We start from the raw sequence: 46,723 nt of genomic DNA, 5'->3' as shown, positions 1-46,723 counted from the left end.
ACCTGGGAGGAGAGCGCCTGTTACACGCTGACGCTGGCCACCGCCTATCGGATGCTGTTCGGCCACCACCCGCACGATCTCAAGCCCGGCCAGAACGTTCTGGTCTGGGGCGCCTCGGGCGGTCTGGGCTCCTATGCGATCCAGCTGATCAACACCGCGGGCGCCAATGCCATCGGCGTGATCAGCGACGAGGACAAGCGCCAGTTCGTCATGGACCTGGGCGCCAAGGGCGTGATCAACCGCAAGGATTTCAATTGCTGGGGCCGTCTGCCCACCGTCAACACGCCGGAATACAACGACTGGCTGAAAGAGGCACGCAAGTTCGGCAAGGCGATCTGGGACATCACCGGCAAGGGCGTGAGCGTCGACATGGTGTTCGAGCACCCGGGCGAGGCGACCTTCCCGGTGTCATCGCTGGTCTGCAAGAAGGGTGGGATGGTGGTGATCTGTGCCGGCACCTCGGGCTTCAACTGCACCTTCGACGTCCGCTACATGTGGATGCACCAGAAACGGCTGCAGGGCTCGCACTTTGCGCATCTGAAACAGGCGGCCTCGGCCAACCGGCTGATGCTGGAGCGTCGGCTCGATCCCTGCATGTCCGAGGTGTTCACCTGGGACGACCTGCCCAAGGCGCATATGAAGATGCTGCGTAACGAGCACAAGCCGGGCAACATGTCGGTGCTGGTGCAATCGCCGCGGACCGGGCTGCGCACCTTCGAAGAGGTGTTGGAAGCCGGCCGCAAGTAGGTCACGAAAGATCCTGTCTTAGCCCCGCGGCGCAGGCGCGTCGCGGGGTTCGTCATTTGTACAATTCGTTGCAGAAATTTTATAATCGGATTACCAAGGGTTGTTATACGGAAATACAATTCTTGCTAAGAAAGATTAACGATGTCGCGGTTGCATTGGATTCTGGCCGTTCTGGAGGACCTGAAAACCTATGCATCTCAAAACAAACTGTGCCGGCTGGAAGACCACCTGAGCCAGGCCTTCGAGGTCGCCCGCGCCGACCTGGAGGACATCGGCCGCGAGGGAGACGAAACCACCGCGCGCCGGGCCGAGCCGGGGCCGGATTAGGCGGCGCGTCCTGGCGGCTTGTATCTGGTGCCTTCGGGGGTGGCGCGATAGGGTCGCGCAATGACAGATACAGCGATCACCTTTTCCGAGGACCAGGCCAGCGCCTATGACAGCGTGGCCGAAATGCTGCGCGGGGCCGGGGTTGATCTTGACGACGGGTCGCTGACCCCGCCGACGGACAAGGGTGCCGGGGTGATGGCGCTGATAGGCAAGGCGGGATCGGGCAAGACGCTGCTTCTGGCCGAGCTCTACAAGGCGCTGGACGAGGCCGGGGTCGACGTGGTGTCGGGCGATTACGAGGGGCGCAAACGGCGCGACCGGCGCACGCTTGCGATCCTCGCGCCGACCAACAAGGCCGCGAGCGTGCTGCGGTTCCGCGGCGTGCCGGCGACCACCATTCACCGCATCCTCTATACCCCGGTCTACGATCCGGAGTACGAGCGCATCGCCGAATGGCTGGCCGGAAACGGCGAGCGGCCCGAGATCGAGGGGCTGAGCGACGCGGCGCTGGACCGGGCGCATGCGTTCTATCAGAACAACAAGTCGATCCCCGGCGCGCTGGCCGCCGCCGGCCTGCGCGGATCGGATTTCATCACCGGCTGGAAGCGGCGCGAGGACCCTCTGGACATCGGGTTCGTCGATGAGGCCTCGATGCTGGACGACCGGCAGTTCAACGATCTGAAAGAGATCTTTCCCAACCTGCTGCTGTTCGGCGATCCGGCGCAGCTGGCGCCGGTGAACCAGTCCGGCGCCATGGTTTTCGACGCGCTGCCCGAGGGGCGCAAGCTGGAGCTGCACCGCATCCACCGGCAAGAGGCCGACAACCCGATCCTGGACCTGGCCCATGCGCTGGCCGATCCGCAACTGGAGTTCGAGGATTTCGAGCGCATGGTCGAGGACAAGGCCCGGAGCGACGACCGGGTTGTCTGGGGCCAGAGGGTCGAGGTGGACCTGATGGCGCGCAGCCCGGTTCTGGTCTGGCGCAATGCCACGCGGATCCGGCTGATCACCGCCTTCCGGTCGGTGCATGGCGCGCCGGAGGACGATCTGCTGGCCGGAGAGCCGCTGATCTGCGACGGCATCGAACTGCCGCTGAAGCACCGCAAGAAGCGGCTGGATCTGGAGGCGCGCGGGCTGATCAAGGGGGCGCAGGTGATCTATCTCGGGCCCGGACGCAAGCCGGGGTTTTCGCGCCTGCATGTGATCGGGGCGGAGGATCCGCAGGTCAGCGCCGCCTCGATCATCAAGATCGAGAAGCCCGACGAGGAAGAGCCGTTCATCCCCTTCGCGGCGCGCATGGGGGCCACCTTTCTGCACGGATCGGCGGTGACCATCCACAAGGCGCAGGGCAGCCAGTGGGACACGGTGCAGGTCTTTGCACCCGATCTTTACGCCGCCGCGCGCATGGGCCGGGTCGAGGCCGGCCAGCCATTGTGGAAACGGCTGGCTTATGTGGCGATCACCCGGGCGCAGGAGCGGCTGATCTGGGTGGTGCGCAACCGGCTGTCGAAACCCACCTATCCGCTGCGGGTGGACGATCTGCGTGCGGCCGCGCCGGCGCCGCTCGAACTGCAGGTGGAGGAAATATGAAGAGCATCCTGATCACCGGCGCCAGTTCCGGCATCGGCCGGGCCACCGCCGAATTGTTCCTGCGCGAGGGCTGGCGGGTGGGTCTGCTGGCGCGCCGTGCCGGGGCGCTGGAGGAGGTGGCGGCGGGGCAGGCGGGCGCGGTGGTGCTGCCCGCCGACGTCACCGATCCGGCGGCGGTCGAGGCGGCATTCGCCACCTTCACCCGAACGGCGGGCAGGCTCGACGTGCTGTTCAACAACGCCGGCATCTTCACCCCGCCCGGCACCATCGACGAGATCGCGCTGGACGACTGGTTCCGGGCGGTGAACGTGAACCTCAACGGCATGTTCCTGGCCGCGCGGTCGGCTTTCGCGGCGATGCGCGCGCAGGACCCGCAGGGCGGGCGGATCATCAACAACGGCTCGATCGCCGCGCATGTGCCGCGACCGCATTCGGTGCCCTACGCGGCGACCAAACACGCGATCACCGGGCTGACGCGGAGCCTGTCGCTCGACGGGCGGCCGTTCGACATCGCCTGCGGCCAGATCGACATCGGCAATGCGCGCACGCCGATGGTGGCCGGGCTGGCCGAGAGCCAGCAGGCCGAGGCCCCGGACGCGCCGCCGATGGACACGATGGCGGTGGAGGATGCGGCGAAATCGGTGCTGCACATGGCTGGCCTGCCGCTGGAGGCGAACGTGCAGTTCATGACGGTGATGGCGACCAAGATGCCCTACATCGGGCGCGGCTGACGCCCGTGCTCAGCGGTTCCTGAGCATGGTGAAGATCGCCGAGGCGCCCCAGCCGGCGATGATGGCTATGGCCAGAGACATTAGCCCGTAAAGCACCGGCTGCTGCCGCGACATGACGAACAGCAAGCGTTCCAGTCCGACCTTGCGCACGTCGATGGTGGTTTCGTACTGGTTGATGATCTTGCCGTGTCGGGTGAGAAAGATGCGCGTCGCATATGCGCCCTCGGTCAGGTCGGCGGGCATCTCGATGGCGGTGCGGAACAGGGTCTGTTCGTCCAGCGCCACCTTGCCCTCGAGCATCTGGTAGAGATCGGCATTGCGGCGGATGCGGATCAGCGCCTCGGTGAAGTGGGGGGCATCGCGGATCTCCATCGGGGCGCCGACCGACCGGATCGCCCGGCCGATGCTGATCTTGTGGCGCAGGTCCTCGGTATCGGTCAGAACGTCCTTCCAGGCGCTGGTGGTGGCCACCGCGTAGAACGACGGGGCGGCATCGACTTCGACCGCCTCGGCATTGACCCAGATGCCGAACCGGTTGGCCTTGCGTCGGACCGTCACCGGGTGCGAGGGGCCGGCGACGGTGATGATGATCTCCAGCGGATCCTCGGGGATCGGGGTTTCGCGCTTGACCGCGCCGAAGATCAGGATCTCCGAGCCGTCGAAGCTGGTGGTGATCGAGACCCGGTCGCTGGACAGGCCGAGCACGACCTCCTCGCCGGTGGCAAGGGCGGCCAGTGGCGTCAGCAGGGCGAAGAGGAGGGCGAGGATGCGCATCGCTCAATGCCCCACTGCGGGGCCGAGCGAATAGAGCTCGGAGGGTTGCAGCAGCAGGTCTGCGGCCAGCTTGCCGCAGACAACCAGCACCATCAGCGCCAGCAGGATGCGCAGCTGCTCGGCCTTGAGCCGCAGCCCGATCTGGGTGCCGATCTGGGCGCCGATGACGCCGCCCACCAACAGCAGCACCGCCAGCACGATATCGACGGTGTAGTTGGTGGTGGCATGCAGCATGGTGGTGAAGGCGGTGACCAGGATGATCTGGAACAGCGAGGTTCCGACCACCACCTTGGTCGGCATGCCGAGGATGTAGATCATCGCCGGCACCATGATGAAGCCGCCGCCGACGCCCATGATCGCGGCCAGGATGCCCACCAGGATGCCGACGCAGATCGGCGGAATCACCGAGATATAGAGGCCCGAGGTGCGAAACCGCATCTTGAACGGCAGCGAATGGATCCAGGTGCGCTGGCGCCGCTTCGGCGCCGGGCCGCCGCCCGCCCTGCGGGCCTTGCGCAGGGCCTGCAGGCTTTCCATGAACATCAGCCCGCCGACGACGCCGAGGAACACCACGTAGCACAGCCGTACCAGCAGATCGACCTGGCCCAGGCTCTTGAGGTAGTTGAACACCAATACCCCGAGCGCCGCGCCGATCAGCCCGCCGACCTGGAGCACCAGGCCCATCTTTATGTCGACCGTTCGCCGTCGGAAATGCGCCAGAACGCCGGAAAAGGACGAGGCGACGATCTGGTTGGCCTCGGTCGCCACCGCCACGGCGGGGGGGATGCCGATGAAAAAGAGCAGCGGCGTCATCAGAAACCCGCCGCCGACCCCGAACATGCCCGAGAGTATGCCCACCAATCCGCCAAGTCCGAGAAGAACGAAGGCGCTGACCGAAGCTTCGGCGACTGGAAGGTAAATCTGCATGAGATTATCTAACTCCGGTTTCTGACGCGATCAAAGCCGAAAACCGCCGGGACATGGCGGGTGGGTCAGGAGAGTGGCGCGGGGGGCTCAATGCCGCCCCGGTTCGGACAGGGCGAAGAGTTCGGTCGGCTGGATCAGCAGGTCCAGTGCGATCTTGCTGCAGACCGCCAGCACCAGCCCGGCCAGCAGCACACGCAGCTGCTCGGCCTTCATCCGCAGCCCGATCTGGGTGCCGATCTGCGCCCCCAACACCCCGCCCAGGATCAGGTAGACGGCCAGCACGATATCCACCGTCTGGTTGGTGGTGGCGTGCAGCATGGTGGTGAAGGCGGTGACGAAGATGATCTGGAACAGCGAGGTTCCGACCACCACCTTGGTCGGCATGCCAAGCAGGTAGATCATCGCCGGCACCATGATGAAGCCGCCGCCGACACCCATCACCGCCGACAGCACCCCGACCGCCAGCCCGACCAGCAGCGGCGGGATCACCGACATGTAGAGGCCCGAGGTGCGAAAGCGCATCTTGAACGGCAGCGCGTCAAACGCGGTGCGCGGGCGGCGCGTGCGTTTGGGGGCGGGGCCGGGATTGCGGGCCTTGCGCAGGGCGTTCAGGCTTTCGGCGAACATCAACGCGCCGACGAGGCCGAGGAAGATCACGTAGCACAGCTGCACCAGCAGATCGACCTGGCCGAGGCTCTTGAGGTAGTTGAACACGAAAACGCCCAGCCCCGAGCCGACCAGCCCGCCGGCCAGCAGGACCGACCCCATCGACAAATCAACGGTCCGGCGCCTGAAATGTGCCAGAACGGCCGAGAAGGACGAGGCGACGATCTGGTTGGCGCCGGTTGCCACGGCCACCGCAGGGGGCACGCCGACGAAGAACAGCAACGGCGTGATCAGAAACCCGCCGCCGACCCCGAACATGCCGGAAAGAATGCCCACCAGCGCACCCAATCCCAGTAGCATGAATGCGTTCACGGAGACTTCGGCGATCGGCAGGTAGGTGTGCATGACCTCAGTTAGGCCCCGGGCGACGCGAGGTCAATCCGCCAAGCCGCCGCACGCGGCAGGAATCATCGTTCCTTCACATAAGGTTCCCCGCCCGCGCGTGGCGGGATTGCCTTGCCGACGAAACCGGCGAGAATGACGACGGTGAGGATATAGGGCAGGGCGTCCATAACCTGCACCGGGATCACCACGCCGCCGATGTCGATGTTCTGATAGCGCAGCGCCACCGCCTGCAGGAAGCCGAACAGCAGGCAGGCCCACATCGCGTGCCAGGGCCGCCACTTGGCAAAGATCAGCGCCGCCAGCGCGATGAAGCCGCGCCCGGCGGTCATGTCCTTGACGAACCCGGCCTGCAGCGCGGTGGCCAGATAGGCCCCGGCGATGCCGCAGAGCAATCCGCAGATCGCCACCGCCGCATAGCGCAGCCCGACCACCGAGACGCCCGAGGTATCCACCGCCGCCGGGTTCTCGCCCACCGCGCGCAGGCGCAGGCCGAAGCGGGTGCGGAACAGCACCCACCAGGTGGCGGGCACCGCGAGAAAGGCCAGGTAGACCAGGATCGAATGCCCCGAGATCAGGTCGGAATAGACCTGGAGCACGACATTGGTCTCGGCGATCAGGTCCGAGACCGGACGGCCGGTGGCCTCGGCATCTGCGGGGCCGATGGCGCCGGGAAACTCCAGCCCCGGAAACCGGCCCTGCCCGAACAGCGACGGCGTGCGCCCGCCCTGTTTGAACCAGTCCTGGGCGATCAGCACCGTCATCCCGGCGGCGAGGAAGTTGATGGCGACGCCGGAAATCAGCTGGTTGCCGCGAAAGGTGATCGAGGCCAACCCGTGCAGCCCGGCCAGCACCATGGACGCGGCGATGCCCGCAAGCAGCCCGAGCCAGACCGACCCGGTGAGGGAGGCCACGGCGGCCGAGAAGAAGGCCGCCATCAGCATCTTGCCCTCGAGCCCGATGTCGAAGATCCCGGCGCGCTCCGAGAACAGCCCGGCCAGGCAGGCCAGCAGCAGCGGCGTCGAGAGGCGAATGGTGCTGTCGAACACCTGGATGAGGGTCAGGAATTCCATCATCTACCTCTCGAACGTGGCCAGCTTGAACGCCGCGAAAGTGAAAAACAGGCCCAGGCCCGCGTCGATCCAGCGCCGGGCGCGGCGGTAGAAGACGATGACAGGCTGGGTCGAAAAGGTGACCGCATAGGCAAGGTGGCCCGCCAACGACAGCGAGGTGGCAATCGCGATCAGCGCCAGCCCGGTCCAGAGCGGCGCCTCCGGCCCCAGCCCGATGCCAACGATGGCGATCCACTGCAGCGCCGCCTTGGGGTTTGTCATCTGCACGGTCAGTCCGCGCAGAAATAGGTTCCCGCCCCGGGCTGCGCGCGCCGCGATATCGCCCTCGGGCCTCGCCGCCGAGCGGAATGCCTTATACGCCAGCCACAGCAGGTAGCCGGCGCCGAAGACCTTCAGCACCGTCACCGCCTCGGCATAGGCGGTGATCAGCGCGGTCAGCCCCCCCACCGTCAGCGTCGCCCAGAGCCCCGATCCGACCGCTACCCCCATCGCCAGCCGTTTGCCTTGCGCCCGTCCGCGCTCCATCGAGGTGCCGATAATGGCGAGGATATTGGGCCCGATGCTGATGAACCCCAGCGAGAAGATCCCCAGCGCCAGGGCCAGGCTGGCCAGATGGTCGCTCATGCTTGTTTCTCCTTGCGCAGGGCCAGGAACAGTTTTTCCAGCGGCATCCGCACCATGTTGTCGAGCGCCCCTGTGAACAGGATCACCAGCGCCTGGATCACCACGATCAGCTCGCGCGGGATCGTTGTCCAGAGCGCCAGTTCGGCGCCGCCCTGGTAGAGGAACCCGAACAGGATCGCGGCGAGGAACACGCCGAACGGGTGGCTGCGCCCCATCAGCGCCACCGCGATACCGATGAAGCCCGCCCCTTCGGTCGCGTTCAGCACCAGGCGCTCGGCCTCGCCCATCACGTTGTTGATCGCCATCATGCCCGCAAGCCCGCCCGAGATCAGCATCGCGATCATGGTGATCCGCACCGGCGAGATGCCGGCATAGAGCGCGCCGGTCTCGGAATGGCCATAGGCGCGGATCTCGTACCCCAGCCTTGTGCGCCAGATCAGCAGCCAGACGAGGATGCAGGCGGCGACGGCGACCAGCAGGCTGACATTGGCCGGGGCCGCCTTGGAGAAATTGAGTCCGATCGGCGCCAGCAACTCGTGCAGGGTGGGCAGGTGCACCGCCCCGGGAAAGCGCGCTGTGGCCGGGTCCATCGAGCCCTTTGGCCGCATCAGGTTGACCAGCACATAGTTCAGCACCGCCGCGGCGATGAAGTTGAACATGATCGTGGTGATCACGATATGGCTGCCGCGCTTGGCCTGCAGCCAGGCCGGGATCGCCGCCCAGGCCGCGCCGAAGAGTGCGGCCAGCCCGGTGGCCCCGATCAGCGCCAGCGACCAGTGCGGCCAGGGGATGTAGAGGCACATCAACGCCACGCCGAGCCCGCCCAGCATCGCCTGCCCCTCGCCGCCGATGTTGAACATCCGGGCGTGAAAGGCGACGGCCACCGCCAGCCCGGTGAACATGAAGTTGGTGGCGTAATAGAGCGTGTAGCCCCAGCCGTAGGTCGAGCCGAGCGCGCCGTTGACCATCAGCTTGACCGCCGCAACCGGATCCTCGCCGATGGCGAGGATGACCAGCGCCGAAAGCGCGGCGGCAAGGATCAGACTGATCAGCGGGATCAGGACCACGTCGGCCCACTTTGGCATCTTGTCCATCAACGGACCTCTTCGATTGGCGCGCCGGACCGGGGCCGCATCACGCCGCCTTGCCGGAAACGCCGGCCATCAGCAGGCCCAGCTCGGTCTCGTCGGTCTGATCGGGCAGACGCTCGCCCATCATCCGGCCATCGAACATCACTGCGATCCGGTCCGACAGCGACAGGATCTCGTCCAGTTCGACGCTGACCAGCAGGATCGCCGCCCCCTGGTCGCGCAGGGTGACGATCTGGCGGTGGATGAACTCGATGGCGCCGATGTCCACCCCGCGGGTGGGCTGGCCCACCAGCAGCAGGTCGGGGCCGCGCTCGATCTCGCGGGCCTCGACGATCTTCTGCTGGTTGCCGCCGGAGAAATTCTTGGCCGTCAGCCAGGGATCGGGAGGGCGGACATCGAACTTGTCCATCTTTGCCTGGGTGTCGCGCTGCAGGGCCGCGTTGTTCATCAGCAGGCGCCCGCGCTGATAGACCGGGTCGTGGTGATAGCCAAAGGCGGTGTTTTCCCAGGCGTGGAACTCCATGATCAGCCCCTCGCGCTGGCGGTCCTCCGGGACATGGGAAATCCCTGCGGCGCGGCGCGACTGGCCGTCCGAGCCGCGGCCCTCCAGCGGCAGCGGCGCGCCGTTCAGCGTGACGTCGCCGGCGCCGGGACGCATGCCGCCCAGAACCTCCAGCAATTCCGACTGGCCGTTCCCGGCCACCCCCGCGATACCGAGGATCTCGCCCGCGCGCACGGTCAGGTCGATACCCTTGACGCGCTCCACCCCCTGGTGGTCGCGGACGCGCAGGTTCTGCACCTCCAGCACCGTCTTGCCGGGCTTTGCCGGCACCTTGTCGACCCGCAAAAGCACCTTGCGGCCCACCATAAGCTCGGCCAGTTCCTCGGGGTTGGTGTCCGCGGTCTTGACCGTTGCGGTCATCTCGCCGCGCCGCATCACGCTGACGGTGTCGGTGATCTCCATGATCTCGCGCAGCTTGTGGGTGATCAGGATGATGGTCTTGCCCTCGGCGCGCAGGTTGTCGAGGATGCGGAACAGGTGATCGGCCTCGGCCGGGGTCAGCACGCCGGTGGGCTCGTCGAGGATCAGGATGTCGGCCTGCCGGTAGAGCGCCTTGAGAATCTCGACCCGCTGCTGCATGCCGACGCCGATCCGGTCGATGCGCGCGTCCGGGTCGACGTTCAGTTCGTATTCGGCGGCGAGGTCGGACAGAATCTTGCGCGCGCGCGCCAGCGAGGGGCGCAGAAGCCGCCCCTGTTCGGCCCCCAGCACGACGTTTTCCAGCACGGTGAAGTTTTCCACCAGCTTGAAATGCTGGAACACCATGCCGATCCCGGCGGCGATGGCGGCCTGGCTGTCCGGGATCTCGGTCTTTTGCCCGCGGATGAAGACCTCGCCCGCGTCGGCCTTGTAGAAACCGTAGAGGATGCTCATCAGCGTGGACTTGCCAGCGCCGTTTTCACCGATGATGCCGTGAATCGTGCCCGGCATCACCCTGATCGATATGTCCTTGTTGGCCTGCACCGGGCCGAACGCCTTGGAGATGCCGCGCAGTTCGATGGCTGGAGATGTGCCGGTCATATGGCCCCCACCTGAAAACGCGGGCCGTGCAGTGCGATCCGCACGGCCCGTTCAACCTTGCTCCGGGACCGGATCAGAAGTCCAGAACCGGGCAGCTGTCGTTTTCGTAGTAGCTGGTGACCTTCAGATCGCCGGCGATGATCTGTTCGCGCGCCGCGTCCACGGCGGCCTTCATCTCCGGGCTGATCAGGGCGGCGTTGTTGTCATCCAGTGCATAGCCGACGCCGTCCTCGGCCAGGCCCAGAACGAAGACGCCGGTTTCCACGTCGCCGCCGGCTTTCATCGCGTCATAGACCGCCACGTCGACGCGTTTCAGCATCGAGGTGAGCACCTTGCCCGGGTGCAGGTGGTTCTGGTTGCTGTCCACGCCGATCGACAGGATGCCCTCGTCGGCGGCGGTCTGCAGCACGCCCACGCCGGTGCCGCCGGCGGCGGCATAGACCACGTCGGCGCCCTGGCTGATCTGCGCCTTGGTCAGCTCCGACCCCTTGACCGGGTCGTTCCAGGCGGCGGGGGTGGTGCCGGTCATGTTGGCGATGATCTTGGCGTCCGGGTTGACCGCCTTGACGCCCTGGGCATAGCCGCAACCGAAGTGGCGGATCAGCGGCACGTCCATGCCGCCGACAAAGCCGACGGTGCCGGACTTGGAAGCCATCGCGGCCAGCATGCCGACCAGGTAGGAGCCCTCATGCTCGGCAAAGCCGATCTGGCGGATGTTGTCGCCCTCGATCCAGGTCACGTCGACCACCACGAACTTGGTGTCGGGATAGTCGGGGGCGACGCTGCTGAGCGGATCGGCCATGGCAAAGCCCATGGTGATGATCGGGTTGGCGCCGGCCTCGGCGAAACGGCGCAGCGCCTGTTCGCGCTGGGCCTCGGATTGCAGTTCGATCTCGCGGAAGCTGCCGCCGGTCTCGTCGGCCCAACGCTGTGCCCCGTTGAAGGCGGCCTCGTTGAAGCTCTTGTCGAACTTGCCGCCCAGATCAAAGATCAGCGCCGGTTCGGCAAGTGCGGCGCCCGTGCTCAGGGCGATCGCGGCGGCGGCCCCCATCAGGGATTTCATAAGGGTCATCGTTATACTCCCGGTTTATTTGTTCTGGTTGCGGAACGCCGCAGGTCCGGTTGGACGATAACGCGCGTACCGAGTGGCGTGATCTGCCAATTTAGGCCGCAGCAGGCATGGCCGGTCAAGCCGCATTTGACCAATTGGTTCAAGTTTCGGTGCGCTGACCCTGGGGCAACGCGCAGGACATGATCACCGCGTCCACCGCCGGCCGGCCCGGGCGCGGATAGTAGCCGGGGCGTCTGCCGGTCTCGGCGAACCCCATCGCGCGGTAGAGCGCCCGTGCCGCAGGGTTGTCGGCGGCGACCTCGAGAAAGGCCCGCGACGCGCCGCGCGACATGGCCTCGGCCAACCATGCCCCCATGCAGGCGCGGGCGCGCCCCTGGCGGCGGTGCTCGGGGTGGGTGGCGATGGTCAGCAGTTCCGCCTCGCCCGCGATCGCCCGGACCAGCGCGAAACAGGCGGCGTCGCCGGTGGCGAAACAGCCGGGCGTGGCCAGCAGGTCTGAGAACTCCTCGGCCCGCCAGGGGCGGGACGGGGCAAAGGCGGCGGCATGGGTCGCGGCCATCGCCTCGGGCGTCGGCGCGTTGGTCATCCGTCCAGCAGCACCGGCGGCACCTCGCGCGAAGGGGCGGCGTCGGCGGGGCGGATGTAGAGCGGCCTGGGCCGGGGCGCCTCCGGCCCGACCTGGCGCGCGGCTGCGCGCGCGATGGCCTCGGCCAGCGGATAGGCGGGGGGCAGGGCGCGCCCGCCGGTCAGCCGCGCCAGCGTGTCGGCCTCGGCGCCGATCACGTCCAGCCCGCTCCCCGCGATGCCGGAAGAAAGCGCGTCAGGCTGCACTGGCCCCAACGGGGAAGTGTCCGGCGGATCGAGATAGACCGCCCCGCGCGGCGCCGATACGGCAGTGAGAGCCGGTCCCGCCGCCCCCTCGCGCAGCGCGTCGAAACTGGAGACCCCCACCGCCGGTATGCCGAGCCCCAGTGCAAGGCCGCGCGCGGCAGAGACCGCGATGCGGATGCCGGTGAAATTGCCGGGGCCGACGCCGACGCCGATGGCGGTCAGGTCGCGCCAGGTGATACCGGCCTCACCCAGCAGCTCTTCGAGCATGGGAAACAGCCGTTCGGCCTGGCCGCGGCCCATGTCCTCGCCGCGCGCGGCAAGGAGGCGGTCGCCGGACAGCACTGCGGCCGCGCAATGCGCGGCCGAGGTGTCGAACGACAGGATCAGGGGGTCTTGCACCATCGGGGTGGCCTGGCGGTCGGTCAGACCGCGACGGGGCGCACCTCGACCACTTCGGGAATATAGTGGCGCAGCAGGTTCTCGATACCCATCTTCAGGGTCAGCGTCGAAGACGGGCATCCGGCGCAGGCACCCTGCATGTGCAGATAGACGACGCCACGCTCAAAGCCATGAAAGGTGATATCGCCACCGTCCTGCGCCACGGCCGGGCGCACGCGGCTGTCCAGCAGTTCCTTGATCTGGGCGACGATCCCGGAATCCTCGCCGCTGAACTCGGCATGGCCCGAGGCGGGGTCGCCCGCACCCTCCATCACCGGGGCGCCGGACTGGTAATGCTCCATCACCGCGCCCAGGATCGCCGGCTTGATGTGATCCCAGTCGACATCGTCGGTCTTGGTGACGGTGACGAAATCATTGCCGAAGAATACGCCGGTCACGCCGTTGACGGCAAAGATGCGGCTGGCCAGCGGCGATTTCTCCGCCGCCTCGGCCGAGGCGAAATCGGCGGTGCCGGCCTCCAGCACGGTCTGGCCGGGCAGGAATTTCAGGGTTGCAGGGTTCGGGGTCGATTCGGTCTGGATGAACATCTGACATGCACCTTTGCTGGGTTGTCCCCTATATGCGGCCGAAGCCGCGAGGCGTCAAGGTTTGGAACGGTTCTAAGTCAGCCCGCGCCGCCCCTGCGGTCAGGTGATCGCCTCGAGTTTTTCCTTGCTCAGGTCGCCCGGCACGATGGTGATCGGGATTGGCAGGCTGCCCGAACTCTTGGTCATCTGGGTAACAAGCGGCCCGGGCCCCTTGCGCCCGGTGCCGGCACCCAGCACCAGAATCCCGATCTCGGAATCCTGGCGGACCTGTTCGATGATCTCCTCAACCGGCTCGCCCTCGCGGATCACCAGTTCGGGGTCGACGCCCTGCTTGTCGCGCATCCACTTGGCAAAAACCTCGAAATGGGCGTGGATGCGTTCGCGGGCCTCTTCGCGCATCACCTCGCCGACGCCGATCCAGTGGTTGAACTCCTCCGGCGGGATCACCGAGAGGATGGCCACGCCGCCGCCGGTATGGGCGGCGCGCATGGCGGCGAACCGCATGGCGTTCAGACATTCGCGGCTGTCGTCGAGCACGACGAGAAACTTGCGCATTCGGGGCGTCTCCTTGCGCGCGGATGATGCCCGATCCCGTGGGGTCAGGCAAGCGCGGGGTTCAGGCGGGTCAGCTTTCCGATCTGGCCCAGTCCCAGTACATGTCGCGCACCCGGCGGGTGACCGGGCCGACCTGGTACTGGTTTTCCTCAAAGGCGCTGACCGGGGTCACCTTGCTCATGTTGCCGGACAGGAAGATCTCGTCGGCGGCCTCGAAATCGGCAAAGCTCAGCACGGTTTCATGCACCGTCATGCCGTCGGCGCGCATGTGCTTCATGTGCCGCGCGCGGGTGATCCCGGCCAGGAAGGTGCCGTTGGCGATCGGCGTGAACACCTCGCCGTCCTTGACCATGAAGACGTTGGCGGTGGCGGTTTCGGCGACATTGCCCATGGCGTCGCCGACCAGCGCGTTGTTGAACCCCTTGGCGCGGGCCTCGGCCAGCATGCGCGCGTTGTTGGGGTAAAGGCAGCCGGCCTTGGCGTTGACCACCGCATCCTCCAGCACCGGGCGGCGGAACCGGGTGCGGGTCAGCGTCACGCTGGCCTCGGGCGGGGCCATCGGGATTTCCTCCAGGCAGACCGCAAAGCCGGTCTCGTCCTTCTGCGGGATGATCGCGGTGGCGTCGCCGTTGATGCCCCAGTACATCGGCCGGATGTAGACTGCTGCACCCTTGGCGTAGGCTTCCAGCCCCTCCTTGACGATCTCGACCATCTGCGCGGTCTCGACCGTGGGGGTCAACATCAGGGCCGCGGCCGAGCGATTGACGCGGGCGCAATGGGCGTCGAGGTCGGGCATCAGCCCATCGACGAAGCGGGCACCGTCGAACACCCCCGAGCCCAGCCAGGCGCCGTGATCGGCGGCGCGGATGATCGGGGTGTCGCCATCGTGCCAGGTGCCGTTGTAATAGGTGCGGATGTTGGTGCCGGTTGCCATGGTGCTCTCCTTGCTTCGGCGCGGACGTTAGAAAGAAGCCGGGGCAAGGTCCAGCCCCGCAAGATGTCGCGCCCGGCTCCGGCCGGGATCAGCCGCGCATCGGCAGCGCCGACCGCCGAACCATCGTGCGCAGCGCGAAGTTGGAGCGCAGGTTGCGGATGCCGGGGATCTGCATCAGCCGGTTTTCCAGAAAGGCGTCAAAGGCGGTGAGGTCGGCGCAGACCACCCGCAGCAGGATATCGCGCGAGCCGGTCATCAGGTAGCATTCCATCACCTCGTCGCAGGCCCCGATGGCACGTTCGAAGGCGTCGATCGCGGCGCGGTCCTGCCGGCCAAGTTCGACCGAGACGAAGACCGAGACCGGCAGCCCCAGTTTTTCGGCATCGACCCGGGCGCCGAAGCCGGTGATCACGCCGTCGGACTGCAACCGCTCCAACCGCCGCGCGCAGGGAGTCGGGGAAAGGCCGGCGGCTTCGGCCAGGTCGGCGATCTTCATGCGCCCGTCGCGCTGCAGCGCGCGGATGATTTTGCGATCAATCCTGTCCATGCGAATTTTCCCTGTCTGAATGAGTCATTGTGGTGAAAACCTTCAAAAATTACGATCTCTGCGCGTATTATTGGTGAAAATCGATCTCTTTAGAATGGCAAAATCACGTGAAAGCCCAGGAAGAAACCCCAGGAAAACGGAGAGATGAAGATGGAGCTCACGCAGATCGAAACGCAGGACCACGAACAGGTCCTGCGCGTGCGGGACGCCGACAGCGGGCTGAGCGGCATCATTGCCATTCACTCGACCCAGCTTGGCCCGGCGGCGGGCGGGCTGCGGATGCGGAGCTACGCGGACGAGGCCGCGGCGCTGGAGGATGCGCTGCGGCTGTCGCGCGGCATGACCTTCAAGAACGCCGCCGCCGGGCTGCCGCTGGGCGGCGGCAAGGCGGTGATCATCGGCGATCCGGCGCGGGACAAGACCCCGGAAATGCTGGCCACGTTCGGCCGCGCGGTTGAGGCGCTGGGCGGGCGCTACTGGACCGCCGAGGACATGGGGATGACGCCCGCCGACATGGCGCGGGTCGGCACCGAGACGCGGTTCGTCGCCGGGCTGGCCGATGGGCCCTTTGCCAGCGGCGACCCCTCGCCGGTGACCGCGCGCGGCATCTTCAACGCGATCCGCACCACCGCGCGGCACCGGTTCGGATCATCCGACCTGGCGGGGCTGCGGGTGGCGGTGCAGGGGCTGGGCCATGTCGGCCTGCACCTGTGCGACCTGCTGCACCGGGCCGGGGCCGAACTGATCGTCTCCGACCTGAATGACAGTGCAGTGACCGAGGCGCAGGCGCGGTTTGCCGCGCGGGTGGTGGCGCCGGAGGCGATCCTGACGGTGGAGGCGGAGATCCTAGCGCCCTGCGCCATCGGGGCGGTGCTGAATGAGGTCTCGATCCCCGACCTGCGGGTGCAGGCGGTGGCGGGCGGCGCCAACAACCAGCTTGCCACGGCCGGGGACGGCGCGCGGTTGCACGCGCGCGGCATTCTCTATGCGCCTGATTTCATTGCCAATGGCGGGGGCATCATCAACGTGGCGACCGAGATCCTGCGGATCGCGGACCACCCGTCCTGGGTGGCGGAGAAACTGGGGGAGTTGGACGCGACCATGGACCGCACCCTGACCCGCGCGGCGCAGAGGGGGGTGAGCCCGAACGACGTGGCCGAGGAGATTGTGGCCGAACGGCTGCGCCACGACGCGGCCTGAGCACGGCCCGGAAAGCGTACAGAAAAAGGCCCGGATCGTACGGAACGTCCGGGCCTTGTTTTCCGGGTCCGCCGCGGCGGATCTCAGCCCTCGACCGGGCCGACCATGCCGACGATGTCATAGGTGCGGCGCAGGATCGGCGCGGTGATCGCGCGGGCGCGTTCGGCGCCACGGCTCAGGATGCGGTCGATCTCGTCCTGTTCGCCCATCAGGCGGCTCATCTCGCCGGCGATGGGGGCGAGCTTGGCCACCGCCAGATCGGCGAGCAGGGGCTTGAAGGTGGCAAAGTTCTGGCCGGCGTGATCGGCGATCACCTGTTCCACCGAGGTATCGGCCAGCGCGGCGTAGATGTTGACCAGGTTGCGCGCCTCGGGGCGCTCCTCCAGCGCGTCGGTGTTGTCCGGCAGCGGCTCGGGGTCGGTCTTGGCCTTGCGGATCTTCCTGGCGATGGTGTCGGCATCGTCGGTCATGTTGATCCGGCTGGCATCCGAGGGATCGGACTTCGACATCTTCTTGGAGCCGTCGCGCAGGCTCATCACCCGGGTTGCGGCGCCCTCGATCACCGGTTCGGTGAGCGGGAAGAAGTCGACGCCGTAGTCGTGGTTGAACTTGGCGGCGATGTCGCGGGTCAATTCCAGGTGCTGTTTCTGATCCTCGCCCACCGGGACGTGGGTGGCGTGGTAGATCAGGATGTCGGCGGCCATCAGCGAGGGGTAGGCGAGCAGCCCGAGCGAGGCGTTCTGCTGGTTCTTGCCGGCCTTGTCCTTCCACTGGGTCATGCGCTGCATCCAGCCCATGCGCGCGACGCAGTTGAAGATCCAGGCGAGCTGGGCGTGTTCGGGCACCTGGCTCTGGTTGATGAGACTGGATTTCTCCGGGTCGATCCCCGAGGCGATGAAGCCGGCGCAAAGCTCGCGCGTGGCACGGCGCAGATCCTCGGGGTTTTGCCAGACGGTGATCGCGTGCAGGTCGACCATGCAATAGATCGACTCGATGCCGTTATTCTGCGCATCGGCGAACCGCTTGAGCGCGCCGAGATAATTGCCCAGGTGCAGGTTCCCCGAGGGCTGGATCCCGGAAAACACCCGCTGGGTGAAGGTGGTCTCGGTCATCTTGCGACAACTCCCGTCTGGATAAATGAACTCGTGTCGCTTACCCATGGCACCGGGTGGCGTCAACCGGCGCCGGTCGGCAGGCAGGCATGAGGAGATCCGAGCATGGACCAAGAGCCGCATAACGGGGCGGTCAACCCGCTGCCGCCGGTGGTGGCGGCGCTGTTCCTGGTGATCATGGGGATCGAGATCGCGTTTTTCCTTGGCGCGCGCGGAATTGTCGGCGGGCCGGCGGCGGTAGGCTGGCGGTTGTCGGCGATCCAGTCCTATGCCTTTTCCGGCGAGATCGTAGACTGGATGTGGGACAGCGGGGTCTGGCCGGCGGAGCATCTGATCCGCTTTGTCTCCTACAGTTTCGTGCATACCTCGTTCACCCATGCGCTTTTCGTCGGGGTCTTCGTGCTGGCGATGGGCAAGATGGTGGGCGAGATCTTTGGCAGCCTTGCCATGCTGGCGATCTTCTTGCTCTCGGCGGTGGGCGGCGCGCTGATCTATGCGCTGCTGCTTGACGACCCGATGCCGCTGGTGGGCGGGTTTCCCGCCGTCTACGGGCTGATCGGGGCGTTCACCTTCATCCTGTGGCGGCGGCTGGGCATGGTCGGGGCCAACCAGACACGGGCGTTTTCGTTGATCGCGATGCTGATGGGGATACAGCTGGTGTTCGGGCTGATCTTCGGCGGCAGCGCCGACTGGGTCGCCGACCTGGGCGGCTTTGCCACCGGTTTCGCGCTGTCGTTCTTCGTCTCGCCGGGGGGCTGGGCCCGGATGCGCGGCAAGATCCGGCACGAGTAAGGCATGTCGCGGCTATGCCGGCCGATGGACCCGCCGGCATAGCCGCCTGTCTTTCGGGTATCGCTATTTCTTCATCGGGCAGCTGCTGAAGCCCAGCACCTGGTAGAGCGGGCAGTAGCCCGCAAGCCCGGTCAGCAGCGGGATCAAACCGACCAGACCCCACATGGTCTTGGGGCCGACGAAGATCAGCGACAGCAGGGCGAGGCCGAAGACGACGCGCAGGATGCGGTCGATGGAGCCTTCGTTGCGCAGCATGGCGTTTCCTTTCAGGGAATCACAGTCAACATGCGCGATGATACGTCAGTGCGGCGGAAGGGCGTTCGGAAAAGTTGTCGCGGAGGTCAGCCGCGGCGCAGGGCGCGGCGAAATTCCGACAGGCGCACCGCGCCGATCACATGGGCGATGGCGAAATAGGCCACGATGCCCAGGCCCACCAGCCCGGCCAGCGCCAGGTAGCGCAGCCCGCCGGTATCGAGCGCCTGCGCCAGCCCCGCGGCGGCCACCCAGAGCACGGCGCCCATGAGCCCTGCGGCCAGGCAGATGCGCCAGATCCGGGTGCGAAAGCGGGCGTCGAAGCGGGCCACGTCACCGAACCTGCGACCGCCGCGCACCAGCAGCAGCACCATCGCCCAGCCCGCCAGGGTGGTGGCGACGGCGGGGGCGAGCCAGCCCAGCACCGGCGCCAGCCCGATCGCGGCGGCGGCGTTGATCGCCATTGCCACCAGCGCGTAGCGGAACGGCGTGCGGGTGTCCTCGCGGGCGAAGAACAGCGGTTGCAGGATCTTCTGCAGCACGAAGGCGGGCAGGCCGAGCCCGTAGATCGCCACCGCCTGCGCGATGGCGGCGCTGTCGGCGCCGGTGGTCTGGCCGCGTTCGAACAGCACCGAGACCAGCGGCAGCGGGATCACCACCAGGGCCACGGCGGAGGGGATGGTCAGCGCCAGCGAGACCTCGGCGGCGCGGCTGAGCGCATGGCGCGCGCCGTCGTTGTCGCGCGCGGCCAGCCGACGCGAGAGATCGGGCAGCAGCACCACGCCGATGGCGATGCCGACCACACCGAGCGGCAGTTGATAGAGCCGGTCGGCGGCGTAGAGCCAGCCCACGGCGCGGTCGAAATAGCTGGCGACCTGCTGACCGACCAGCAGGTTGATCTGTACCACGCCGCCGGCCAGCGCGGCGGGGATCGCCACCCGCACCAGCCGGGCCAGTTCCGGTGTCCAGCGCGGGCGGCGCGGCCGCAGCGGGAACCCGGCCTGAGCCGCGGCGCGCCAGACCAGCGCCAGTTGCGCCACGCCCGCCGCCGGGATCGCCCAGATCAGCGCCTGGGCGACGTTGCCGCCCAGCCAATGCGCCGCCGCCATGGCCGAGACCAGCAGCACGTTCAGCAGCACAGGTGCTGCTGCGGCGGCGGCGAACCGGCCGGTGGCATTGAGGATGCCCGAGAACAGCGCCGCCAGCGAGATGAACAGGATATAGGGAAAGGCGATACGCCCGAAGTCCACTGACAGCGCGAATTGTTCCTGCCCGGAAAAGCCGCTGGCCATGGCAAAGATCAGCCAGGGCATCGCCACCTGCGCGAGCAGCGTCAGCACGATCAGCACCGAGGCCAGCCCGCTGAGTGCATCCTCGGCAAAGCGCTGCGGGTTTTCCCCGGTCTCGAACTTTTTCGAGAACATCGGCACGAAGGCCATGTTGAAGGCGCCCTCGGCGAAGAAGCGGCGGAACAGGTTGGGCAGCCGGAAGGCGACCACATAGGCCTCGTAAAGTGGGCCGGTGCCGAGCAGCGCGAGGATCATCGCGTCGCGCAGAAAGCCCAGCACGCGGCTGGCCAGCGTCCAGACGCCGACGGTGAAGAACCCGGCCATCAGGCGGATCGGTTTCATCCTGCGCTCGCGCGGGCTGGGGTCGGCACGTCAGGCGCCCTTTCATGCGGTTTCGCGGCAGGCTTAGCCGCTTTGCGCGCGATGGGGAAGGGGCGCGCACCGCGTGCGGGTGTCAGGTTTCGGCGCGCTCGGCGCCTTCGTCGATCGCCTGCCGCAACTTGGTCTCGAGCGATTTCTGCTTGGATTTGGAGTGGTATTTCAGCCCGAACATATCCTTGACGTAGAAGCTGTCGACCACCTGTTCGCCATAGGTCGCGATCACCGCGTTGGCGATATAGACATTGGCCGAGGCCATTGCGCGGGCCAGATCGTAGAGCAGGCCGGGGCGGTCGCGGGTGTCGACCTCGATGATGGTGTAGATCTCGGATCCGTCGTTGTCGAAGGTGATGTGGGTCGGCACGTTGAAGGCCTTTTCCCGCTTGCGGATCTTGTCGCGGGATTTCAGCGCGTCGCGGGTCACCACCTCGCCCTTGAGCGTCTTGTGGATCATCTGGCGCAGACGCGGCAGGCGGGCGGCCTCGAACGGGTGGCCGTCGCTATCCTGGATCCAGAAGGCATCGGTGACGTAACCGTCCTTGGTGGTATAGCTGCGCGCATCCACGACATTGGCGCCGACCAGCGCCAGCGCGCCGGCAATGCGGGCGAAGATGCCGGGATGGTCGCCCATCACGAAACAGGCGCGGGTGGCGTCGCGGTCCTCGTCGGGATAGAGGCGGATGATGATCTCGGCCGGGTCGCCCCTGTCCTCCAGCTCGCGCAGCATCTCGGCGAAATCGACATGCGCGGTGAGGTGCAGCCCCTGCCAGTAGGGAGGGTAATGGCGGCCGGTTTCGAGTTTGAGCACCGGTTTGGGCCAGTCAGGCAGGGCGGCGCGCAGCGCCTTCTTGGCCTCGGTGCCGCGGTTCTCGCGGGTGAGATCCTCCATCCCGGTTTCCAGCGCCCTGCGGGTCTGGCGATAGAGCGCGCGCAGCAGCGCCGCCTTCCAGTTGTTCCAGGTGGTCGGTCCGACGCCGCGGATGTCGCAGACGGTGAGCACGGTCAGCAGGTCGAGCCGCTTGACGGTTTTGACCGCCTTGGCAAAGTCGCGCACCGTGCGCGGGTCGGCGATGTCGCGTTTCTGCGCGGTGTCCGACATCAGCAGGTGATAGCGCACCAGCCAGGCGACGGTTTCGGTCTCGGACTTGTTCAGGCCCAGGCGCGGGGCGATCTGCCGGGCAATCTTGGCGCCGAGGATCGAATGATCCTCGGGTCGGCCCTTGGCGATGTCGTGCAGCATCAGCGCGACATAAAGAACCCGGCGGTTGACCCCGCGTTCCAAGATGCTGGAGGCGACCGGCAGCGATTCGGTCAGCTCGTTGCGTTCGATTTTGGCGAGCTGGGCGATGCACTGGATAATGTGCTCGTCCACGGTATAGCTGTGGTACATGTTGAACTGCATCATCGCCACGACCGGTTCGAACTCGGGGATGAAGGCGGCCAGGACCCCCAGTTCGTTCATCCGCCTCAGCGCGCGCTCGGGGTTGCCGTGCTTGAGCAGCAGGTCGAGAAAGAGGCGCTGCGCCTCCTTGTCGGTGCGCAACTCGTCGTCGATCAGCTCAAGGTTTGCCGTCACCAGCCGCATCGCGTCGGGGTGGATCAGCATGCCGGTGCGCAGCCCCTCCTCGAAGATCCGCAGCAGGTTCAGCTTGTCGGCCAGAAACGCCTCGGGGTCGGCGATGGCGAGGCGATTGTTGATCACCTGGTAGCCCGCCCGTACCTTGGGGCGGCGGCGGAAGATGCGTTCCAGCAGGGGTTCGCTCTTGAGGTGAGTCGCCTCCAGCTTGGTCAGGAAGATCCGCGTCAGGTCGCCCACCGCCGTGGCCTCGCGGAAGTAGCGCTGCATGAAGATCTCAACCCCGCGCCGCCCGGCCCGGTCGCGGTAGCCCATTCGCTCGGCCACCTCGACCTGCAGATCGAAGGTGAGCTGTTCGGTGGGCCGCCCGGTGATCAGGTGCATGTGGGACCGCACCGCCCAGAGGAAATCCTCGGCCTGGACAAAGCGGTCGAACTCGTCGGGGCGGAACACGCCCAGAGGCACCAGTTCGGCGGCGTCCTGCACCCCGTGGATGTACTTGGCGATCCAGAACAGCGATTGCAGGTCGCGCAGCCCGCCCTTGCCCTCCTTGACGTTGGGCTCGACCACATAGCGTTCGCCCTGCTTGCGGTGGCGCGCCTCGCGTTCGGCAAGTTTGGCCTCGATGAAATCGCGGCCGTTGTCGGAGAACAGGTCGGATTTCAGCCGCGCGTCGAATTCCTCGGCCAGCGGCACGTGACCGGCGAGAAAGCGATGTTCGAGCATCGCGGTGCGGATGGTGAAATCCTCCTGCCCGAGCCGGAGGCAGTCGCGGATCGTGCGGCTGGCATGGCCGACCTTCAGCTTGATGTCCCAGAGCGTGTAGAGCATCGATTCGATCACGCTCTCGGCCCAGGCGGTGATCTTGTAGGGGGTCAGGAACAGCAGATCGACGTCCGAGAACGGGGCCATCTCGCCCCGGCCGTATCCGCCGACGGCGATCACCGCGATATGTTCGGCCAGCGTCGGGTTGGGCAGCGGGTGCAGATGGGTGGTGGCCAGGTGCAGCGCGGCGGTGACCAGCCCGTCGGTGAGATAGGTATAGGAGCGGGTCAGCGGGCGCGCCGCAAAGGGTTGTTCGGCGAAGGCCTCGGCAATGGCGGCGCGGCCGGTGTCCTGCGCGGCGCGCAGGATGCGCACCGCCTCGGCCCGCATCACTGCCGGGTCGGTGGTGGCCGAGGCCGCCGCGTCGATCTGCGCGCGCACGGATGCGGCATCGAAAATGGCGGCCTCGTCGCCGATCAGCGGGCCGGGCGGAACCGGCAGGATGCGGGCCGCAGGCGCGGCGGGATCAGAACCCGGCGCCGGAGAAACTTGCTGGGGCAGGGTCAATCACAACCACCTGTTTGTTCTGGATCGTGGCCACTGCGAGACCCCGGTCGTTGGTGCCGTCCGGGCGCAGCCGGAAGATGCCGCCGACGCCCTTGAACCCGGCGCTCTGGGTCAGGGCGGCGCCAGTCAGCGCGTCGGACTTGCCCGCCCCCACCAGCGCGCCGATGGCGGCGATACCGTCATAGGCCAGCCCGCCGATCGGGTGCGGCGGGCCGCCGTAGGTATGGGCATAACGGTCGCGGAACTGCTGAGAAAGGGCCGGGTCGGGCAATGCGAACCAGCCGCCCTGGACTCCGGGCAGCGCCAGCGTTTGTGCCGGGATGTCCCAGCGGGTGAGGCCGATGTACTGGGTGGTCAGCGGCGACACGCCGGCCTCGGGCAGAAGCTGCGAGAACAGCGGCAGCGCGCCGGCAGTGGTGGCGGTCAGGAACAGGGTGTCGGCGCCCTGGGTCTGCACCGCGTCGCGCACCGCGGGCACCGCGTTGATGACGCCCTGCTGCGACAGCTCATGCGAGACCGCGCCGGCCTCGCGCAGCCCGGCCTCGGCCAGGGCGGCGCGGATCGCGTTGCGCCCGACCTGGCCGGAGACGTCGGAGCCGTGCACCATCACCGCGCTGGTCTTGCCCTGCCGCTTGGCATAACTGGCCAGCCGCCGGGCGGTGTTCTCGAAGGTCGGACCGAGCACGAAGAGGTTGCCGCCGGCGATGGTGGTGTTGTTGGAGAAGGACAGCACGTTGATGTTTTGCCCCGCCACGGCCAGCCCGGCCGCGTTCGCGGCCTCGCCATAGACCGGGCCGAGAAGGATGCGGGCGCCCTCGTTCACCGCCTGGCTGGCCACCGCGGCGGCGGTGGCCGCATCGCCCCTGGTGTCATAGACGCGCAGGTCGATCTGCACGTTCTGCAGATCGGTGATCGCAAGGCGCGCCGCGTTTTCAAGGCTTTGCGCCAGCACCGCGTCGCCGGAGTGGCCCGAGCCCCGGGGCACCAGCAGCGCCACCGGCACCGGCTTCGAGGTATTGATCGTCGGTCCGCCGCCGCCCACCATGGCGGTGTCGCAGGCCGACAGGACGAGGGCCGCCAGAAGCGCGAGAACGGTCAGCGCCGCCTTGCGGGCGGAGGTGAAAACGGCAAACATGACGACATATACTCCCTGATCCGGCGGTCTGGCGCCGCGTGCCAATCCGGTCCGGATCATAAAGCACTGAAAGGTCGGGTCCAGCGTTGAATCACCAAAAAGTCTCCCTGTTGCCGGGGCTGTATTTCATCGCCACCCCGATCGGGACGGCGCGGGACATCACGCTGCGGGCGCTGGATGTGCTGGCCTCGGCCGATGTGATCGCCGCCGAGGACACCCGCAGCCTGCGCCGGCTGATGGAGATCCACGGGGTGCCGCTCGAGGGGCGGCGGATCCTGGCCTATCACGACCACAGTGGGCCGGCGGCGCGGGCGAAACTGCTGGCCGCGCTGGGCGAGGGGCGCTCGGTCGCCTATGCTTCGGAGGCCGGGATGCCGCTGATCGCGGACCCGGGGTATGATCTGAGCCGGGCCGCCTCGGAGGCGGGGTACACGGTGACCTCGGCGCCGGGACCTTCGGCGGTGACAACGGCCCTGACGCTGGCCGGATTGCCCACCGATGCGTTCTTTTTCGACGGCTTCCTGCCGAACGCGACGCAGGCGCGGCGGGCGCGGCTGGAGGCGCTGCGCGAGATTCCCGGAACGCTGGTGTTCTACGAATCGCCCAAGCGCGCGGCGGCGAGCCTGGCCGACATGGCCGATGTTCTCGGCGGCGCGCGGCCGGCGGCGCTGTGTCGGGAGCTGACCAAGAAGTTCGAGCAGGTGCGCCGGGGCACCCTGGCCGCGTTGGCCGAGGGCGCCGCGGACGACCCGCCACGGGGTGAGATCGTGATCCTGGTGGATCGCGGACATTTACCGAACGTTAGCGCATCCGACATAGAGTCGGACCTGCGCACGGCTCTCGAGACGCATTCGGTGCGCGATGCCGCCGACCTGGTGGCGCGGATGCACGGGCAGAAGCGGCGCGAGGTTTATCAGATGGCGCTGGGGCTGTCGAAAGGGTGAAGCGATGCTGGATTTCGGGGCAGATATTGCGGAATACTCTGGCCGCGCGGGGCCTGTGGCCGACCGCCGGAACCGGGGGTTTCGGGCCTATCGATCCGGCACGGCGGCCGAGGACAGCATCGCGCGGGATTACCAGCGGCGCGGTTTTTCGATTGCCCGGCGGCGCTGGCGCGGCAAGGGCGGCGAGATCGATCTGATCGCGCGCCGGGACGCGGGCGTGATCTTCATCGAGGTGAAGGCAGCGCGGGATTTTGCCACCGCCGCGGAACGCCTCGGCGCGCGGCAGATGCAGCGGCTGTACTCGGCGGCCAGCGAATTCCTCGAGGGCGAACCGGCGGGCCAGTTCACCGAGGCGCGGTTCGACGTGGCACTGGTCGATGGGCGCGGCGCATTCGAGATCGTCGAGAACGCCTTCGGCGCCTGATCCGCGCTGATCATGGCCGATCCCCATTGAACCCCCCGGCCCGCTGGGCCATGTATCCTTGGACCGTGCTGCCGGAACAGGGAACAGAGCCATGAAGATCGCCTTTCAGATGGACCCGATCGGGGCCGTGGACATCAATGCAGACAGCAGCTTTCGGCTGGCCGAGGAGGCGCAGGCGCGGGGGCACGAGCTGTTCTTCTACGGGCCGGACCAACTGGCCTACCAGGAGGGGCGGATCACCGCGCGGGGCCATGATTTCACGGTGCAGCGGGTGCCGGGCGATCCGGCGGTGCTGGGGCCGGCGCGCGAGGTGGACCTGGCCGAGTGGGATGTGGTCTGGCTGCGGCAGGACCCGCCCTTTGACATGCATTACATCACCTCGACCCATCTGCTCGACCGGCTGAAGGGCCAGGCGCTGGTGGTGAACGACCCGTTCTGGGTGCGCAATTACCCCGAGAAGCTGCTGGTGCTGGATTTCCCGGATCTGACCCCGCCGACCACCATCGCGCGCGACCTGGCCACCATCCGCAAGTTCAAGGACAAGCACGGCGACATCATCCTGAAACCGCTCTACGGCAATGGCGGCGCCGGGGTGTTCCGGCTCGATGTCAATGACCGAAACCTGAGTTCGCTGCACGAGCTGTTCACCGGGTTCAGCCGCGAGCCGCTGATCGTGCAGAAATTCCTGCCCGACGTCAGCAACGGCGACAAGCGGGTGATCCTGGTCGATGGCGCCCCGGTGGGCGCGATCAACCGGGTTCCGGCAAAGGGCGAGACGCGCTCGAACATGCATGTGGGCGGGAGGCCGGAAAAGATCGGGTTGAGCGAGCGGGACCTGGAGATCTGCGCCGCCATCGGGCCGCTGCTGAAGGAAAAGGGCCAGGTTTTTGTCGGGATCGACGTGATCGGCGATTACCTGACCGAGATCAACGTGACCTCGCCCACCGGCATCCAGGAACTGGAACGCTTCGACGGCATCAACGTGGCCGCGCAGATCTGGGAGGCGGTGGAAGCGCGCGCCGGATGAGCTGGCAGCGCGTCGCCCTCAACCTGATCCTGCGGCTGACGGAGAAACCCTATCTCGCCCGGGTGCGCGACCCGAAGGTGATTCGCACCAGTTTCGAGCGCCGCGCGCGCTGGCTGTTCCGTCCGCCGCGCGACGTGCCCGTCGTGCCGACGCGGCTGGGTACGGGCGCGGGCGCGCTGGAGGGGCTCTGGGTCGGCGAGGGGGCGCCGAACGGCGGGGCGATCCTGTATTTCCATGGCGGAGCTTACGTTTCGGCAGCCCCCGCACCCATGCGGCGCTGGCGGCGCGGCTGGCGCAGTTGACCGGCGTGCCGGTTTGCCTGCCCGATTATCGCAAGGCGCCCGAGCATCCGTTTCCGGCGGCGGTGGAGGACGCGCGGGCGGCGTTCGAGGCGCTGATCGCCTCGGGTGTTCCGGCGGGGCGGATCGTGCTGGGCGGCGACAGCGCCGGTGGCGGGCTGGCACTGGCGCTGTTGGGGGATCTTTGCGCGCGGGGGGCGGCCTTGCCGGCGGCGAGTTTCGCCTTTTCCCCGCTGACCGACCTCGGGTTTTCCGGGGAAAGCTTTCGCGCCAACGCGGCGCGCGACGTGATGCTGCCCGCCGGGCGGGACAGGGACATGGCGCAGATGTACCTGCAGGGCGCCGACCCGGCGCAACCCCTCGCCTCGCCGCTTTTTGCCGATTTCACCGGGGCGGGGCCGGTCTGGCTGACCGTGGGGGATACCGAGATCATGCTGGACGACAGCCGCCGGATGGCGGCGCATCTGCGCGCGCAGGGGGTTGCGGTCGATATGACCGTGGCGCGCGATCTGCCGCATGTCTGGCCGTTCTTCTGGCGCTACCTGCGCGAGGGCGAGGCGACGCTGCGCGACCTCGCGGGATGGATCAGGCGGCAATCGAGGCGGTCAGGCGAAAGCTGAGCGCCTCGGCCAGATGTGACCGCCGGACGTCCTGTGCGCCATCCAGATCGGCGATGGTGCGCGCCACCCTCAGGATGCGGTGATAGCCGCGCGCCGAGAGGCCAAAGCGCTCGGCCGCCTTTGTCAGCAACGCGCGCCCCTCGGCATCGGGCGCGGCGATCCGGTCCAGCAGGTTGCCCTCGGCGTCGGCGTTCTGGCGGGCGGTGGGATGGTCGGCGAAGCGCGCCGCCTGCACCTCGCGCGCCGCCGCGACGCGGGCGGCGACGCTCTCGGACCGTTCGCCGTCGGCGGGCAGGTCGAGATCGGTGAAACCGACGGGGGGCACCTCGACCCGCAGATCGAAGCGGTCCATCAGCGGGCCGGAGATGCGGCCGAGGTAGTCGGCCCCGCATTGCGGCACCCGCGCGCAGGCGCGCTGCGGATCGGAGAGATAGCCGCATTTGCAGGGGTTGGCGGCGGCCACCAGCATGAAGCGGCAGGGATAGGTCACATGAGCGTTGGCGCGCGCGACCATCACCTCGCCGGTCTCGATCGGCTGGCGCAGGGTTTCCAGCACGGTGCGCGAGAACTCGGGAAACTCGTCCATGAAGAGCACGCCGTTGTGGGCCAGGCTGATTTCGCCCGGGCGGGCGCCGCGACCGCCGCCGACGATGGCGGCCATCGAGGCGGTGTGATGCGGTTCGCGGAACGGGCGCGTGCGGCTGATCCCGCCCTCCTCCAGTACGCCGCAGAGCGACTGGATCATCGAGGTTTCCAGCGCCTCGGTCGGGGTGAGCGGCGGCAGCAGGCCGGGCAGGCGGGCGGCGAGCATGGATTTGCCCGAGCCGGGCGGGCCGACCAGCATCAGGTGATGGCGCCCGGCGGCGGCGATTTCCAACGCGCGCTTGGCGCGTTCCTGGCCTTTGACGTCGCGCAGGTCGCGGTTGGCGGGGGGCGCGGTGACCTCGCCGGGCTCGGCCGGCGCGATCGGGGCCTGACCGGTGGCATGGCGGATCACCGCGCCCAGGCTTTCGGCGCCGATCGCCTGGCAATCGCCGACCCAGGCGGCCTCGGCGCCGCAGGCGGCGGGGCAGAGCAGGCTGCGCCCCTCCTGCGCGGCGGTCATCGCGGCGGGCAGCGCGCCGGGCACCGCGATCAGCGTGCCGTCGAGCGACAGCTCGCCCAGGGCCACGGCGGTTTCGGTGGCGTCGTCGGGGATGATGCCGAGCGCGGCCAGCAGCGCCACGGCGATCGGCAGGTCGAAATGGCTGCCCTCCTTGGGCAGGTCGGCGGGCGAGAGGTTGATGGTGATGCGTTTGGCCGGCAGCGCGATGGCCAGCGCACTGAGCGCGCTGCGGACCCGGTCGCGGGCCTCGGACACCGCCTTGTCGGGAAGGCCGACGATGGCAAAGGCCGGCAGCCCGGGGGTGACGGCGCATTGCACCTCGACAAGGCGGGCCTCGACCCCCTGGAAGGCGACGGTATAGGCGCGTGAGACCATGGGCCGCCCCTGTGCCGGTGATGGACAGACCATCGCTAGCGGGCGGGTGGTTTAGGAATGGTTAACGCTGGCGCCGGAGCGACCGTCGGAGATGAGTATTTGAAACGAGAAGAAGCGGCGGGATCAGTCCGGGATCGGCCAGTCCCCGCTGGGCAGGTCGAGGGCGTAGGGCAGCGGATCGTAGGTCACCTCGCGCGCCATGTCGCGCCATTTCCGCACCGCCGGATCCGAGAGCAGGGCGGTGCAATAGGCATGGGCGGGCGCGCTCACCGGCAGCTCGTAGCCGAGGATACGGGCGGCGACCGGGGTGTAGAACACATCGGCCAGACTGTAGGCACCGAACAGCCAGCCCTCGGCCGCGCCGGAGAGGCCGCGGGCGTGGGCCCAGAGGGTTTCGATCCGTGCAAGATCGGACTGAACGGCGGGCGAGGGGGCAAAGCCCCGGTATTGGCTGTGCAACTGCATCGGGCAGTCGGCGCGCAGGGCGGAAAAGCCGCTGGTCATCTCGGCGCAGAGCCAGCGGGCGGTGGCGCGCTCGGCCGGGTCCGCCGGCCAAAGCCCGGCATCGGGGTGGCGTTCGGCCAGGGTTTCGGCGATCGCCAGTGTCTCGCCCAGCACCGTTCCGTCCGGCAGCCGCAGCGCCGGGACCAGCCGCGCCGGGGCCAGCGGCGCGAGGTCGGCGGCCATGGTGCCGCTGTAGAGGCCGACGAAATGGCTGCGCACGGGCAGGGTGAATTTTTCGAACATCAGCCAGCCGCGTAGCGACCAGCTGGAGAACATCGCATCGCCGAGATAGAGATCATAGGTCATGGGCGCAGGATGGGCCGCGCGGAGCGGTTTCGCCTAACGACGATTTGTGCGGCGGTGCGTCACGGGATGTGATTGATCCGCTCCGCGTGCCAGCGCGACGCTTCGCAATGGATCTCGGTCACCGACAGGTTGTCGATGCGATGACCAAAGGCGGTTTCGGCGTCGATTCCCAGGGCGCGCTGGACCTGGGTCAGGATCAGGCCGAAATGGGCCACGACGATCAGCTCGCCCCCCGCCAGCCGGGAGATCAGCGCGTCGATGGCGGCGTCGGCGCGGGCACGCAGATCGTTCCAGCTTTCGCCGCCGGGCGCGCGGTTGCTGCCGGGGGTTTCCCAGAAGGCGCGGATGCCCTCGGGGTCCTCGGCCTCGATCTGCTGGAACCGGCGCAGCTCCCAGTCGCCGAAGTTCAACTCGCGCAGGCGCGGATCGTGCGGCAGGCGGGGCCGCGCGCCCTGGATCGCGTCCGCGGTGGCGGTAGCGCGGATCAGATCGGAGGAGATCACTGTCGCCGTCTCTGGCAGAAACGTCGAAAGCCGGGCGATGGCCACGGTGTCGGAGAGATCGGCGGGCAGGTCGGACCATCCGACCATGGATTTGGCATGGGTCGGCCCGTGCCGGACCAGGTGCAGGCGGGTCATGGCAGGGTGCCTTTCAGCAGGTTGGGCAGGCCCGCCACCACCTGCACCACGGTTTCGGCGCGGGCAGCGAGCGCGATGTTCAGCCGTCCCTGCGCCTCGCGGAAGCGGCGCGACAGCGCATCACCGGGCACGATGCCCTGGCCCACCTCGTTGGAGACGATGATGATCCCGGCGGTGCAGGTCGCGATATCCGACAGCAACCTGTCCTGCGCCGATGTGAGATCGCTGTCAGCCATCATGTGATTGCTGAGCCAGAAGGTGGCGCAATCGACCAGGCAGATGCAGTCTACGCCGAGCGTGGAGAGCACCGGGCCAAGCTCCAGCGGGGCCTCATGCGTGGTCCATCCTGCATCGCGGCGGGCCCGATGTTTCGCCACCTTGCCGCGCATCTCGTCATCAAGAGGCTGTGATGTGGCCAGGTAATGTCTTGTCTTTCCGGCGGTATCGGTCAGCCTTTCGGCATATTCCGATTTGCCTGACGCCGCCCCACCCAGTATGAATATGAGTCCAGAAGACATATTTTACCTTTTTTGATCCGCCAAACCCCGGCCTGCGTAGCACGTATGAAAAGCAAGGCAAGACGCGCTGAAACGCACGCCGATTGAAGGGGGAAAAAGATGGCACTTGATTCGACCCAAGACATGACGATGTCCCGCCGGGCAATGAAGGCCGAGTTGCTGGATGCCGAGACCGAGTTGAAGCTGGCCTATGCCTGGCGTGACCAGCGCGACGAGGCGGCGCTGCACCGGCTGATCACCGCCTACATGCGGCTGGCAATCTCGATGGCGTCGAAATTCCGCCGCTATGGCGCACCGATGAACGACCTGATCCAGGAGGCGGGGCTGGGCTTGATGAAGGCCGCCGACAAGTTCGACCCGGATCGCGGCGTGCGGTTTTCCACCTATGCGGTCTGGTGGATCAAGGCCAGCATTCAGGATTACGTGATGCGCAACTGGTCGATGGTGCGCACCGGCTCTACCAGCAGCCAGAAATCGCTGTTTTTCAACATGCGCCGGGTGCAGGCCAAGCTGGAGCGCGAGGCGTCGAAGCAGGGCGAGACGCTGGATCGCCACCAGTTGCACCAGATGATCGCGACCGAGGTCGGCGTGCCGTTGCGCGATGTGGAAATGATGGAGGGCCGCCTTTCGGGCAGCGACTTCTCGCTCAACGCGGTGCAATCCGCCGACGAGGAGGGCCGCGAATGGATCGACACGCTGGAGGACGACAGCGCGCAGAGCGCGGAGCTGGTCGAACACTCCCACGATACCGCGCAGCTGCGTGAATGGCTGGTGACCGCGATGCAGGGGCTGAAGCCGCGCGAACGGCTGATCGTGCGGGAACGAAAGCTGCGCGACGACCCGCGCACGCTGGAAAGCCTGGGACAGGAGCTTGGCCTGTCGAAGGAGCGGGTGCGACAGCTTGAAGCGGCGGCGTTCCAGAAGATGCGCAAGAGCCTTGAGGCCCAGTCGAAGGAAGTGCAAAACTTCCTCGTATGACAAGGTTTCTTTTCGCCCTTGGCGCGATGCTCGTTGCCTGTGCCGCCCCTGCCGGGGCGGTTTCTCTTTCCGATGCACTGGTCGATCGGATGCGCGGCGCGCAGGTGGTGTTGTTGGGCGAGGTGCATGACAATCCCGCGCATCACCGGGTGCAGGCCGAGGCGGTGGCCGCGCTGGCCCCCCGCGCGGTGGTCTGGGAGATGCTGACGGCGCAGGTCGCGGCGCAGCTGACGGCGGAGATCATCGCCGATCCCGCCGCGCTGGCCGAGGTGACCGATTGGGACAAATCCGGATGGCCGCCGCTGGAGTTCTATTTACCGGTGTTCCAGGCGGCGTCGGGGGCGGCGCAGTTCGGTGCACTGGTGCCGCGCAGCACGGCGCGGGCGGTGATGGAGACCGGGGCCGCGGCGCATTTCGGGGAGGATGCGGCGCGCTACGGTCTGGCCGATCCACTGCCGGAGGATGAGCAGGCCGCGCGCGAGGCCGATCAACTGGCCGCCCATTGCGATGCCATGCCGCCTCAGATGCTGCCGATGATGGTCGAGATCCAGCGGCTGCGCGACGCGGTTTTGGCCCGCGCGGTGCTGCGCGCGCTGGAAGAAACCGGCGGGCCGGTCGCGGTGATCACCGGCAACGGCCATGCCCGGGCCGATCGTGGCGTTCCGGTCTACCTGCAAAGCGCGGCGCCAGATGTGGCGGTGTTCGCCCTGGGCCAGTCCGAGGACGGGCAAGTTTCGGGGCAGTTCGATGCGGTGATGGATGGCCCTGTGACCCAGCGCCCCGATCCCTGTGCCGGTTTTGCCAAACCGGATTGAGCGGTCATTCGCCTCTGGCGGATCGGGGCGCGCTTGCCTAGGGTCGGGTCGCGGCCAGCATGGCCGACGCGAGAGGGGAGACAGGGGATGCTGGCCGAAAAGCGGATTCTGCTGATCATCGGTGGCGGGATCGCCGCCTATAAATCGCTGGAGCTGATCCGCCGGTTGCAGGATCGCGGTGCGCGGGTGACCCCGGTGCTGACCGCAGGCGGCGCCCAGTTCGTCACGCCGCTTTCGGTTTCGGCGCTGGCCGGGCACAAGGTCTATACCGACCTGTTCGACCTGACCGACGAGGCCGAGATGGGCCATATCGAGCTGTCGCGCAGCGCCGATCTGATCGTGGTGGCCCCGGCCACCGCCGACCTGATGGCAAAGATGGCGGCAGGGCTGGCCGACGACCTGGCCTCGACCCTGCTTTTGGCGACCGACACGGCCGTTCTGGCCGCCCCGGCGATGAACGTGCGTATGTGGGAGCATCCGGCGACCCAACGCAACCGGACACAACTGGAACAGGACGGGATCGGCTTCATCGGCCCCAACGAGGGCGGCATGGCCTGTGGCGAGTTTGGCCCGGGCCGCATGGCCGAGCCAGCGGAGATCGTCGCGGCGGTGGAGGCGCGGCTTTCCGGCGGGCCCCTGGCGGGCAAGCGCATCGTCGTCACCTCCGGCCCCACCCATGAGCCGATCGACCCGGTGCGCTATATCGCCAATCGCTCCTCAGGCGCGCAGGGTACGGCGATTGCCGCCGCGCTGGCGGGTCTTGGGGCCGAGGTGGTCTTTGTCACCGGCCCGGCGGATGTGCCGCCGCCGCCGGGGGTCGAGGTGATCGCGGTGCAGACCGCGCAGCAGATGCTGGAGGCGGTCGAGGGCGCGCTGCCCGCCGATGCCGGTGTCTTCGCGGCGGCGGTGGCCGACTGGCGCGTCGCCTCTGCCTCGGACCGCAAGCTGAAGAAAAGCCGCGACGGTATGCCCAGCCTGGAGTTCGCCGAGAACCCCGACATCCTCAAGACCGTGTCGCAGATGGCCGAAGGGCGTCCGCGCCTTGTGGTGGGGTTCGCCGCCGAGACCGACGACGTGATCGATAACGCCACCGCCAAGCGGGCGCGCAAGGGCTGCGACTGGATCGTCGCCAATGACGTGAGCCCGGCGACCGGCATCATGGGCGGGACCGAGAACGCCGTGATCCTGATCTCGGACGAGGGTCACGAGGAATGGCCGCGCATGGGCAAGGCGGAGGTCGCCGACCGGCTGGCGCGGCGCATCGCGGCGGCGCTGGACGATTGATCCGGGCGGCGCGGACAGGAACCAGAACAGGACAAGGGGCCATCGCCAATGGTTGCAATCCGGGTGATCCACGAGGCCGGGGCGGACCGGGACATCCCGCTGCCCGGCTATGAGACGCCGGGGGCGGCGGGGGCCGACCTGCGCGCCAACCTGCCCGACCGGGGCGCGATCGAGCTGGCGCCGGGGGCGCGGGCGCTGGTGCCGACGGGGTTGAGGATCGAGATCCCGGTGGGCTACGAGGTGCAGATCCGGCCGCGCTCGGGGCTGGCGCTGAAGCACGGGATCACCCTGCCCAACAGCCCCGGCACCATCGACAGCGATTATCGCGGCCCGCTGGGGGTGATCGTGATGAACGCAGGGCATGAGCCCTTCGTCATCGCTCATGGCGACCGCATCGCCCAGATGGTCGTCGCCCCGGTGGTGCAGGCGCGGTTCGATCTGGCCGACGACCTCACCGAGACCGCGCGCGGCGCCGGCGGCTTTGGCTCGACGGGGCGGCGCTGATGCTGCTGGTCCTTGCGCTTGCCGCCGGGCTCTGGGCCATTGGCTGGGCCGCCGGGCTGCCGCATCGGCTGCGCTGGGCGATGATCGGGCTGTTGTACCTTGCCGTGCTGGCGCTGCACCTGACCCTGCCGGACGGGCATCCGCTGCGCCTTGCCACCGGCAAGGAGGCCGCGCTCTGGCTGCTGCTGGGCGGAGCCGCCCTGATCGCGCTGGTCTATGGCCGCAGCGTGCGGGCGTTGAAGCGCCGTGCAGGCGCCAAGGAAGACGCCGCCGAGCCGGCGAAGCCCGCCGGCACCTTCTCCGAGACCGAACTCAACCGCTATGCCCGCCACATCGTGCTGCGCGAATTGGGCGGGCCGGGGCAGAAGCGGTTGAAACAGGCCCGCGTCCTGGTGATCGGGGCCGGCGGCCTTGGCTCGCCCGCGCTGCTCTATCTCGCCGCCGCCGGGGTGGGCACCATCGGGGTGATCGACGATGACACGGTCGAGGGTTCCAACCTGCAACGGCAGGTGATCCACACCGAGGCGCGGATCGGCATGCCCAAGGTGTTTTCGGCCGAGGCGGCGCTCAAGGCGCTCAACCCCTTTGTTGCCGTCCGCCCCTATCACCGCCGGCTGGAGGAGGAGATCGCCGCCGATCTCTTCGCCGACTATGACATTATCCTCGACGGCACCGACAATTTCGATACCCGCTACCTTGCCAACCGCGTGGCGGTGGCACAGGGCAAGCCGCTGATCTCCGGCGCATTGGCACAATGGGAGGGGCAGGTGAGTGTGTTCGATCCTGCCCATGGCGCGCCGTGCTACCAGTGCATTTTCCCCGAGGCGCCGGCGCCGGGTCTTGCCCCCTCTTGCGCCGAGGCCGGGGTGATCGCGCCGCTGCCCGGTGTGGTGGGGGCGATGATGGCGGTCGAGGCGGTCAAGGTGATCGCCGGTGCGGGCGAGGCGCTGCGCGGCCAGATGTTGATCTATGACGCGCTCTATGGCGAGACGCGCCGGATCGCGCTGAAACGGCGCGCCGATTGCCCGGTCTGCGGCGCCGGGGCCTGACCCCGGCGGCAGGCGCGCCCCTCAGCTCAGCCAGGTCAGGTCGTATTCGCTGGTGCCGGCCAGATCGGTCAGGCGGATCTCGAAATCCAGGAATCCGATCAAAAGGTCGTCTCCATCGTCCCGTGCATCGAGGAGAAACGGGGAACCGCCCAGAAAGGCGATGTCGAGGGAATCCTTTTCCACATCGAAGTCGCGGATCACGTCCGATCCCGCGCCGGGGTCGAAGAGGAACACATCGCGTCCGCGCCCGCCCCACAGCGTGTCGTCGCCGTCACCGCCTTCGATCAGGTCGCGGCCTCGACCGCCCCGGATGATGTCGTTTCCGGCACCACCGACCAGATCGTCGTCGCCGATCCGCCCCGAGAGCCGGTCGTCACCCCGATTCCCGAACATCACGTTGTCCGCGGCGTTGCCGCGCAGCCAGTCATCGCCATCGCCGGAAACCGCATGCTCGATCCTTGTGTCGGGGCCGAAGGAGAAGAACGTGCTGTCACCGTCGCCGATGCCACCGCTGCGAGACAGGTTCACCTCGATGTCGCGGGTGAGCGCCGCGAGGTTGAGCACGTCGTCCACGCCGCGCAGATCGGTGATCTCGCCCCGGGCCGGATCGCTGTCCAGCAGGTCAAAACCCTCGTCGGTGAAAGTATAGACATCGTTGCGGCCCGGCGTCGTGCCATGGGCGGTGACCGAAAACCCGGACAGTTGGATAGATTTGTCGTTGTCCACGGTATCCTCTGCCCGCAGGGTCCAGCTGCCGGTCGCGTCCTCGCCCCGCAGGTGTTGCACAAGGAAGGTCCAGCTCAGCCCGTCCTTGGCGACCTTGCCGGGCGTATAGACGGAGCGTTCGGTGTCGGTCAGGGCGATCTCGGTCCCGTCGGGAGACACCAGCGTGAGTTGCAGATCATGGATCCGGTCGGCCTGGATATGGACGCTCACCTCGACGGTTTCGATATCGAAACCACCCTCGGCCTCGATTTGCGCGGTCAGGTCCAGCGCGGTGCCATCGCCGGGAACGTCATGAACAACGGCGGGGGCCGGGCCGCTGGTGACCTGCTTTTCGTTGGCCGAGGTGGCGGGGTTGGCGAACAGGCTCCAGACCTCGGCCATGCGCACGGCGGCCAGCGGATCGACCTCGCCATAGCCATAGTCGTTGCTGATGTGCCGCCCGCCGCCGTTCCAATGGGTATCGCCGTTGGTTTGCCAGGCAAAGCGTTCGCGCGGGCTGTCCAGGTCGTGGCCGGTGCGGGTGGCCGACAGCGACAGGATTTCCTGCACGTCGCGCCAGCCCAGGTCGGGGTTGGCCTCCAGCATCAGCGCCACCACGCCCGAGACCATCGGCGTCGCCGCCGAGGTGCCGTCGAAGAACATGTAATCGGTCGGGTCCTCCACCAGCTCGCCCACCCCCGGCAATTGCCGGTTTGTCAGCCCATAGGGGGCGCCCCAATCGACGTCATGGGTGTTGTTCGTCGTGATGGTCCCGGTCTTGACGCCCACCCCGACCGGCGCGGTCACCAGAAGGTTCGCCCCGCGATTGGAATAGCTTAGCACGACCCCGGAATGCGAGGTTGCCCCGACCAGGATGAACTCGCGCAGGGTGTTGTAATACTCGGCCTGTGCCGTCGTGGATTCATTGCCGGCCGCCTTTACCAGGATGGTGCCCAGCCCGTAACGGCCGGATACGGCGGCCTCCTGATAGGCGGCCGCGACCAGGGGGCTGCTTGTCACCGGGTCGCCCAGGGCGTAATTCGGCACCCCGCCCCAGCTGTTGTTCGACACGTCCACATGCTGCAACGTCTCGAACAGGGCATTGGCGAGCGGGGTCTTTCGGTTTTCCCACCAACCCTGGAGCCCCACCGACACCAGGCTGGCGTCAAAGGCGACACCGACCGCCCCCTCTCCGTTGGCGGAGGCCGCGATCAGCCCGGCGACACCGGTGCCATGCGTCGTGTTCGGATCGGGGTCGATTACATACCGCTCGCCCCGAAACAGCGGGAACAGCCCGGTGAGCTGCTTTCCGGCCAGGTCCTGGTGGTGGAAATCGACGGATTCGTCGTAGACGCCGACGATGACCCCCGAACCGGTGTATTCCCCCCAGACCGTTTCCAGCCCGTTCAGCGCGGCCAAATGGCGTTGATGGGGATAAAGCGGATCGGTGGGCGTGAACGTGGCAATGGCAGAGGCGTCAGGCATGGCGGTGCTCCGGTGACCGAGGACGGTGCGGTGATCCTGCCCGATCCTGCGCGCCAAGTCATGCACCGATCCCGGTCGCACGGCGTTTGGGTTTCCCGGTGCACTTGTTCCGCAGGGGGGCGACCGCCGGGCGCTCTGGACATTGCCGCGCGACAGCATAGCTTGCCAAGACAAAGGAGACCTTGATGAGCAACCCGATCCTGTCCGACTGGGACACCCCGTTCCAGATTGCCCCTTTCGATGCCATTTCCGACGCGGATTTCGCCCCTGCGCTGGATCTCGCGCTGGCCGCCCACCGCGACGAGATCGCGGCGATCACCGAAAACCCCGAGGCGCCCACATTCGCCAATACCATCGAGGCGCTGGAGGCGGCGGGCAAGACGCTGGACAAGGTGCTTTCGGTGTTCTTCACCGTGGCGGGCGCGGACAGCAATCCCGAGCGACAGGAACTGCAGCGGGACTTCTCGCCCAGGCTGGCCGCGCATTACTCCGAGATTTTCGCCAACAGGGCGCTCTTTGCCCGCGTTTCGGATCTCTGGGCGCGGCGAAACACGTTGGGGCTGACCCCGGAACAGGCCCGTGTGCTGATGCTCACCCATCGCGGCTTTGTCCGGTCCGGCGCCGCTCTGAGGGGCGCAGCGGCCGAACGGATCAAGGCAATCAAGGCACGACTGGCCACGCTGGGCACTGCCTTCACCCAGAACCTGCTGGCCGATGAGCGGGACTGGACGATGCCGCTGTCCGAGGCCGACCTCGAGGGGCTGCCCGATTTCGTGATCCGCGCCGCCCGCACCGCCGGCGAAGACCAGGGCGCGGATGGCCCGATCGTCACCCTGTCGCGGTCGCTGATCGTGCCGTTCCTGCAATTCTCCCCCCGTCGTGACCTGCGCGAAACCGCCTGGCGCGCCTGGGCCGCGCGCGGCGCCAATGGCGGCGAGACCGATAACCGCGCCATCGCCGCCGAGATCCTGGCCCTGCGCGAGGAGCGCGCGAAGCTCCTCGGCTACGACAGTTTCGCCGCCTACAAGCTGGAAACCGAGATGGCCAAGACACCGGGGGCGGTCAGGGACCTGCTGATGGCAGTCTGGGCGCCGGCCAGGGCACAGGCCGAGGCGGACGCCCAGGTACTGACCGCGATGATGCAGGACGACGGCGTCAACGGCGACCTGGAACCCTGGGACTGGCGTTATTACGCGGAGAAGCGACGCAAGGCGGAGCATGATCTGGATGAGACCGCGCTGAAACCCTACCTGCAGCTCGACCGCATGATCGAGGCGGCGTTTTCCTGCGCAAACCGCCTGTTCGGGCTGGAGTTCGCGCCGCTCGACGTGGCCCTCTATCACCCCGATTGCCGGGCGTGGGAGGTGACCCGCGACGGCGCGCACGTCGGCGTGTTCATCGGAGACTATTTCGCCCGCGGCTCGAAACGCTCCGGCGCCTGGTGCAGCGCCATGCGCGGCCAGGCCAGGTTCCCCGAGCGACAGGCGCCGGTGGTGATCAACGTGTGCAACTTCGCCAAGGGCGATCCGGCGCTCTTGTCCTACGACGATGCGCGCACGCTCTTCCATGAGTTCGGCCACGCGCTGCACCAGCTGTTGTCGGATGTCACCTACGAGAGCATCTCGGGCACCTCCGTGGCGCGCGATTTCGTCGAACTACCGAGCCAATTGTACGAACACTGGCTCGAAGTCCCCGAAGTTCTGGGCGAGTTTGCCACCCATGTGGAAACCGGCGCGCCGATGCCGGACGCGATGCGCGACAAGCTGCTGAAGGCGGCGCATTTCGACATGGGGTTCCAGACCGTGGAATATGTCGCCTCGGCGCTGGTCGATCTGGCGTTTCACGAGGGCACCGCACCCGCCGATCCGATGGCGAAACAGGCCGAGGTTCTGGCCGGGATCGGCATGCCGCACGCCATCGGGATGCGCCATGCGACGCCGCATTTCGCCCATGTCTTCTCCGGCGACGGCTACAGCTCGGGCTATTACAGCTACATGTGGTCCGAGGTGATGGACGCCGATGCCTTCGCCGCCTTCGAAGAGGCCGGCGGCGCCTTTGACGCCGACCGCGCGCAGGCGCTGGAACGGCATATCCTGTCGGCTGGCGGTTCGCAGGAACCCGAGGCGCTTTACACCGCGTTCCGGGGTCGGTTGCCGGGGGTCGAGGCGCTGCTCAAGGGGCGCGGTCTGGCGGCGGGATGACCCGCGAGGGGTTCAATGCCTTCTGCGCCGGGCTACCCGCCAGTACCCATGTGGTGCAATGGGGCGGCTCGGACGTGTGGAAGGTGGGCGGCAAGGTGTTTGCCATCTGCGGCTGGGGCGAGGCGGGGTGCCCCGCCTTCACCTTCAAGGTGACCGAACTGGGGTTCGAGGTGCTGACGGATATGCCCGGCCTGCGGCCCGCGCCCTATCTGGCCTCGCGCGGGTTGAAATGGGTGCAGCAACACGATGAACCCGGCTTGCCGAGCGCCGAGCTGGAGCGCCATATCGTGGCCTCCTACGATATGATCGTGGCGGGGCTGACGAAAAACAAACGGGCCGAACTGGGGCTGTAACAGCGCCCCGCACCGGGGTCGCCGGGCACGCTCAGTAGCCCAGATCGCGGTCCACCAGATGCAGCAGAGGCGCGCCCGCCTCGCCGCGGCGCACGTTCTCGGCGATCACCTGTGCTGCGGTGTCGGGCCGGGTTTCCGAGGCGATATGCGGGGTGACGGTGATCCTGGGGTGGGCCCAGAACGGATGCTCGGGCGGCAGCGGTTCGGTGCGGAACACGTCCAGCGTCGCGTGGCCCAGGTGGCCGCTGTCGAGCGCGGCGATCAGCGCGTCGTCGTCGATCAGCGGGCCGCGGCCGGGGTTGATGACCACCGCGCCTTTCGGCATCCGCGCCATGGCGTCGGCATTCAGGATGTTCTGCGTCGCCGGGGTGTCGGGCAACAGCAGGATCAGGATGTCGGCCTGTGCGAGGGTGTCGCGCAGCCCCTCGTCGCCGTGCCGGCAGGTGATCCCCTCGACCGATTTCTCGCTGCGGCTCCAGCCGGTGACGGGAAAGCCCAGCCGCGCCAGCGCGGTGCCCGCCGCGATGCCGAGCGCGCCCAGCCCCAGCAGGCCGATCCGCCGGTCGCGGGCCAGCGGCGGCGTCTCGGTGCGCCAGATGCCGTCCTGGCCGAAGATATGCGCGTCCATCCCCAGATGATGGCGCATGGCGTGGCCCACCACCCATTCGGTCATGCCCTGGGTCAGCCCGAAATCGACCATCCGCGCCAGCGGCACCTTCAGCGTGGGGTTGCCGACCACCGCCTCGACCCCGGCCCAGAGGTTGAGCACCGCCTTGAGCCGGGTGAAGGGGGTGAAATCGTCGATTCCGCTGTTGGGGGCGTAGACGATGTAATCCACCTCTTCGGACGGGAAGTCGGTGCCCAGCCGATAGGTCAGGCCGAGGGCGTCCAGCGCGCGGCGCAGCGGTCCTTCGTAGGTGTCCCAGCGTTCGGATTTCGAGGCAAAGAGGATGGTTGCGGTCATGGGCTCTCCGGGTTCAGCGTGGGCGGTGGATATGGGCGCTCTGCACGATACCGAAGGCGGCCATCAGCACCAGCATGGCCGAGCCGCCATAGCTGACCATCGGCAACGGCACCCCCACAACCGGGGCCAATCCCATCACCATCGACATGTTGACGGCGAAGAACAGGAAGAAGGTAAAGGCGATACCAAGCGTGACCAGCGACGAGAACCGGTCGCGGGCCGCCAGTGCCGAGGCGATGCAGAACAGGACGATCAGCGCATAGAGCGTCAGCAGCGACATGCCGCCGATAAAACCGAATTCCTCGGCCAGGGTGGTGAAGATGAAATCGGTGTGTTTCTCGGGCAGGAAGTTCAGCCGCGATTGCGTGCCCTGCATGAAGCCGCGCCCGGTCCAGCCGCCCGATCCCAGAGCGATCTTGGACTGGGTGATGTGATAGCCCGCGCCGAGCGGGTCGCTGCCCGGATCGAGGAAGGTGTCGATACGCCGGTACTGGTAGTCCTTCAGCAGTTGCCACGGGGTGCCGCGCGACTGGAACACGGCGGTGACCACGCCGACGCCGGCGGCGATCACCGCGGCGAAATAGGCCCAGTGCACCCCGGCCAGGAACATCACCGCGCCGCCTGCCGCCAGCAGCAGGATCGAGGTGCCCAGGTCGGGCTGGCGCAGGACCATGGCCGTGGGGATCAGGATGAGCAGCACCGGCAGAAACACCCAGAGCGGCCGCGAGGTGCGTGTCGCGGGCAGCCAGTCGTAATAGGCCGCCAGAATCATCACCAGGGTGATCTTGGTCAGCTCCGAGGGTTGCAGCCGCATGAAGCCGAGGTCGATCCAGCGCTGCGCCCCCATGCCGACGGAGCCGAACAGCTCGACCCCGACCAGCAGCAGCAGCGACAGCCCATAGGCCAGCGCCGCCATGTTGCGCCAGAACCAGATCGGCACCATGGCCACCGCCATCATCACCACAAGACCGAGTGCGAAGCGCTTCATCTGCGGCTCGGCCCAGGGCGAGAAGGAGCCGCCGGCGACCGAGTAGAGCATCAGCGCGCCGACCCCCGCGACCGAGACCAGCAGCAGCGTCAGCGGCCAGTTCAGGTAGAGCACCTTGCGCAGGCCGGAGGGCGTGGATTTGACTTTGTATTCCAGATAGCTCATGCGCGCCCGCTCTGGTCCTGTTCCGCGCGCAGCCGCTCGCGGTGCAGCCGTTCCTGCTGGGCCTTGATCCGGCTGCGGTCCTTGGACGGGTAGGCGGCCAGCGGCGGGGTATCGCCGTAGAGCGCCTGCAGCATCACGTCACGCGCCACCGGCGCGGCCGCCGAGGACCCGCCGCCGCCATGTTCGATAACCACCGAGACCGCGTATTTGGGTTTGTCGTAGGGCGCGAAGCAGACGAACAGCGCATGGTCACGCCGGTTCCACGGCAGATCCTCGTTGCGGGTCACGCCGGCGGCGCGTTCGGCGGCGGTGATGTTGCGCACCTGGCTGGTGCCGGTCTTGCCGGCCATGCGGAAGGCATCCTCGATGATGCGGCTGCCATAGGCGGTGCCGCGCCGGTCGTTCGAGACCGCGAACATCGCGCGGCGCAGGGTACGCAGGTTGTTCTCGTTCACCCCCAGAGGTTCGCCGCCGCCGCCGGGCTGTTCGATCCCGTCGATCGATTTGACCAGCCGTGGCGTGACCGCGCGCCCGGTGGCGATCCGCGCCGACATTACCGCGAGCTGCATCGGCGAGGCCAGCATGTAACCCTGCCCGATCGCGGCGTTGGCGGTATCGCCGATCAGCCAGTCGGCGTCGTGCACGCGTTTCTTCCAGGCCCGGTTCGGGGTCAGCCCGGCGGCGACCGCCGACATCGGCACGTCGTGGCGGACCCCGAGGCCGAAACGCTGCGCCATGGCCGAGATCTTGTCGATCCCGACCTTCAACGCGAGGTCGTAGTAGTAGACGTCGCAGCTCTGCTTGAGCGAGTTCTCGAGGTCCACATGCCCGTGACCGCCCCGGCGCCAGCAGTGGAACCGGCGGCCCGAAACCTCCAGGTAGCCGGGGCACCAGACGGTGTCGTCGGGGCCCATCAGCCCCTCTTCCAGCGCTGCCATGGCGGTGATCATCTTGAAGGTGGAGCCGGGCGGGTACACCCCCTGCACCGACTTCGACGCCAGCGGCCGGTGGATATCATCGGTCAGCGCGCGGTAATCGGCCAGCGAGATGCCGCGCACGAAGAGGTTGGGATCGAAGCTGGGCGCGGAGGAGATCGCGCGCAGATCGCCGGTCTCGCAGTCGATCACCACCGCGCTGGCGCTCTCATCGCCCAGCCGCGCCTGCACGTAGCCCTGCAGCTCGGCATCGACGCTCAGTTGCAGGTCGGCGCCGGGCTGGCCCTCGCGGCGGTCCAGCTCGCGCATCACCCGGCCGGTGGCGTTGACCTCGACCCGCTTGGCGCCGGCCTTGCCGCGCAGCATCTCCTCGCGCTTGGCCTCGAGCCCGACCTTGCCGATCTGGAACCGCGGAATGCGCAGCACCGGTTCTGGGTCCTCGATCCTGCTCAGGTCGTAATCCGAGACCGGGCCGACGTAGCCCACCACATGGGCAAAGTCCGGCCCGCCCGGATAGACGCGGGTCAGCCCGACCTCGGGCGTGATGCCGGGCAGGGCGGGGGCGTTCACCGCCACCTTCGAGATATCCTCCCATGCGATCCGGTCGGCCAGGGTCACCGGCAGGAAGGGCGGGCTGCGGCGCATCTCGGTCCGGGCGCGGTCGAGGTCCTCATCTTCCAGATCGATCAGCTTCGAGAGGCGGCCCAGCACCTCCTCCACGTCGCCGGCGTCCTCGCGCACGATCACGATGCGATAGCTTTGAACGTTCTGGGCCAGCACGTTGCCGTTGCGGTCGTAGATCTTGCCCCGGGTCGGCGGGATCAGACGGATGTTGACTCGGTTTTCCTCGGCCAGCAGGCGGAACTGATCGGCCTGCTCGACCTGGAGATAGCGCATCCGCAGGGCCAATCCGCCCATGAAGGCGAGTTGCAGCCCGCCCAGCAGCACGGCGCGGCGGCTGGACGCCCGGTTCAACAGGGAAAGCTCGCGCGGGTTGCGTCTCATGCCCAGCCTCCCATCGCGTCGGTGTCGCTGGGCGCGGGCTTGCGCACGCCCATCAGGGATTGGGTGACGAACACAACGAAAGGATAGGCAATCATGGTCATCGCCATCTGGATCAGGCTGAGGCTGAGCTGCGCCTGCTCGACCGCGAGAAGGCCCAGCGTCAGCCGGTTGAGAACGGCGATTGCCAGCAGCGACAGGCAAACCGCCAGCCATTCGCCGGCGAAACTGGCCCCGCGCAACCCGCTGGCACGGGTCTTGAGATATTCGCTGCCCAGCACCACCAGCAGCGCCATCAGCCCCGGCGGGCGTTGGAACAGCAGATCGGCCATCAGCATGACCGCCGCGATGCTCGGCGCCGGGGCATAGTCGGGGCGCCGCAGGCTCCAGGCGAAGGCGAAGGCGATCAAGAGGTCCGGCGGGGCCCAGCGCCGGGGCACGGTGTCGAGCGGGATCAGGTGAAAGAACATGATCAGGAGCGACAGCCCGAGAAAACCGGCGCGCATCATCCAGAGGCGGGAGGGCGACAGGTTAGCCATCTCCGGCGGCCCCCGCAGTCCCGGCGGATTTCGCTGGCCCGGCAGCGGGCTGAACCAGTTTTCCAGGGTCGGTCACGGTTTCGGCGCCGTGATGGCGCAGAACGCGCAGGAACTCCAGCCGCTCGTAATCGGCGGCCAGCCGCACCCGCAGTCGCCCGGACGGATCCGCGGCGACCTGGCCGATCAGCAGGCCCGCCGGAAACACGCCGCCGTCCCCGGTGGTGATGACCCGGTCGCCGGGGCGGACCAGATCCGGGTTCTCGAGGAAATCGACGACCGGCGCGGCGGAGTTGTTGCCGGTGATCAGCGCGGTCTGGCCCGAGGGCTGGATGATTGCGGGCACCGAGCTGGAGGCGTCGGTCAGCAGGATGACCCGCGCGGTGTTCCCGCCGGTGCCCGAGATCCGCCCGACCAGACCGATTCCGTCCATCGCCGCCCAGCCGTCGCGGATGCCGTCCCGGGCCCCGACATTGAGCAGCACGGATTGCCGGAACGGCGACCCGCTGTCGGCCAGGACCACGCCGGTGATATAGGTCAGGCGCGGGTCGAGCCGCACGTTGTTGAGGTCGAGAAGGCGCGCGTTTTCCTGCTCGAGCTGCAGCGCCGCCTCTTTCCAGGCCTTCATCTGGCGCAGTTCGCGGCGCAGCTCGCGGTTCTGGTCGGCCAGTCGCCGGTAGCTCTGGAAATCGCGGAACAGGTTGATCGTGCCGGTGACCGGGGCCATGGCCCAGTCCATCGAGGGGATTACCCGGTCGACCACCTGGGCGCGGAATCGTTCGACCCGCGGGCTGTCGATGCGCCAGACCAGGAAGATGCCCAGCAGGCACAGCACGATGATCCCGAGCACCAGGCGGCGCAGGGGGGTCGTGTAGTCGTCGCGCTGTGAGCGGTCCTTGGCCAATGGCATCCTTCCGTCACATGCCGCGGCCGTACCGGACGGCCGGCCTGCAAAAGGGTGCGCGCCCTAGCTGTCGTAGTCAATCGCGTGGCGCAGCTGCTTTTCGTACTCCAGCGCCTTGCCGGTGCCAAGCGCCACGCAGTTCAGGCTTTCGTCGGCGATCGAAACCGCCAGCCCGGTCTGCTCGCGCAGCGCCAGATCGAGATCGCCCAGCAGCGCACCGCCCCCCGTCAGCATCACGCCGCGGTCGACGATGTCGGCGGCCAGATCCGGCGGCGTGGTTTCCAGTGCGGTCATCACCGCCTCGCAGATCTGCTGCACCGGTTCGGCCAGCGCCTCGGCGATCTGGGCCTGGCTGACCTCGATTTCCTTGGGAACCCCGTTCAGCAGGTCGCGGCCGCGGATCTGCATCGAGGTGCCGCGCCCGTCGTCAGGCATCCGGGCGGTGCCGATCGAGGTCTTGATCCGTTCCGCCGTGCTTTCGCCGACCAGCAGGTTCTGTTGCCGGCGCAGATAGGCGATGATCGCCTCGTCCATACGGTCGCCGCCAACCCGGACCGAGCGGGCATAGACGATGTCGCCGAGCGAAAGCACCGCGACCTCGGTGGTGCCGCCGCCGATATCCACCACCAT

The 46,723-nt window shown here is 67.6% G+C and carries 48 protein-coding genes (1 of these 48 running past the window's edge); 18 read left to right on the top strand and 30 right to left on the bottom strand.

Annotation, left to right across the window (positions count from 1 at the left end):
- From P1U75_RS13545 to P1U75_RS13530, 4 genes are all read left to right on the top strand, one after another.
- Positions 1-747 (top strand): zinc-binding dehydrogenase (locus tag P1U75_RS13545; RefSeq protein ID WP_300244286.1); only part of this gene is annotated, 747 nt, incomplete at its 5' end.
- Between the two features lie 141 nt (positions 748-888).
- Positions 889-1,074: a hypothetical protein gene (locus P1U75_RS13540; protein WP_300244283.1), complete on the top strand. Its 186-nt coding sequence runs from the start codon at positions 889-891 to the stop codon at positions 1,072-1,074.
- A gap of 60 nt (positions 1,075-1,134) precedes the next feature.
- Positions 1,135-2,664, top strand: a complete 1,530-nt coding sequence (locus tag P1U75_RS13535; RefSeq protein ID WP_300244281.1) for an AAA family ATPase — start codon at positions 1,135-1,137, stop codon at positions 2,662-2,664.
- Entirely contained in the window at positions 2,661-3,395 is a 735-nt protein-coding gene (locus P1U75_RS13530) for an SDR family oxidoreductase (protein WP_300244278.1), read from the top strand. The genes P1U75_RS13535 and P1U75_RS13530 overlap by 4 nt, the downstream gene beginning before the upstream one ends.
- Before the next feature lie 9 nt (positions 3,396-3,404).
- Here the strand turns inward: P1U75_RS13530 and P1U75_RS13525 are convergent, their stop codons facing one another.
- The 14 genes from P1U75_RS13525 to P1U75_RS13460 all read right to left on the bottom strand — a co-directional run bounded on the left by P1U75_RS13525 (position 3,405) and on the right by P1U75_RS13460 (position 15,399).
- On the bottom strand, positions 3,405-4,169 hold the full coding sequence (locus P1U75_RS13525) for a TIGR02186 family protein (protein WP_300244276.1): 765 nt from the start codon (positions 4,167-4,169) through the stop codon (positions 3,405-3,407).
- A 3-nt stretch (positions 4,170-4,172) separates the two neighbouring features.
- Positions 4,173-5,096 (bottom strand): sulfite exporter TauE/SafE family protein, encoded by a 924-nt coding sequence (locus P1U75_RS13520; RefSeq protein WP_300244274.1) that lies wholly within the window; start codon positions 5,094-5,096, stop codon positions 4,173-4,175.
- 87 nt (positions 5,097-5,183) lie between these two features.
- Positions 5,184-6,107: a sulfite exporter TauE/SafE family protein gene (locus P1U75_RS13515; RefSeq protein ID WP_300244272.1), complete on the bottom strand. Its 924-nt coding sequence runs from the start codon at positions 6,105-6,107 to the stop codon at positions 5,184-5,186.
- Positions 6,108-6,169: 62 nt separating this feature from the next.
- Positions 6,170-7,177 carry an ABC transporter permease gene (locus tag P1U75_RS13510; protein WP_300244269.1) on the bottom strand — a complete coding sequence of 336 codons (1,008 nt, stop codon included), beginning with the start codon at positions 7,175-7,177 and terminating at the stop codon, positions 6,170-6,172.
- Positions 7,178-7,180: 3 nt separating this feature from the next.
- Positions 7,181-7,801, bottom strand: a complete 621-nt coding sequence (locus P1U75_RS13505; RefSeq protein ID WP_300244267.1) for a LysE family translocator — start codon at positions 7,799-7,801, stop codon at positions 7,181-7,183.
- On the bottom strand, positions 7,798-8,895 hold the full coding sequence (locus P1U75_RS13500; protein WP_300244265.1) for an ABC transporter permease: 1,098 nt from the start codon (positions 8,893-8,895) through the stop codon (positions 7,798-7,800). The genes P1U75_RS13505 and P1U75_RS13500 overlap by 4 nt, the downstream gene beginning before the upstream one ends.
- A 40-nt stretch (positions 8,896-8,935) precedes the next feature.
- A complete protein-coding gene (locus P1U75_RS13495; protein WP_300244263.1) occupies positions 8,936-10,474 on the bottom strand; it encodes an ABC transporter ATP-binding protein in 1,539 nt (512 codons plus the stop codon).
- A 73-nt stretch (positions 10,475-10,547) separates the two neighbouring features.
- The gene (locus P1U75_RS13490) at positions 10,548-11,546 is read right to left on the bottom strand and encodes a BMP family ABC transporter substrate-binding protein (protein WP_300244260.1); all 999 of its coding nucleotides are present in this window, start codon (positions 11,544-11,546) and stop codon (positions 10,548-10,550) included.
- 139 nt (positions 11,547-11,685) lie between these two features.
- Positions 11,686-12,132 carry a GNAT family N-acetyltransferase gene (locus tag P1U75_RS13485; protein ID WP_300244258.1) on the bottom strand — a complete coding sequence of 149 codons (447 nt, stop codon included), beginning with the start codon at positions 12,130-12,132 and terminating at the stop codon, positions 11,686-11,688.
- Positions 12,129-12,779, bottom strand: a complete 651-nt coding sequence (gene tsaB / locus P1U75_RS13480) for a tRNA (adenosine(37)-N6)-threonylcarbamoyltransferase complex dimerization subunit type 1 TsaB (protein WP_300244256.1) — start codon at positions 12,777-12,779, stop codon at positions 12,129-12,131. Before tsaB ends, P1U75_RS13485 begins: the two co-directional genes overlap by 4 nt.
- A 20-nt stretch (positions 12,780-12,799) precedes the next feature.
- Positions 12,800-13,363 carry a NifU family protein gene (locus P1U75_RS13475; protein WP_300244254.1) on the bottom strand — a complete coding sequence of 188 codons (564 nt, stop codon included), beginning with the start codon at positions 13,361-13,363 and terminating at the stop codon, positions 12,800-12,802.
- Between the two features lie 99 nt (positions 13,364-13,462).
- Entirely contained in the window at positions 13,463-13,918 is a 456-nt protein-coding gene (locus P1U75_RS13470; protein WP_300244251.1) for a universal stress protein, read from the bottom strand.
- Positions 13,919-13,988: 70 nt separating this feature from the next.
- Positions 13,989-14,852, bottom strand: a complete 864-nt coding sequence (locus tag P1U75_RS13465; RefSeq protein ID WP_300244248.1) for a branched-chain amino acid aminotransferase — start codon at positions 14,850-14,852, stop codon at positions 13,989-13,991.
- Positions 14,853-14,940: 88 nt separating this feature from the next.
- The gene (locus P1U75_RS13460; RefSeq protein WP_300244245.1) at positions 14,941-15,399 is read right to left on the bottom strand and encodes an Lrp/AsnC family transcriptional regulator; all 459 of its coding nucleotides are present in this window, start codon (positions 15,397-15,399) and stop codon (positions 14,941-14,943) included.
- 150 nt (positions 15,400-15,549) lie between these two features.
- Here P1U75_RS13460 and P1U75_RS13455 point away from each other — a divergent pair, with 150 nt between their 5' ends.
- On the top strand, positions 15,550-16,599 hold the full coding sequence (locus P1U75_RS13455) for a Glu/Leu/Phe/Val dehydrogenase dimerization domain-containing protein (protein WP_300244243.1): 1,050 nt from the start codon (positions 15,550-15,552) through the stop codon (positions 16,597-16,599).
- An 83-nt stretch (positions 16,600-16,682) separates the two neighbouring features.
- On the opposite strand, the gene trpS is transcribed toward P1U75_RS13455, so the two are convergent.
- Complete coding sequence (gene trpS / locus P1U75_RS13450) at positions 16,683-17,711, bottom strand: tryptophan--tRNA ligase (RefSeq protein ID WP_300244241.1); 1,029 nt, start codon at positions 17,709-17,711, stop codon at positions 16,683-16,685.
- A 105-nt stretch (positions 17,712-17,816) separates the two neighbouring features.
- On the opposite strand from trpS, the gene P1U75_RS13445 reads away from it, so the two are divergent.
- Positions 17,817-18,503 carry a rhomboid family intramembrane serine protease gene (locus tag P1U75_RS13445; RefSeq protein ID WP_300244239.1) on the top strand — a complete coding sequence of 229 codons (687 nt, stop codon included), beginning with the start codon at positions 17,817-17,819 and terminating at the stop codon, positions 18,501-18,503.
- A 63-nt stretch (positions 18,504-18,566) separates the two neighbouring features.
- Here the strand turns inward: P1U75_RS13445 and P1U75_RS13440 are convergent, their stop codons facing one another.
- The 4 genes from P1U75_RS13440 to P1U75_RS13425 all read right to left on the bottom strand — a co-directional run bounded on the left by P1U75_RS13440 (position 18,567) and on the right by P1U75_RS13425 (position 24,465).
- Positions 18,567-18,758: a DUF2892 domain-containing protein gene (locus P1U75_RS13440; protein ID WP_300244237.1), complete on the bottom strand. Its 192-nt coding sequence runs from the start codon at positions 18,756-18,758 to the stop codon at positions 18,567-18,569.
- A gap of 86 nt (positions 18,759-18,844) precedes the next feature.
- Entirely contained in the window at positions 18,845-20,386 is a 1,542-nt protein-coding gene (gene murJ, locus P1U75_RS13435) for a murein biosynthesis integral membrane protein MurJ (protein WP_300244234.1), read from the bottom strand.
- A 112-nt stretch (positions 20,387-20,498) separates the two neighbouring features.
- A complete protein-coding gene (locus P1U75_RS13430) occupies positions 20,499-23,222 on the bottom strand; it encodes a [protein-PII] uridylyltransferase (protein WP_300244313.1) in 2,724 nt (907 codons plus the stop codon).
- A 67-nt stretch (positions 23,223-23,289) separates the two neighbouring features.
- Positions 23,290-24,465 (bottom strand): penicillin-binding protein activator, encoded by a 1,176-nt coding sequence (locus P1U75_RS13425; protein WP_300244232.1) that lies wholly within the window; start codon positions 24,463-24,465, stop codon positions 23,290-23,292.
- 86 nt (positions 24,466-24,551) lie between these two features.
- On the opposite strand from P1U75_RS13425, the gene rsmI reads away from it, so the two are divergent.
- The 5 genes from rsmI (at position 24,552) to P1U75_RS13400 (ending at position 27,779) form a co-directional block, all read left to right on the top strand.
- Positions 24,552-25,409 (top strand): 16S rRNA (cytidine(1402)-2'-O)-methyltransferase, encoded by an 858-nt coding sequence (rsmI, locus tag P1U75_RS13420; protein ID WP_300244230.1) that lies wholly within the window; start codon positions 24,552-24,554, stop codon positions 25,407-25,409.
- A 4-nt stretch (positions 25,410-25,413) separates the two neighbouring features.
- Positions 25,414-25,833 (top strand): YraN family protein, encoded by a 420-nt coding sequence (locus P1U75_RS13415; protein ID WP_300244228.1) that lies wholly within the window; start codon positions 25,414-25,416, stop codon positions 25,831-25,833.
- Between the two features lie 91 nt (positions 25,834-25,924).
- Complete coding sequence (gene gshB, locus P1U75_RS13410) at positions 25,925-26,860, top strand: glutathione synthase (protein WP_300244226.1); 936 nt, start codon at positions 25,925-25,927, stop codon at positions 26,858-26,860.
- Positions 26,857-27,162 carry a hypothetical protein gene (locus P1U75_RS13405; protein WP_300244224.1) on the top strand — a complete coding sequence of 102 codons (306 nt, stop codon included), beginning with the start codon at positions 26,857-26,859 and terminating at the stop codon, positions 27,160-27,162. The genes gshB and P1U75_RS13405 overlap by 4 nt, the downstream gene beginning before the upstream one ends.
- A 5-nt stretch (positions 27,163-27,167) precedes the next feature.
- A complete protein-coding gene (locus P1U75_RS13400; RefSeq protein WP_300244311.1) occupies positions 27,168-27,779 on the top strand; it encodes an alpha/beta hydrolase fold domain-containing protein in 612 nt (203 codons plus the stop codon).
- Here the strand turns inward: P1U75_RS13400 and P1U75_RS13395 are convergent.
- From P1U75_RS13395 to cobU, 4 genes are all read right to left on the bottom strand, one after another.
- Entirely contained in the window at positions 27,745-29,259 is a 1,515-nt protein-coding gene (locus P1U75_RS13395) for a YifB family Mg chelatase-like AAA ATPase (protein WP_300244222.1), read from the bottom strand. The genes P1U75_RS13400 and P1U75_RS13395 overlap by 35 nt on opposite strands.
- A 123-nt stretch (positions 29,260-29,382) precedes the next feature.
- Positions 29,383-30,069: a glutathione S-transferase gene (locus P1U75_RS13390; RefSeq protein ID WP_300244220.1), complete on the bottom strand. Its 687-nt coding sequence runs from the start codon at positions 30,067-30,069 to the stop codon at positions 29,383-29,385.
- Positions 30,070-30,128: 59 nt separating this feature from the next.
- Positions 30,129-30,707 carry a histidine phosphatase family protein gene (locus tag P1U75_RS13385; protein WP_300244218.1) on the bottom strand — a complete coding sequence of 193 codons (579 nt, stop codon included), beginning with the start codon at positions 30,705-30,707 and terminating at the stop codon, positions 30,129-30,131.
- Complete coding sequence (gene cobU / locus P1U75_RS13380; protein WP_300244216.1) at positions 30,704-31,225, bottom strand: bifunctional adenosylcobinamide kinase/adenosylcobinamide-phosphate guanylyltransferase; 522 nt, start codon at positions 31,223-31,225, stop codon at positions 30,704-30,706. The genes P1U75_RS13385 and cobU overlap by 4 nt, the downstream gene beginning before the upstream one ends.
- 99 nt (positions 31,226-31,324) lie before the next feature.
- On the opposite strand from cobU, the gene P1U75_RS13375 reads away from it, so the two are divergent.
- From P1U75_RS13375 to moeB, 5 genes are all read left to right on the top strand, one after another.
- Positions 31,325-32,203, top strand: coding sequence for an RNA polymerase factor sigma-32 (locus P1U75_RS13375; protein WP_300244215.1), 879 nt, complete (start codon positions 31,325-31,327; stop codon positions 32,201-32,203).
- Positions 32,200-33,018, top strand: coding sequence for a ChaN family lipoprotein (locus P1U75_RS13370; RefSeq protein ID WP_300244213.1), 819 nt, complete (start codon positions 32,200-32,202; stop codon positions 33,016-33,018). Before P1U75_RS13375 ends, P1U75_RS13370 begins: the two co-directional genes overlap by 4 nt.
- Before the next feature lie 87 nt (positions 33,019-33,105).
- Positions 33,106-34,302, top strand: coding sequence for a bifunctional phosphopantothenoylcysteine decarboxylase/phosphopantothenate--cysteine ligase CoaBC (coaBC, locus tag P1U75_RS13365; protein WP_300244211.1), 1,197 nt, complete (start codon positions 33,106-33,108; stop codon positions 34,300-34,302).
- Positions 34,303-34,350: 48 nt separating this feature from the next.
- Positions 34,351-34,806 (top strand): dUTP diphosphatase, encoded by a 456-nt coding sequence (dut, locus tag P1U75_RS13360; protein WP_300244209.1) that lies wholly within the window; start codon positions 34,351-34,353, stop codon positions 34,804-34,806.
- Positions 34,806-35,855, top strand: a complete 1,050-nt coding sequence (moeB, locus tag P1U75_RS13355) for a molybdopterin-synthase adenylyltransferase MoeB (protein ID WP_300244207.1) — start codon at positions 34,806-34,808, stop codon at positions 35,853-35,855. Before dut ends, moeB begins: the two co-directional genes overlap by 1 nt.
- 21 nt (positions 35,856-35,876) lie before the next feature.
- Here moeB and P1U75_RS13350 read toward each other — a convergent pair whose 3' ends face one another.
- Positions 35,877-38,045 carry a S8 family serine peptidase gene (locus P1U75_RS13350; RefSeq protein WP_300244205.1) on the bottom strand — a complete coding sequence of 723 codons (2,169 nt, stop codon included), beginning with the start codon at positions 38,043-38,045 and terminating at the stop codon, positions 35,877-35,879.
- Between the two features lie 185 nt (positions 38,046-38,230).
- On the opposite strand from P1U75_RS13350, the gene P1U75_RS13345 reads away from it, so the two are divergent.
- Positions 38,231-40,246 carry a M3 family metallopeptidase gene (locus tag P1U75_RS13345; protein WP_300244203.1) on the top strand — a complete coding sequence of 672 codons (2,016 nt, stop codon included), beginning with the start codon at positions 38,231-38,233 and terminating at the stop codon, positions 40,244-40,246.
- Positions 40,243-40,599 (top strand): MmcQ/YjbR family DNA-binding protein, encoded by a 357-nt coding sequence (locus P1U75_RS13340; protein ID WP_300244201.1) that lies wholly within the window; start codon positions 40,243-40,245, stop codon positions 40,597-40,599. Before P1U75_RS13345 ends, P1U75_RS13340 begins: the two co-directional genes overlap by 4 nt.
- Positions 40,600-40,630: 31 nt before the next feature.
- On the opposite strand, the gene P1U75_RS13335 is transcribed toward P1U75_RS13340, so the two are convergent.
- From P1U75_RS13335 to P1U75_RS13310, 6 genes are all read right to left on the bottom strand, one after another.
- Positions 40,631-41,563, bottom strand: coding sequence for a glyoxylate/hydroxypyruvate reductase A (locus P1U75_RS13335; protein ID WP_300244199.1), 933 nt, complete (start codon positions 41,561-41,563; stop codon positions 40,631-40,633).
- 13 nt (positions 41,564-41,576) lie between these two features.
- The gene (gene rodA / locus P1U75_RS13330) at positions 41,577-42,716 is read right to left on the bottom strand and encodes a rod shape-determining protein RodA (protein WP_300244197.1); all 1,140 of its coding nucleotides are present in this window, start codon (positions 42,714-42,716) and stop codon (positions 41,577-41,579) included.
- Positions 42,713-44,656 (bottom strand): penicillin-binding protein 2, encoded by a 1,944-nt coding sequence (gene mrdA / locus P1U75_RS13325; RefSeq protein ID WP_300244195.1) that lies wholly within the window; start codon positions 44,654-44,656, stop codon positions 42,713-42,715. Before mrdA ends, rodA begins: the two co-directional genes overlap by 4 nt.
- Positions 44,653-45,192 (bottom strand): rod shape-determining protein MreD, encoded by a 540-nt coding sequence (locus tag P1U75_RS13320; protein ID WP_300244193.1) that lies wholly within the window; start codon positions 45,190-45,192, stop codon positions 44,653-44,655. Before P1U75_RS13320 ends, mrdA begins: the two co-directional genes overlap by 4 nt.
- A complete protein-coding gene (gene mreC / locus P1U75_RS13315; RefSeq protein ID WP_300244191.1) occupies positions 45,185-46,093 on the bottom strand; it encodes a rod shape-determining protein MreC in 909 nt (302 codons plus the stop codon). The genes P1U75_RS13320 and mreC overlap by 8 nt, the downstream gene beginning before the upstream one ends.
- 63 nt (positions 46,094-46,156) lie before the next feature.
- Positions 46,157-46,723 carry the 3' portion of a rod shape-determining protein gene (locus tag P1U75_RS13310; RefSeq protein WP_300244189.1) on the bottom strand. The gene runs 480 nt beyond the window's last position, so only the last 567 of its 1,047 coding nucleotides appear in the window; its start codon lies beyond the right edge, outside the window; it ends in the stop codon at positions 46,157-46,159.

The sequence above is a fragment of the Antarcticimicrobium sp. genome (assembly GCF_029212575.1).
In the GTDB taxonomy this organism is placed as follows: domain Bacteria; phylum Pseudomonadota; class Alphaproteobacteria; order Rhodobacterales; family Rhodobacteraceae; genus Antarcticimicrobium.
This window is presented reverse-complemented; position numbering and strand designations above follow the sequence as displayed.

Coding starts and splice junctions, on each gene's coding strand:
- dut (WP_300244209.1), top strand. CDS start 34,351: ATGGTTGCAATCCGGGTGATCCACGAGGCCGGGGCGGACCGGGACATC.
- P1U75_RS13515 (WP_300244272.1), bottom strand. CDS start 6,107: ATGCACACCTACCTGCCGATCGCCGAAGTCTCCGTGAACGCATTCATG.
- P1U75_RS13475 (WP_300244254.1), bottom strand. CDS start 13,363: ATGTTCATCCAGACCGAATCGACCCCGAACCCTGCAACCCTGAAATTC.
- tsaB (WP_300244256.1), bottom strand. CDS start 12,779: ATGGTGCAAGACCCCCTGATCCTGTCGTTCGACACCTCGGCCGCGCAT.
- P1U75_RS13540 (WP_300244283.1), top strand. CDS start 889: ATGTCGCGGTTGCATTGGATTCTGGCCGTTCTGGAGGACCTGAAAACC.
- rodA (WP_300244197.1), bottom strand. CDS start 42,716: ATGAGCTATCTGGAATACAAAGTCAAATCCACGCCCTCCGGCCTGCGC.
- P1U75_RS13385 (WP_300244218.1), bottom strand. CDS start 30,707: ATGACCCGCCTGCACCTGGTCCGGCACGGGCCGACCCATGCCAAATCC.
- P1U75_RS13340 (WP_300244201.1), top strand. CDS start 40,243: ATGACCCGCGAGGGGTTCAATGCCTTCTGCGCCGGGCTACCCGCCAGT.
- P1U75_RS13530 (WP_300244278.1), top strand. CDS start 2,661: ATGAAGAGCATCCTGATCACCGGCGCCAGTTCCGGCATCGGCCGGGCC.
- P1U75_RS13335 (WP_300244199.1), bottom strand. CDS start 41,563: ATGACCGCAACCATCCTCTTTGCCTCGAAATCCGAACGCTGGGACACC.
- gshB (WP_300244226.1), top strand. CDS start 25,925: ATGAAGATCGCCTTTCAGATGGACCCGATCGGGGCCGTGGACATCAAT.
- P1U75_RS13345 (WP_300244203.1), top strand. CDS start 38,231: ATGAGCAACCCGATCCTGTCCGACTGGGACACCCCGTTCCAGATTGCC.
- P1U75_RS13485 (WP_300244258.1), bottom strand. CDS start 12,132: ATGACCAACGCGCCGACGCCCGAGGCGATGGCCGCGACCCATGCCGCC.
- moeB (WP_300244207.1), top strand. CDS start 34,806: ATGCTGCTGGTCCTTGCGCTTGCCGCCGGGCTCTGGGCCATTGGCTGG.
- P1U75_RS13320 (WP_300244193.1), bottom strand. CDS start 45,192: ATGGCTAACCTGTCGCCCTCCCGCCTCTGGATGATGCGCGCCGGTTTT.
- P1U75_RS13465 (WP_300244248.1), bottom strand. CDS start 14,852: ATGGCAACCGGCACCAACATCCGCACCTATTACAACGGCACCTGGCAC.
- trpS (WP_300244241.1), bottom strand. CDS start 17,711: ATGACCGAGACCACCTTCACCCAGCGGGTGTTTTCCGGGATCCAGCCC.
- P1U75_RS13425 (WP_300244232.1), bottom strand. CDS start 24,465: ATGTTTGCCGTTTTCACCTCCGCCCGCAAGGCGGCGCTGACCGTTCTC.
- P1U75_RS13500 (WP_300244265.1), bottom strand. CDS start 8,895: ATGGACAAGATGCCAAAGTGGGCCGACGTGGTCCTGATCCCGCTGATC.
- P1U75_RS13350 (WP_300244205.1), bottom strand. CDS start 38,045: ATGCCTGACGCCTCTGCCATTGCCACGTTCACGCCCACCGATCCGCTT.
- P1U75_RS13405 (WP_300244224.1), top strand. CDS start 26,857: ATGAGCTGGCAGCGCGTCGCCCTCAACCTGATCCTGCGGCTGACGGAG.
- P1U75_RS13525 (WP_300244276.1), bottom strand. CDS start 4,169: ATGCGCATCCTCGCCCTCCTCTTCGCCCTGCTGACGCCACTGGCCGCC.
- cobU (WP_300244216.1), bottom strand. CDS start 31,225: ATGTCTTCTGGACTCATATTCATACTGGGTGGGGCGGCGTCAGGCAAA.
- P1U75_RS13460 (WP_300244245.1), bottom strand. CDS start 15,399: ATGGACAGGATTGATCGCAAAATCATCCGCGCGCTGCAGCGCGACGGG.
- P1U75_RS13375 (WP_300244215.1), top strand. CDS start 31,325: ATGGCACTTGATTCGACCCAAGACATGACGATGTCCCGCCGGGCAATG.
- P1U75_RS13495 (WP_300244263.1), bottom strand. CDS start 10,474: ATGACCGGCACATCTCCAGCCATCGAACTGCGCGGCATCTCCAAGGCG.
- P1U75_RS13390 (WP_300244220.1), bottom strand. CDS start 30,069: ATGACCTATGATCTCTATCTCGGCGATGCGATGTTCTCCAGCTGGTCG.
- coaBC (WP_300244211.1), top strand. CDS start 33,106: ATGCTGGCCGAAAAGCGGATTCTGCTGATCATCGGTGGCGGGATCGCC.
- P1U75_RS13440 (WP_300244237.1), bottom strand. CDS start 18,758: ATGCTGCGCAACGAAGGCTCCATCGACCGCATCCTGCGCGTCGTCTTC.
- P1U75_RS13370 (WP_300244213.1), top strand. CDS start 32,200: ATGACAAGGTTTCTTTTCGCCCTTGGCGCGATGCTCGTTGCCTGTGCC.
- murJ (WP_300244234.1), bottom strand. CDS start 20,386: ATGAAACCGATCCGCCTGATGGCCGGGTTCTTCACCGTCGGCGTCTGG.
- P1U75_RS13505 (WP_300244267.1), bottom strand. CDS start 7,801: ATGAGCGACCATCTGGCCAGCCTGGCCCTGGCGCTGGGGATCTTCTCG.
- P1U75_RS13520 (WP_300244274.1), bottom strand. CDS start 5,096: ATGCAGATTTACCTTCCAGTCGCCGAAGCTTCGGTCAGCGCCTTCGTT.
- P1U75_RS13535 (WP_300244281.1), top strand. CDS start 1,135: ATGACAGATACAGCGATCACCTTTTCCGAGGACCAGGCCAGCGCCTAT.
- P1U75_RS13445 (WP_300244239.1), top strand. CDS start 17,817: ATGGACCAAGAGCCGCATAACGGGGCGGTCAACCCGCTGCCGCCGGTG.
- P1U75_RS13470 (WP_300244251.1), bottom strand. CDS start 13,918: ATGCGCAAGTTTCTCGTCGTGCTCGACGACAGCCGCGAATGTCTGAAC.
- P1U75_RS13510 (WP_300244269.1), bottom strand. CDS start 7,177: ATGGAATTCCTGACCCTCATCCAGGTGTTCGACAGCACCATTCGCCTC.
- P1U75_RS13395 (WP_300244222.1), bottom strand. CDS start 29,259: ATGGTCTCACGCGCCTATACCGTCGCCTTCCAGGGGGTCGAGGCCCGC.
- P1U75_RS13455 (WP_300244243.1), top strand. CDS start 15,550: ATGGAGCTCACGCAGATCGAAACGCAGGACCACGAACAGGTCCTGCGC.
- P1U75_RS13415 (WP_300244228.1), top strand. CDS start 25,414: ATGCTGGATTTCGGGGCAGATATTGCGGAATACTCTGGCCGCGCGGGG.
- mrdA (WP_300244195.1), bottom strand. CDS start 44,656: ATGAGACGCAACCCGCGCGAGCTTTCCCTGTTGAACCGGGCGTCCAGC.
- P1U75_RS13490 (WP_300244260.1), bottom strand. CDS start 11,546: ATGACCCTTATGAAATCCCTGATGGGGGCCGCCGCCGCGATCGCCCTG.